The 55,116-nt window shown below is 61.2% G+C and carries 60 protein-coding genes and 1 tRNA gene (2 of these 61 running past the window's edge); 28 read left to right on the top strand and 33 right to left on the bottom strand.

The window, feature by feature from the left end; genetic code table 11:
- From fumC to Q0601_RS11065, 4 genes are all read right to left on the bottom strand, one after another.
- Nucleotides 1-1,256: the 5' portion of a class II fumarate hydratase gene (gene fumC / locus Q0601_RS11080; RefSeq protein WP_305289888.1), read on the bottom strand. It extends 139 nt beyond the left edge of the window; only the first 1,256 of its 1,395 coding nucleotides appear in the window; its start codon is at nt 1,254-1,256; the stop codon falls past the left edge of the window.
- A gap of 88 nt (nt 1,257-1,344) precedes the next feature.
- Nucleotides 1,345-1,893, bottom strand: coding sequence for a class I SAM-dependent methyltransferase (locus Q0601_RS11075; RefSeq protein ID WP_305289887.1), 549 nt, complete (start codon nt 1,891-1,893; stop codon nt 1,345-1,347).
- Between the two features lie 63 nt (nt 1,894-1,956).
- Complete coding sequence (locus tag Q0601_RS11070) at nt 1,957-2,433, bottom strand: SspB family protein (protein ID WP_305289886.1); 477 nt, start codon at nt 2,431-2,433, stop codon at nt 1,957-1,959.
- A gap of 128 nt (nt 2,434-2,561) precedes the next feature.
- A complete protein-coding gene (locus Q0601_RS11065) occupies nt 2,562-3,716 on the bottom strand; it encodes a Hint domain-containing protein (RefSeq protein ID WP_305289885.1) in 1,155 nt (384 codons plus the stop codon).
- A 286-nt stretch (nt 3,717-4,002) separates the two neighbouring features.
- Between Q0601_RS11065 and Q0601_RS11060 the strand changes: the two genes are divergently transcribed.
- Nucleotides 4,003-5,025, top strand: coding sequence for an aspartate-semialdehyde dehydrogenase (locus tag Q0601_RS11060; RefSeq protein ID WP_305289884.1), 1,023 nt, complete (start codon nt 4,003-4,005; stop codon nt 5,023-5,025).
- 10 nt (nt 5,026-5,035) lie between these two features.
- Entirely contained in the window at nt 5,036-5,635 is a 600-nt protein-coding gene (locus tag Q0601_RS11055) for a DedA family protein (RefSeq protein ID WP_305289883.1), read from the top strand.
- Between the two features lie 45 nt (nt 5,636-5,680).
- Here the strand turns inward: Q0601_RS11055 and Q0601_RS11050 are convergent, their stop codons facing one another.
- Complete coding sequence (locus Q0601_RS11050; protein WP_305289882.1) at nt 5,681-6,328, bottom strand: carbonic anhydrase; 648 nt, start codon at nt 6,326-6,328, stop codon at nt 5,681-5,683.
- Between the two features lie 138 nt (nt 6,329-6,466).
- Here Q0601_RS11050 and Q0601_RS11045 point away from each other — a divergent pair, with 138 nt between their 5' ends.
- From Q0601_RS11045 to Q0601_RS11035, 3 genes are all read left to right on the top strand, one after another.
- Nucleotides 6,467-6,844: a hypothetical protein gene (locus Q0601_RS11045; protein ID WP_305289881.1), complete on the top strand. Its 378-nt coding sequence runs from the start codon at nt 6,467-6,469 to the stop codon at nt 6,842-6,844.
- 63 nt (nt 6,845-6,907) lie between these two features.
- Complete coding sequence (locus tag Q0601_RS11040) at nt 6,908-8,284, top strand: leucyl aminopeptidase family protein (protein ID WP_305289880.1); 1,377 nt, start codon at nt 6,908-6,910, stop codon at nt 8,282-8,284.
- Entirely contained in the window at nt 8,281-9,099 is an 819-nt protein-coding gene (locus Q0601_RS11035) for a C40 family peptidase (RefSeq protein ID WP_305289879.1), read from the top strand. The genes Q0601_RS11040 and Q0601_RS11035 overlap by 4 nt, the downstream gene beginning before the upstream one ends.
- A 41-nt stretch (nt 9,100-9,140) precedes the next feature.
- On the opposite strand, the gene Q0601_RS11030 is transcribed toward Q0601_RS11035, so the two are convergent.
- The 5 genes from Q0601_RS11030 to Q0601_RS11010 all read right to left on the bottom strand — a co-directional run bounded on the left by Q0601_RS11030 (nt 9,141) and on the right by Q0601_RS11010 (nt 13,045).
- A complete protein-coding gene (locus Q0601_RS11030; protein ID WP_305289878.1) occupies nt 9,141-10,403 on the bottom strand; it encodes a SulP family inorganic anion transporter in 1,263 nt (420 codons plus the stop codon).
- A 164-nt stretch (nt 10,404-10,567) separates the two neighbouring features.
- The gene (locus tag Q0601_RS11025) at nt 10,568-10,777 is read right to left on the bottom strand and encodes a hypothetical protein (protein WP_119745352.1); all 210 of its coding nucleotides are present in this window, start codon (nt 10,775-10,777) and stop codon (nt 10,568-10,570) included.
- A 193-nt stretch (nt 10,778-10,970) separates the two neighbouring features.
- The gene (locus tag Q0601_RS11020) at nt 10,971-11,753 is read right to left on the bottom strand and encodes a metal ABC transporter permease (protein ID WP_305289877.1); all 783 of its coding nucleotides are present in this window, start codon (nt 11,751-11,753) and stop codon (nt 10,971-10,973) included.
- A gap of 48 nt (nt 11,754-11,801) precedes the next feature.
- A complete protein-coding gene (locus Q0601_RS11015) occupies nt 11,802-12,551 on the bottom strand; it encodes a metal ABC transporter ATP-binding protein (RefSeq protein ID WP_305289876.1) in 750 nt (249 codons plus the stop codon).
- A complete protein-coding gene (locus Q0601_RS11010) occupies nt 12,548-13,045 on the bottom strand; it encodes a Fur family transcriptional regulator (RefSeq protein WP_305289875.1) in 498 nt (165 codons plus the stop codon). Before Q0601_RS11010 ends, Q0601_RS11015 begins: the two co-directional genes overlap by 4 nt.
- Nucleotides 13,046-13,139: 94 nt before the next feature.
- On the opposite strand from Q0601_RS11010, the gene Q0601_RS11005 reads away from it, so the two are divergent.
- Nucleotides 13,140-14,138: a zinc ABC transporter substrate-binding protein gene (locus Q0601_RS11005; RefSeq protein ID WP_305289874.1), complete on the top strand. Its 999-nt coding sequence runs from the start codon at nt 13,140-13,142 to the stop codon at nt 14,136-14,138.
- 141 nt (nt 14,139-14,279) lie between these two features.
- Nucleotides 14,280-14,456, top strand: coding sequence for a hemin uptake protein HemP (gene hemP / locus Q0601_RS11000; RefSeq protein WP_106690805.1), 177 nt, complete (start codon nt 14,280-14,282; stop codon nt 14,454-14,456).
- Between the two features lie 23 nt (nt 14,457-14,479).
- Here hemP and Q0601_RS10995 read toward each other — a convergent pair whose 3' ends face one another.
- Entirely contained in the window at nt 14,480-15,688 is a 1,209-nt protein-coding gene (locus Q0601_RS10995; RefSeq protein WP_305289873.1) for a pseudouridine synthase, read from the bottom strand.
- 113 nt (nt 15,689-15,801) lie between these two features.
- On the opposite strand from Q0601_RS10995, the gene Q0601_RS10990 reads away from it, so the two are divergent.
- The 6 genes from Q0601_RS10990 to Q0601_RS10965 all read left to right on the top strand — a co-directional run bounded on the left by Q0601_RS10990 (nt 15,802) and on the right by Q0601_RS10965 (nt 19,404).
- On the top strand, nt 15,802-16,254 hold the full coding sequence (locus Q0601_RS10990) for a nucleoside deaminase (RefSeq protein WP_305289967.1): 453 nt from the start codon (nt 15,802-15,804) through the stop codon (nt 16,252-16,254).
- Entirely contained in the window at nt 16,254-16,853 is a 600-nt protein-coding gene (locus Q0601_RS10985; RefSeq protein ID WP_305289872.1) for an HAD family hydrolase, read from the top strand. Before Q0601_RS10990 ends, Q0601_RS10985 begins: the two co-directional genes overlap by 1 nt.
- 42 nt (nt 16,854-16,895) lie before the next feature.
- Nucleotides 16,896-16,969: transfer RNA gene (locus tag Q0601_RS10980), tRNA-Gly, on the top strand.
- A 150-nt stretch (nt 16,970-17,119) separates the two neighbouring features.
- Nucleotides 17,120-17,527: a hypothetical protein gene (locus Q0601_RS10975; protein ID WP_305289871.1), complete on the top strand. Its 408-nt coding sequence runs from the start codon at nt 17,120-17,122 to the stop codon at nt 17,525-17,527.
- 501 nt (nt 17,528-18,028) lie between these two features.
- Nucleotides 18,029-19,048, top strand: coding sequence for a Dyp-type peroxidase (locus Q0601_RS10970; protein WP_305289870.1), 1,020 nt, complete (start codon nt 18,029-18,031; stop codon nt 19,046-19,048).
- Between the two features lie 116 nt (nt 19,049-19,164).
- Nucleotides 19,165-19,404 (top strand): hypothetical protein, encoded by a 240-nt coding sequence (locus Q0601_RS10965; protein ID WP_305289869.1) that lies wholly within the window; start codon nt 19,165-19,167, stop codon nt 19,402-19,404.
- Nucleotides 19,405-20,071: 667 nt separating this feature from the next.
- Here Q0601_RS10965 and Q0601_RS10960 read toward each other — a convergent pair.
- Nucleotides 20,072-20,575, bottom strand: a complete 504-nt coding sequence (locus Q0601_RS10960; protein ID WP_305289868.1) for an iron chaperone — start codon at nt 20,573-20,575, stop codon at nt 20,072-20,074.
- A 77-nt stretch (nt 20,576-20,652) separates the two neighbouring features.
- The gene (locus tag Q0601_RS10955) at nt 20,653-21,156 is read right to left on the bottom strand and encodes a MarR family winged helix-turn-helix transcriptional regulator (protein ID WP_305289867.1); all 504 of its coding nucleotides are present in this window, start codon (nt 21,154-21,156) and stop codon (nt 20,653-20,655) included.
- A 190-nt stretch (nt 21,157-21,346) separates the two neighbouring features.
- Here Q0601_RS10955 and Q0601_RS10950 point away from each other — a divergent pair, with 190 nt between their 5' ends.
- The 8 genes from Q0601_RS10950 (at nt 21,347) to Q0601_RS10915 (ending at nt 30,365) form a co-directional block, all read left to right on the top strand.
- Nucleotides 21,347-23,635 (top strand): bifunctional salicylyl-CoA 5-hydroxylase/oxidoreductase, encoded by a 2,289-nt coding sequence (locus Q0601_RS10950; RefSeq protein WP_305289966.1) that lies wholly within the window; start codon nt 21,347-21,349, stop codon nt 23,633-23,635.
- Complete coding sequence (locus tag Q0601_RS10945; protein ID WP_305289866.1) at nt 23,632-24,387, top strand: SDR family NAD(P)-dependent oxidoreductase; 756 nt, start codon at nt 23,632-23,634, stop codon at nt 24,385-24,387. The genes Q0601_RS10950 and Q0601_RS10945 overlap by 4 nt, the downstream gene beginning before the upstream one ends.
- A 249-nt stretch (nt 24,388-24,636) precedes the next feature.
- Nucleotides 24,637-25,473, top strand: a complete 837-nt coding sequence (locus Q0601_RS10940) for an enoyl-CoA hydratase family protein (RefSeq protein ID WP_305289965.1) — start codon at nt 24,637-24,639, stop codon at nt 25,471-25,473.
- Nucleotides 25,473-26,630, top strand: coding sequence for an acyl-CoA dehydrogenase family protein (locus Q0601_RS10935; protein WP_305289865.1), 1,158 nt, complete (start codon nt 25,473-25,475; stop codon nt 26,628-26,630). The genes Q0601_RS10940 and Q0601_RS10935 overlap by 1 nt, the downstream gene beginning before the upstream one ends.
- A gap of 2 nt (nt 26,631-26,632) precedes the next feature.
- Nucleotides 26,633-28,255, top strand: coding sequence for a benzoate-CoA ligase family protein (locus Q0601_RS10930; RefSeq protein WP_305289864.1), 1,623 nt, complete (start codon nt 26,633-26,635; stop codon nt 28,253-28,255).
- A complete protein-coding gene (locus Q0601_RS10925; protein WP_305289863.1) occupies nt 28,255-28,695 on the top strand; it encodes an acyl-CoA thioesterase in 441 nt (146 codons plus the stop codon). The genes Q0601_RS10930 and Q0601_RS10925 overlap by 1 nt, the downstream gene beginning before the upstream one ends.
- The gene (locus tag Q0601_RS10920) at nt 28,696-29,094 is read left to right on the top strand and encodes a RidA family protein (protein ID WP_305289862.1); all 399 of its coding nucleotides are present in this window, start codon (nt 28,696-28,698) and stop codon (nt 29,092-29,094) included. It begins immediately after the preceding gene.
- Nucleotides 29,095-29,123: 29 nt separating this feature from the next.
- Entirely contained in the window at nt 29,124-30,365 is a 1,242-nt protein-coding gene (locus Q0601_RS10915) for a flavin-dependent oxidoreductase (protein WP_305289861.1), read from the top strand.
- A gap of 249 nt (nt 30,366-30,614) precedes the next feature.
- Here the strand turns inward: Q0601_RS10915 and Q0601_RS10910 are convergent, their stop codons facing one another.
- The 14 genes from Q0601_RS10910 to Q0601_RS10845 all read right to left on the bottom strand — a co-directional run bounded on the left by Q0601_RS10910 (nt 30,615) and on the right by Q0601_RS10845 (nt 41,852).
- A complete protein-coding gene (locus Q0601_RS10910) occupies nt 30,615-31,049 on the bottom strand; it encodes a cupin domain-containing protein (protein ID WP_305289860.1) in 435 nt (144 codons plus the stop codon).
- A 29-nt stretch (nt 31,050-31,078) separates the two neighbouring features.
- Nucleotides 31,079-31,777, bottom strand: a complete 699-nt coding sequence (locus Q0601_RS10905; protein ID WP_305289859.1) for an ABC transporter ATP-binding protein — start codon at nt 31,775-31,777, stop codon at nt 31,079-31,081.
- Nucleotides 31,774-32,538 (bottom strand): ABC transporter ATP-binding protein, encoded by a 765-nt coding sequence (locus tag Q0601_RS10900; RefSeq protein ID WP_305289858.1) that lies wholly within the window; start codon nt 32,536-32,538, stop codon nt 31,774-31,776. The genes Q0601_RS10905 and Q0601_RS10900 overlap by 4 nt, the downstream gene beginning before the upstream one ends.
- The gene (locus Q0601_RS10895; protein ID WP_305289857.1) at nt 32,535-33,515 is read right to left on the bottom strand and encodes a branched-chain amino acid ABC transporter permease; all 981 of its coding nucleotides are present in this window, start codon (nt 33,513-33,515) and stop codon (nt 32,535-32,537) included. The genes Q0601_RS10900 and Q0601_RS10895 overlap by 4 nt, the downstream gene beginning before the upstream one ends.
- Nucleotides 33,516-33,519: 4 nt before the next feature.
- Nucleotides 33,520-34,446, bottom strand: a complete 927-nt coding sequence (locus Q0601_RS10890) for a branched-chain amino acid ABC transporter permease (RefSeq protein WP_305289856.1) — start codon at nt 34,444-34,446, stop codon at nt 33,520-33,522.
- 51 nt (nt 34,447-34,497) lie between these two features.
- Nucleotides 34,498-35,655, bottom strand: a complete 1,158-nt coding sequence (locus Q0601_RS10885) for an ABC transporter substrate-binding protein (RefSeq protein WP_305289855.1) — start codon at nt 35,653-35,655, stop codon at nt 34,498-34,500.
- Between the two features lie 310 nt (nt 35,656-35,965).
- Nucleotides 35,966-36,142, bottom strand: a complete 177-nt coding sequence (locus Q0601_RS10880; protein ID WP_182912702.1) for a hypothetical protein — start codon at nt 36,140-36,142, stop codon at nt 35,966-35,968.
- A gap of 163 nt (nt 36,143-36,305) precedes the next feature.
- Complete coding sequence (locus Q0601_RS10875; protein ID WP_305289854.1) at nt 36,306-36,731, bottom strand: hypothetical protein; 426 nt, start codon at nt 36,729-36,731, stop codon at nt 36,306-36,308.
- A gap of 105 nt (nt 36,732-36,836) precedes the next feature.
- Nucleotides 36,837-37,475, bottom strand: coding sequence for a trimeric intracellular cation channel family protein (locus Q0601_RS10870; protein WP_305289853.1), 639 nt, complete (start codon nt 37,473-37,475; stop codon nt 36,837-36,839).
- The gene (gene rnhA / locus Q0601_RS10865; protein ID WP_305289852.1) at nt 37,472-37,921 is read right to left on the bottom strand and encodes a ribonuclease HI; all 450 of its coding nucleotides are present in this window, start codon (nt 37,919-37,921) and stop codon (nt 37,472-37,474) included. Before rnhA ends, Q0601_RS10870 begins: the two co-directional genes overlap by 4 nt.
- Complete coding sequence (locus Q0601_RS10860) at nt 37,918-38,520, bottom strand: LysE family translocator (protein WP_305289851.1); 603 nt, start codon at nt 38,518-38,520, stop codon at nt 37,918-37,920. Before Q0601_RS10860 ends, rnhA begins: the two co-directional genes overlap by 4 nt.
- Nucleotides 38,517-39,119 carry a glutathione S-transferase family protein gene (locus Q0601_RS10855; protein ID WP_305289850.1) on the bottom strand — a complete coding sequence of 201 codons (603 nt, stop codon included), beginning with the start codon at nt 39,117-39,119 and terminating at the stop codon, nt 38,517-38,519. The genes Q0601_RS10860 and Q0601_RS10855 overlap by 4 nt, the downstream gene beginning before the upstream one ends.
- Nucleotides 39,120-39,191: 72 nt before the next feature.
- Entirely contained in the window at nt 39,192-40,148 is a 957-nt protein-coding gene (ispH, locus tag Q0601_RS10850; protein WP_305289849.1) for a 4-hydroxy-3-methylbut-2-enyl diphosphate reductase, read from the bottom strand.
- A 258-nt stretch (nt 40,149-40,406) separates the two neighbouring features.
- Entirely contained in the window at nt 40,407-41,852 is a 1,446-nt protein-coding gene (locus Q0601_RS10845; protein ID WP_305289848.1) for a cobyric acid synthase, read from the bottom strand.
- Nucleotides 41,853-41,935: 83 nt separating this feature from the next.
- On the opposite strand from Q0601_RS10845, the gene secG reads away from it, so the two are divergent.
- Together secG and Q0601_RS10835 are read left to right on the top strand one after the other, a co-directional pair.
- Complete coding sequence (gene secG, locus Q0601_RS10840) at nt 41,936-42,517, top strand: preprotein translocase subunit SecG (RefSeq protein ID WP_305289847.1); 582 nt, start codon at nt 41,936-41,938, stop codon at nt 42,515-42,517.
- A gap of 152 nt (nt 42,518-42,669) precedes the next feature.
- Entirely contained in the window at nt 42,670-44,313 is a 1,644-nt protein-coding gene (locus tag Q0601_RS10835) for a CTP synthase (RefSeq protein ID WP_305289846.1), read from the top strand.
- Nucleotides 44,314-44,513: 200 nt separating this feature from the next.
- Here the strand turns inward: Q0601_RS10835 and phnE (Q0601_RS10830) are convergent, their stop codons facing one another.
- From phnE (Q0601_RS10830) to phnC, 4 genes are read right to left on the bottom strand one after another with little or no spacing between them, the layout of a single operon-like run.
- Nucleotides 44,514-45,833 (bottom strand): phosphonate ABC transporter, permease protein PhnE, encoded by a 1,320-nt coding sequence (gene phnE, locus Q0601_RS10830; protein ID WP_305289845.1) that lies wholly within the window; start codon nt 45,831-45,833, stop codon nt 44,514-44,516.
- Nucleotides 45,830-46,696: a phosphonate ABC transporter, permease protein PhnE gene (gene phnE / locus Q0601_RS10825; RefSeq protein ID WP_305289844.1), complete on the bottom strand. Its 867-nt coding sequence runs from the start codon at nt 46,694-46,696 to the stop codon at nt 45,830-45,832. Before phnE (Q0601_RS10825) ends, phnE (Q0601_RS10830) begins: the two co-directional genes overlap by 4 nt.
- A 59-nt stretch (nt 46,697-46,755) precedes the next feature.
- Nucleotides 46,756-47,664, bottom strand: a complete 909-nt coding sequence (gene phnD, locus Q0601_RS10820) for a phosphonate ABC transporter substrate-binding protein (RefSeq protein ID WP_305289843.1) — start codon at nt 47,662-47,664, stop codon at nt 46,756-46,758.
- 47 nt (nt 47,665-47,711) lie between these two features.
- The gene (gene phnC / locus Q0601_RS10815; protein ID WP_305289842.1) at nt 47,712-48,530 is read right to left on the bottom strand and encodes a phosphonate ABC transporter ATP-binding protein; all 819 of its coding nucleotides are present in this window, start codon (nt 48,528-48,530) and stop codon (nt 47,712-47,714) included.
- Nucleotides 48,531-48,854: 324 nt separating this feature from the next.
- On the opposite strand from phnC, the gene Q0601_RS10810 reads away from it, so the two are divergent.
- The gene (locus tag Q0601_RS10810; protein WP_305289841.1) at nt 48,855-49,637 is read left to right on the top strand and encodes a ZIP family metal transporter; all 783 of its coding nucleotides are present in this window, start codon (nt 48,855-48,857) and stop codon (nt 49,635-49,637) included.
- A gap of 37 nt (nt 49,638-49,674) precedes the next feature.
- On the opposite strand, the gene Q0601_RS10805 is transcribed toward Q0601_RS10810, so the two are convergent.
- Nucleotides 49,675-50,547, bottom strand: coding sequence for a MaoC/PaaZ C-terminal domain-containing protein (locus tag Q0601_RS10805; RefSeq protein WP_305289840.1), 873 nt, complete (start codon nt 50,545-50,547; stop codon nt 49,675-49,677).
- Nucleotides 50,548-50,786: 239 nt separating this feature from the next.
- Here Q0601_RS10805 and gdhA point away from each other — a divergent pair, with 239 nt between their 5' ends.
- The 4 genes from gdhA (at nt 50,787) to Q0601_RS10785 (ending at nt 54,828) form a co-directional block, all read left to right on the top strand.
- Nucleotides 50,787-52,136, top strand: coding sequence for an NADP-specific glutamate dehydrogenase (gene gdhA, locus Q0601_RS10800; RefSeq protein WP_370656120.1), 1,350 nt, complete (start codon nt 50,787-50,789; stop codon nt 52,134-52,136).
- A 359-nt stretch (nt 52,137-52,495) separates the two neighbouring features.
- Nucleotides 52,496-53,050 (top strand): hypothetical protein, encoded by a 555-nt coding sequence (locus tag Q0601_RS10795; RefSeq protein ID WP_305289839.1) that lies wholly within the window; start codon nt 52,496-52,498, stop codon nt 53,048-53,050.
- Between the two features lie 12 nt (nt 53,051-53,062).
- Entirely contained in the window at nt 53,063-53,485 is a 423-nt protein-coding gene (gene rnk / locus Q0601_RS10790) for a nucleoside diphosphate kinase regulator (RefSeq protein WP_305289838.1), read from the top strand.
- A 341-nt stretch (nt 53,486-53,826) separates the two neighbouring features.
- On the top strand, nt 53,827-54,828 hold the full coding sequence (locus Q0601_RS10785) for an Ldh family oxidoreductase (protein ID WP_305289837.1): 1,002 nt from the start codon (nt 53,827-53,829) through the stop codon (nt 54,826-54,828).
- A 265-nt stretch (nt 54,829-55,093) separates the two neighbouring features.
- Here Q0601_RS10785 and Q0601_RS10780 read toward each other — a convergent pair whose 3' ends face one another.
- A protein-coding gene (locus tag Q0601_RS10780; protein ID WP_305289836.1) for a hypothetical protein crosses the window boundary here: on the bottom strand, nt 55,094-55,116 show its end. 166 nt of this gene lie beyond the right edge of the window; the window shows 23 of its 189 coding nt (coding positions 167-189); its start codon lies beyond the right edge, outside the window — the gene reads right to left on this strand; its stop codon occupies nt 55,094-55,096.

Genomic DNA, 55,116 nt, shown 5'->3' with positions numbered 1-55,116 from the left:
TCATAGCCGATGGTCGGCGCCAATGCCGTCACCAGCATCAGCGATTCCTTCATCAGTTTCTCGATCCGCGCGGTATTGGCCTTGGTCCCCACAACCATGTTGTCGGTAAAGGATGACGCGGCATCGCCCAAAAGCTGCATGGATTGCAGCACGTTATATGACATCATCGGGTTATAGACATTCAGCTCGAAATGCCCCTGCGACCCGGCAAACCCAACGGCAGCGTCATTCCCCATGACATGGGCGCAAACCATCGTCAGTGCCTCTGCCTGCGTCGGGTTGACCTTGCCCGGCATGATCGAGGAACCCGGCTCATTCTCGGGCAGGATCAGCTCGCCCAGACCCGAGCGGGGGCCGGAACCCAGCAGCCGCATGTCATTGGCGATCTTGAACAGCGATGCCGCCACGGTCTTGAGCGCGCCCGAAAAGAACACCATCGCGTCATGCGCGGCCAATGCCTCGAATTTATTGGGGGCGGTGACAAAGGGCAGATCGGTGATTTTCGCGATCTCGGCAGCGATTGCCGTGTCCCAGCCCTTATCCGTGTTCAGCCCGGTGCCGACGGCGGTGCCGCCCTGCGCGAGTTCATAGATATGCGGCAGGGCGAGTTTCACCCGCTCGATCCCCATTTTTACCTGATGGGCATATCCGCCGAATTCCTGCCCAAGGGTCAGGGGCGTTGCATCCTGCGTATGGGTGCGGCCGATCTTGATGATATCCTTGAACTCTTCAGATTTCGCGACCAGAGCCTTGTGCAGCTTTTCCAGTCCCGGCAGCAGCACATCGCGCGCCATCATGCCGATGGCGACATGCATCGCGGTCGGAAAAGTGTCGTTCGAGGATTGCCCCATATTGCAATGATCGTTGGGATGAACCGGGTCTTTCGATCCCATCTCACCGCCCAGAATCTGAATCGCACGGTTCGAGACAACCTCATTCGCATTCATGTTCGATTGCGTGCCCGATCCGGTCTGCCACACGACCAGCGGGAAATTGTCGTTCAGCTTGCCCTCGAACACTTCGGTAGCAGCTTGTTCCATCGCCCGGCCGATCTTTTCGTCCAGCTTGCCCGAGGCCATGTTGACCCGTGCCGCCGCCAGCTTGATCGCGCCAAGCGCACGAATGATCGCAACCGGCTGACGTTCCCAGCCGATAGGAAAATTCATGATCGAACGCTGCGTCTGCGCGCCCCAGTATTTCGAGGCGTCGACTTCAAGCGGGCCGAAGCTGTCGGTTTCGGTGCGGGTCTTGGTCATGGCAATGGCTCCGTCGCGGTTTTGCCGGAGTTTTATCCCCCGCAGCGGGGAGAAGCAATCGGTATGCTATTGTATGCGAAATAGAAGATTAACGCCGCCGGAATATATAGACCTGCGCAGGCGGCAGATTGGCCCAGATCCGGCGACTGCGCTCATGCTGCAGGCCGAAATGACGGCGCACATTCTCGGACAGAGGCGGTAGCGGGCCATAAGTGATCTGCACGAAGGGCGCCCCGGGCAGCATCACCGACAAAGCCGCACCAACGATCGAAGCCTGCAACTCATCCGGCATCGGCAGGATCGGTACGCCCGAGATCACCATGTCATATGGCTCGCCATTCTCGTTGGCCATGTCCTGAGCGGGCCGGTTATGAACGCGAACGCCCGGGAAATGCGCGCGCAAATGGTCGCAGAAGGCAGCGTTCAGTTCATACAGGTCCAACCGTTCGGGCGGCAATCCACGGGCCAGAATCGCGTTTGTAACCGTACCCGTTCCCGCGCCGATCTCGGCCACGCGCATGCCGGGGGGCCCCCCCCGCCCAATTGGGGGGGCGGTGACCCGACCAGTGGGAATGACCGAGCGAATCTCGGACGGGCGACGAATGAACTGACTGACGAATAACGACAGATCCGACATGGCAATCTCCTGCAGCGCTGCTGGACATGGCCTATTGCAGAGAGGTGACAGCCGCGTGACGGCCTATTTCCGCCAGTGATCCAGTTGCACGATCTCGCCGCCTCCGGGCGAATCGTCAGGATCATCGTCATCGGCGGGAACCTCTTCATAGGTGTCATCCGCGTCTTCTTCGTCGTCATCGCCGTCCTGAGTCTCGAAACGAAGGCCGAACTCGACCGAGGGATCGACAAAAGTCCGCAGGGCATCGAACGGAATTCGCATCGGCTCGGGTGAATTGCCGAAATTGAGCGTGATCGTGAAGCCTTGGTCATCCACAGTCAGATTGTCGAACCAGTGCTGAATGACGATGGTCATTTCCTCGGGATACCGCTCACGCAGCCAGTCGGCCATCTCGACACCCTCGTCGCGGGTGTCGAAGGTAATGAAGAAGTGATGTTCACCCGGCAAACCGTTCCGGGCCACATCGCGCAGTACATCGGCAATCAGGCTCTGCATTGCGCGATGCATCATTCCGCCATAATCAATTCCCGACTGCGTCATCAGACATTCCCTCTCAACATGTCGGCAAGCATAGGCAAATGGGCGTCGATGAAAAGGGGGGAAGGCGCGGATATCGTATCGCAACGATGATGTCCCGCCCTGAAAGGCGGGACCGGACGGATCATCGTTCAGGCGACCGAATCATATAGCGGCCGCTGGTTTCTTATGCTGCGCCGCACCAGTTTGCGTGTCGGCGACCCCCTCACAAAGCTTCGTGCGGGCTCTTGCCGGGCTTCCTTTTCCGGAAGACCGGGATAGATCGCGGCAATCTCCTGCAGTTGCGATTCCGTCAGGCTCAACCGGGCCTGTTCCCCGATATAAAGGCTTTCGGTCCACGCCCCATCAGCCCGCACGATTTCGTGTCTATCGAGCATGAGATGAAAATACCTGATCTCCGCGATGTCTTCCGCGATCTCGACGCCGGGGAGTTCAAGCAGGTTCTTTGCCGCAGTGAGTATCGCAGGGGAACCGAACATCCGCTGCGCGATCTTCGATTGCAGCAGAATGCGATGCTGGGGCGACACGACAAGATCGCGCGCAGGGCATCCCTGGCCAAGCGCACCGGCACGGATACGAATGGGCCGAAGCTTCGGGCTGGTCTGCAAACGGACCTGGGTCATTACACTCGATCCCACCCAGAGCAACAGCTGGGCGCCGTGATCTCGGGTATTCACCAGATCGCCGGAACGCAGCGTTTCAACTCTCTTTTCTCCCTCGGGCGTATCGATCAGAGTGCCAGCGCCAAAGCAGAGCGGATTATAGGTCCCATCATAACTCGGACCATAATATCTGCCATAGGCAGAGTTCTGGGTGGCATTCGAGGGAATCGAAATCTTGGCGACAGGCGCGCTCGCGTTCAGGGCGTTCAACCAGTTGTCGCTGAAATCGATCAGCACTTTGCGACCGCTGGCGGCATCCAGAATCCGTATCGGCAGTTCGCCGCCCAGATCCGCTTGGGTCAGAACGGTCCCGTCAGTGAGTTCGACGGAATATTGTTGAATGCCGACGATCCAGTCGAGCAGACCTGATTTGGCTTCCAAAGTCGCGCCCGGCCCAACCGTGATCCGATCCTGAACACGAGAGCCATCCAGATCATCGACATAAGGGTCCGTCGTGGTGGTAGACCTTTCCACGATATAAGCATTGGTGCTTTCAGCGATATAGTTCCCCGTAGAATGCCCATCTACGCCAAAGGAACGGCCTCTCATCTGATCGATTATCGAACCGATGCCATCCCAGTTCAGATTCGTATTCAACATGAATGGATCAGTATGTGTTACCATCGGTACCTCCCCCTTAAACTGCAACACTCGATTAAAACTCTATCAACCATCACTGCGGATAACCGACTTTGCACCAGTTGTCACTTGACATCTTTACTCGCGTGGCAGGTGATCTCGGCGATCGGGCAACCGGGCAAAAATTCGGAACCCCGGGATAGTTGCGCTTACCCGACCGCATCCACGCGTTACACGGGTATCGTTACTGAGTCCGCCTCTTGCCACGCTCCCCCTTCCATCCCACGCCACGTTGCGTTAAACGCCAGCGATCGCAGGAAAGGAGGCCCCGATGGGCTACAAAGTCGTTGTTGCCGGCGCCACGGGAAATGTGGGCCGTGAAATGCTGAATATTCTGGATGAACGTCAGTTTCCGGTGGATGAGATCGCGGTGCTTGCCTCGCGCCGCTCGCAGGGGACCGAGGTCAGCTTTGGCGACAAGACTCTGAAGATCAAGGATATCGAGCAGTTCGATTTTACCGGCTGGGATATCGCGCTTTTTGCCATCGGTTCCGATGCGACCAAGAAATACGCCCCCATCGCCGCCAAATCCGGTTGTGTGGTGATCGATAACTCTTCGCTTTACCGCTATGACCCCGATGTCCCCCTGATCGTGCCCGAGGTGAATCCCGACGCGATCGAGGGCTATGCGAAGAAGAACATCATCGCCAATCCGAATTGCTCGACCGCGCAGATGGTTGTGGCTTTGAAGCCACTGCATGACCGCGCCCGGATCAAACGCGTGGTCGTCTCGACCTATCAGTCGGTCAGCGGCGCGGGCAAGGAAGGCATGGATGAGCTGTGGGATCAGACCAAGGGCATGTATGTGCCCGGGCAAGAGGTCGAGCCCAGCAAATTCCAGAAACAGATCGCCTTCAACGTGATTCCGCAGATCGACGTCTTCATGGAGGATGGCTCGACCAAGGAAGAATGGAAGATGGTCGCCGAGACCAAGAAAATCGTCGATCCCAAGATCAAGGTTACCGCCACCTGCGTGCGCGTGCCGGTCTTTGTCGGCCATTCCGAGGCGATCAATATCGAGTTCGAGGATTTCCTTGACGAGGATGAGGCCCGCGACATCCTGCGCGAAGCCCCCGGCATCCTGGTCGTCGATAAACGCGAACCGGGCGGCTATACAACGCCGGTCGAATGCGTGGGCGATTTCGCCACCTTCATCAGCCGCATCCGTCAGGATTCAACCATCGAGAACGGGCTGAACCTGTGGTGCGTCAGCGACAACCTGCGCAAGGGTGCGGCTCTGAACGCGGTTCAGATCGCCGAGCTTCTGGGTAATCGCGTTCTGAAGAAGGGCTGACCGCCCCGTCATGTTCGACTGGATCTCCAGCTTTCTTGAAGGTGGCGGGGCCTGGGCCATCGCCGCCCTCATGCTGCTGGAGAATGTCTTTCCGCCTATTCCGTCGGAACTGGTCATGCCGCTGGCCGGGTTCAACGCAGCACGGGGCGGCACGCCTCTGTGGCTGACCATTCTTTCAGGCACGGCAGGATCGCTGGCCGGGGCGTGGCTGTGGTATCTTGTCGGTCGCGCCTTTGGCGACAAACGGCTGCGTCGGCTGATCGCTCGACATGGACGCTGGCTGACCATGACGCCATCCGAACTGGACCGGGCGCAAGCATGGTTCGAACGGCATGGCGCCGCGGCGGTGTTCTTCGGACGGCTTGTGCCGACGATCCGCACATTGATTTCAATTCCGGCCGGAATCGCGCGGATGTCCACCCGGCGCTTCCTGCTGTTCTCGGCACTGGGCAGCTTTCTGTGGTGCACATTTCTGGCGCTTGCCGGCTATTGGCTGGAAGGCAGTTATGAACAGGTCAGCGAATGGCTGAACCCCGCCTCGATGCTGATCGTCCTCGGGCTGATCGGAATATATCTGTGGCGCGTGATCCGCTGGCAGCCGGACAGCTAGAGCCGGATACAGGTCCGGAAATGCGTCGGGGCCGGTCGGCGGACCTTATAGCGCAATCCAGCGCTTGCCGCCGTCTTCAGCCTGCCAAAGAGTTCCTTCGCGGATATCGTGGACCAGCCCATGCAGCGACAATTCCTCGCTTTCGACGGCGGATTTCACGAAGGGGAAAGTCATCAGATTCTCGATCGAGATCATCACCGCCTCGCGCTCCAGCGCCCGGATCTGCTCTCCTTCAGGCAGCGCGCTCACCCGTTCATAGCCGGGGCGAAGGATATCCATCCAGCGGCCGACAAAGCTGGATTTCTCTTCGAGTTCCGGCGCATTTCCCGAGCACATCGCATGACATCCGGCCACACCGCCGCAATTCGTATGCCCGACCACGATCAGATGCGCCACGCGCAGCGCCTCCACCGCGTATTCAACCGCCGCCGAGGTGCCGTGCTGCTGCCCGTCCGGCGCATGGGGCGGAACCAGATTGGCAATATTCCGATGGATGAAGAACTCGCCCGAATCCGCGCCGAATATGCTGGTGACATGTACGCGCGAATCGCAACACGAGATGACCATCGCCCTTGGACGCTGGCCGTCATCCGCCAATCTCCGGTACCAGGCGCTGTTCTCGGCATAGGCTGTGGCCTTCCAGCCATGATAGCGGCTGATCAGATATTGCGGCAATGGGCGGACATTATGCATGATGACCTCTTGTAAACTTGCCAGTTGATAAGCGCATAATGACTAAAATTCGAGAAGAAATTCCCCGCGCTAGCAAGTTGTTCATTCTCTTACCGCAATCTCCGCCTCCAACACAAATGAGAGGCCGGAGATTCCTGCTTGGCAAATGTCATGTCCTTGCCGATATTCGAGCCGGTTCGCTTCGACAGGCGGCGGATCGCGGATATTGTCGGAGAACTGGGGGAAGCGGCGGCACGGAACACGATCCGCCTGGCATTGGGCGAGATCGAGACTGCGCTTTTCCGGGCCGGCCAGGCCATGGATTGCCATGACGATACGGATGCCCTGGCTCATGCCGAATCGCTGGCGCGTCTTGCCTGGCAGCTGGGGCTGCCGACACTGGCCACCGTGGCGCAGAACCTTCGGGATTGCATCCAGCAGCGCAATCATATCGCTGTCGCGGCAATCGGCGCCAGACTGAGACGGGTCGGCAATCGCTCGCTGGCCACGATCCGGTGCGATACCGGCCTTTCCTGACTGCCGCACTTGCGAAGGCCCCGCCAGCGTGTAGTTTGTCCCCCGGACAACAAGGAAACTGCGATGCCGGTCGAATTTGCCCCAACCTCCGATCAATCACTGCCAATCTGGTGCGTCCCGCAAGACGCGGAAATTCCCGAAGATGCCATGGCGGGCAACTGGCCCGCGGCCTGTGGCTTCACCGGCAAGACAGGCGAGCTGTGCCTGCTGCCGGCTGCGGATGGCACGGTGCAGGGCGCGCTATTCGGGCTTGGCCATCCCTCCAGGGCCGGGCGGGAGCGGTTCACCCTTGCCCGCGCCGTCTCGGCACTGCCCCAGGGGGACTGGCGGCTTGCCTATGTTCCCGAGGGCCGCGATCCCGAGGAACTGGCGCTTGGCTGGTTGCTGGGCCAATATCGCTTCACACGGTACAAAGGCGACGCGCCCGCCCGGCCGCGGCTTGTCTGCCCCGACGGCGTGGATGCCGACCGTCTTCTTGCCATCGCGGCGGGCGAATTTCTGACCCGCGATCTGATCAATACGCCGGCAAGCGATATGGGACCCAAACAGCTTGAAGCCTCGGCCCGCAAGCTGGCCAATGATATCGGCGCCTCGATCGAGGTGACGACGGGCGAGGCCCTGCTGAAATCCAACCTGCCACTGATCCACGCGGTCGGCCGCGCTGCGGAACAGGCGCCACGGCTGATCGACATCCGGCTGGGCGACAGCGGCCCGATGCTGACGCTGGTCGGCAAAGGCGTGTGTTTCGACACTGGCGGGCTGGATATCAAACCCCCATCCTCGATGGGGCTGATGAAGAAAGATATGGGCGGTGCGGCGACCGTTCTGGGGCTGCTGAAGATGCTGGCCGGAACGGGAGCGGCACAGCGGCTGCGGCTGCGTGTGCTGATCCCGGCGGTGGAAAACAGCATCGCCGGCAATGCCTTTCGTCCCGGTGACGTGCTTGGCAGCCGCAAGGGCCTGACGGTCGAGGTGAACAATACCGACGCCGAGGGGCGGCTGGTGCTGGCCGACGCATTGACGATGGGTGCCGAGGAAAATCCGGATCTGATGATCTCTTACGCGACGCTGACAGGCGCGGCGCGGGTGGCGCTTGGCCCGGATATCCCGCCTTTCTACTGCGACGATGATGCAACCGCGCAAATCATCCAGACCTCGGCGATGCAGGCAGGCGATCCGCTGTGGCGGATGCCGTTCTGGGAGCCTTACGAGGCGATGATCGAGCCAGATATCGCCGATCTGGACAACGCGCCGTCCGGCGGCATGGCCGGTTCGATCACCGCCGCGCTGTTCCTGCGCCGCTTCGCCGAGGGCGCGGGGCGCTATGTCCATCTTGATATCTACGGCTGGCAACCCGCCGCGAAGCCCGGCAGGCCAAAAGGCGGTGTGGGTCAGGGGGCGCGGGCAGTTCTGGACGCCTTGCCGCGATTGCTGACATGACCCATGATCGCCGCCTGACCCCGGCGACCGAGCGGGTTGCCCTGGAATCCCTGCGCGGCGTCCTGAAGCGCCCGGAATACACAGCCGGACGGCCCGCGCGTCTAAGCGCCCCTCTTGCCGATCTGCTGAACGCACCGGAAGGCCGCCGGGACCGGCAGGTGATTTTCGGCGCGGACCTGACCGTGATCGAGGCTCGCGGCGGATGGGCCTTTGTCCAGACGGCACAGGACGGCTATTGCGGCTGGCTGCCCGAAAATGTGCTGGGAACCGGAACCGCGCCTATCACGCATCGCGTTACCGCCCCTGCAAGCCATCTTTATTCCGCGCCGGATATGAAGCAGTCCGAGTTCTGCGGATTGTCCATCGGTGCCAGATTGTCCGTAGCCGGAACCATGCCGGGCTTCGCACAGCTTGCAACCGGCGGCTTCATTCCCCTGCAACATATCGGTGACAAGCCTTCCGCGGATCCCGTCACGACCGCGGAGTCACTATTGGGGGCGCCCTATCTCTGGGGAGGCAACAGCTATGCGGGGCTGGATTGCTCGGGGTTGATCCAGATCGCATTGACGGATTGCGGCATCCCCTGCCCGGGCGATTCCGATCTGCAACGCGATGCCTTCCCGATGGTTTCCGGCATCGCGCGCGGCGATCTGCTGTTCTGGCCCGGCCATGTTGCCATGGCGATCTCGGCCGATGTCATGATTCACGCGACCGCATGGAAAATGGCCGTCATCCGCGAAGGGATTCAGGACGCCATCGCCCGGATCGATGCTGCGGGCGAAGGGCCGTTTCTGGGCGTGAGACGGCCCGGATAGAACGGGGCTTCGTCACAGGCTTGATCGGCTTGCGCAAATGTTCATCTTTGCGGCGGCTTCCAGTCCGATGGCGGAATCAGGCGGCGGCGCAGGCGGATTGCCAGCCCCAGCGCCACACCAACGCCGATTGCAACGGTCAGATCGGCCACAACGGTCAGGACAAGCGTCACGACCAGAAGAAACTGATCCGACCGCCTCTCGTGCAGATATTCCGGCCAGCGATGGGGCTCGCTCATGTTCCATGCCGTCAGGATCAGCAGCCCGGCAAGCGCGGGCATCGCCATATAGCCCGCCAGCGGCGCGGCGATCAGCATCACGATCAGGATCGTCATGGCGTGAATCAGGCCGGCCACCGGCGTTTTGCCACCGGCGCGGATATTGGTGGCCGTGCGGGCGATTGCGCCGGTCGCCGGCAATCCGCCGAACAGCGCCGATCCCAGATTTGCCGCCCCCTGGGCGATCAGTTCGGCATTGGAGCGATGCCTGCCTGCGATCATCCGGTCAGCGACCATGGCCGACAGCAGCGATTCGACACCTGCGAGAAACGCGATGACGAAAGCCGACGGCAGCAGTTCCCCAATCCGTTCCATATTCAACGAGGGAATCGCCGGAGCCGGCAGGCCGCGCGGCAAATCTCCGAAACGCGACTGGATCGTATCGACCGGCAGACCGAATATGGCGACGATGGCAGAGGTGACGGCAACGGCGATGATCAGTCCCGGCAACCGCGGCGCGGCGCGTTTCAGACCGACGATCAGCACCATCGTCAGCCCGCCGATCAGCAGCGCCGGGATGCTCAGACCGGCTTTCGCGGCCCAAAGCGCCTTCAGTTTGCCGAAAAATTCGGCCGGAACCTGCGCGACCGTCAGGCCGAACAGATCCATAAGCTGACTCGTCGCGATGATGATCGCGATACCGATGGTGAAACCGTTGATGACAGGTTCAGGCACAAGCTGGATCAATCGCCCTGCCCGCAAAAACCCCGCCACGAGCAGGATCAGCCCGGCCATGAAGGTCGCGATGACAAGCCCGTCATAGCCATGATCGGCAATGACCGCAAAGACGACGACGATAAACGCCCCCGTCGGGCCACCGATCTGAACCCGGCTGCCCCCCAGAAGCGAAATCAGAAAGCCTGCAACGATCGCGGTGACCAGTCCGGTCGCGGGATCGGCGCCCGAGGCGATCGCGATCGCAAGGCTAAGCGGCAGGGCCACCATCGCAACACTGATGCCGGCGGCAAGATCAGCCATGAAAAGCTGTCTGCTATAGGTCTGAAGAGTCGTCAGAATCTTGGGTTTCATGCCACGAAAGCTATTTCATGCCGGGGACAGGTTCCAGTTGAAAGCACATCCGATCTGCCTGAATGAAAGGCCGGCATGGTTATGGAACATTGTAAAAGGAAAAGGGCTGACCAATCGGTCAGCCCATTGAAAACAGTCAGATCGAAATTCGATCTGTTCTGAAATCAGCTGTCGTCATCGTCAGCAGCAACCGCGGCGATCACACCCAGCAGCAGCAGGGCGGGAACAACCAGGCCGGCGTTCGAGGATGCCGACTGCTCTTCGACAACAACAGGCTCAACGTCGACGACGGGGGCAACATAGCCACCGGCGAAAGCCGAAGAAGCGGTCAGGCCGAGAGCGGCAGCGAAAGTAGCGAATTTGGTCATGATCATGCTCCGTTTCGTTTTGAAAGCTGCCGTTTCCGGCAACATCGATGTGACACTTACACAATCCCACGCAGTTGAAAAGGAACAATACCTTCTTGTCAGCGCGGGGCTGCGCCCACTGTTGCATATTGGCCAACACTTCAACCACGGGGTGCTACCCATAGGCCACGAGACGCCGCGATAATGGGGTGTTTTGTAATTAATGTGAACGAAATACCTGCGCAAACATGAAAAAAGCTGCTGCGGAGGCGACAATCGACGGACCGGCAGGCGTATCGAGCCGCAGGCTTGCCCATAGCCCCGCCAAAACCGACAGCGCCGCGATAATGCAGGCAATGGCGGCCATCCGCTCGGGGGTGGCGGCAAATCGGCGGGCGGTTGCCGCAGGAATAATCAGCATTGCCGAGATCAGAAGCGACCCGACGATCCGAATCGCGATTGCAACCAGAAGGGCAAGCGCGACCGACATCACAAGCCGCTCCAGACGGGGATCGATACCCGCGGCCATCGCCAGTTCCTCATTGACCGAAGCAGTCACTAAGTTCTGCCAGCGCCAGCATAAAAGCCCAAGTATCAGGAACGATCCGCCCCAGATCCACAGCAGATCGCTGCGGCCGACGGCAAGGATATCCCCGAAAAGATAGCTTGCCAGATCGACCCGCGCCGAAGGAACGAAACTGATCGCGACAAGCCCGAAGGCAAGCGCGGAATGCGCGATGACGCCCAGTACCGTATCCATCGCATGCCCGCGCGAGGTCAGCATCGATACCAGCAGCGCCACGGCAAGCGCGGTCGCAATGGTGCCGGCATAGATGGACAGATCGAACGCCAGGCTAAGCGCCACCCCCAGAATCGCGGCATGCGCGGTAGAATCGCCAAAATAAGCCATGCGCCGCCAGACAACGAAGCAGCCAAGCACGCCGGCGGCAACCGCCAGCCCAAGACCTGCCAGAACGGCCCGGATCAGAAAATCATCAAGCATGGGAACCCTTGTTGGCCGATATGCGTTGCCATCGCTTCATTTCAGAATTCATTCGCCGTGATGGGCACAATCATGATGCGAATCATGGTCATGGTCATGATGGTGTCGGTAAAGAGCCAGGGTACCCTTGCTATCCGCCCCGAACAGGGCGCGGTATTCTGGCGCGTTGCCGACATATTGGGGCGTTCCCTCGCAGCAGACATGCCCATTCAGGCAGATCACCCGGTCCGATGCGCCCATCACGACAAGCAAATCGTGACTGACCATCAGCACCGCGGCGCCGGTCTGGCGCCGAACCTCTTCGATAAGCTGATAAAAGGCGACGATTCCCGGCTGATCCAGCCCCTGCGTCGGCTCATCCAACACCAGAAGATGCGGATCGTGCAGAAGCGCCCGGGCAAGCAGGACACGCTGAAACTGCCCCCCCGAAAGCTCGGTCAATTGACGCGCCTCCAACCCGGCGACTCCGGTGCGCGCAAGGGCAAGCGCAGCCACCTGCCCCCCGACCCAGCGGGGAAGGGACAAAAAGCGCCGCACGGTCATCGGGATCGACCGGTCAAGCTGAACCCGCTGTGGCACATAGCCGATTCTCAGCCCCGCGCGGCGGTCGATTCGCCCCGCGATCAGCGGCATGTGCCCCAGAAGTGCGCGGATAAGCGAGGATTTCCCCGAGCCATTGGGGCCAACGACCGTCACGATCTCGCCCGGCGCAATGTGGAAATCGACATCGCGCAAAACCGGATCGGCCGTACCGGGGCGATTGATGCTCAGCTTTTCAGAAGCGATCAGAGCGGTCATTCCGCGTCCCGTCCGGCGCAGGCGGGGCAGAGCCCCAAAGCCTCGACAGTCGCACGCTCGACCGTGAAGCCAAGTTCACCTGCCGCCGAACTTAATTCGCTGCGGACATTGCCCGCATGGGCTTCGGCCACCTTGTCACATACCCGGCAGATCAGAAAAACCGGGGCGTGATCCTCGCCGGGATGCAGACAGGCGGCAAAGGCGTTCAGCCGCTGCAGGCGATGCGCCAGCCCATGCTCGACCAGAAACTCAAGCGCACGATAGGCGACCGGCGGCTGGCGGCCGAAACCTGCCTCGGCCAGCCGGTCAAGCACTTCGTAAGCGCCCATCGCCCGATGCGCTTCAAGCAGGATCTCCAATGTGCGCCGGCGGACCGGCGTCAGCCTTGCACCTTGCTGCCTCAGACGTTCCTCGGCTTCAGCCAATGCCCGCGATTGGCAAAGCGCATGATCATGCGGGGCGAAAGCGTCGCCTTGATCCGGTTCATGCCACAATTTGTTACCTTATTACAATTCGATTGACTTGTTATCACATAACATGAGAAAGCTTTCACCCGCAACACGAGACTTATTATTCAGGACAGGCATCATGCGACTTTTGACGACCACAGCGATTCTGGGCTTGCTGGCAGCAAAGGCCATGGCCGCGCCCCCGCAGATCGTCACCGATATTCCCGTGACCGGGTCACTTGTACAGCAGGTTCTGGGCGATCTTGGCGATGTGCGGGTGCTGATCGGCGATGGCGCGGATCCGCATCACTTCCAGCTAAAGCCCTCGGATGCCGCTGCCCTGCAATCGGCAGAGCTTCTGGTCTGGATCGGGCCGGAAATGACGCCGTGGCTGGAACGTGCGGCGGATAATCTGGGGGATGGCAGTTCGTTACCGCTGCTGACCGTTCCCGGTACGCATCTGCGGGAATTCGGCGCAGAAGGGGATGATCATGCCGAGCACGCGCATGACGATCACGGCCATGATCACGATCATGACGAAGAGCACGGGCATGACGAAGAGCACGCGCATGACGGGCATGACCACGATGACGACCATGGCCACAGCCATGATGGTGCCGATCCGCATGCCTGGCTGGATCCCCACAATGCGCAGACATGGCTGACGGCAATCGCCAGGGAACTGGCCACGCACGATCCCGAGAATGCCGAAACCTATGCCGCCAATGCCGAAGCTTCGGTGAAGCAGATCGGAGAGTTGGAAGCACAGCTCAACGCGCAGCTCGAACCGGTGAAAGACCGGCCTTTTGCAGTATTCCATGATGCCTATGGCTATTTCACCGCGCATTTCGGGCTTTTGCCGGGAATCGCGGTGTCGCTTGGGGATGCCTCGGCGCCTTCGGCCGCACGGCTCAGCGAGATCTCAGCCCAGATCGCCGATTCGGGGGCTGAATGCGCTTTTCCCGAATACGGGCATAAACAGGCACTGATCCAAAGCGCGATCGAGGGCAGCGATACGCGAATCGGCGCGGAACTGGATCCGGAAGGGCGCGGGATCGAGGCCGGGGCCGGCCTGTATGCGGAGATGTTGCAGAACATGGGCGATGCGCTTGCCGAATGCCTTTCCGGCAAGGGCTGACATCCTCCCCTCATGCGTCCCATTGCGGCGGTATCCTGCTTGGATATCGCCGCTTTTTTATTTCCGACTCTTTTCCTTTGACATTACCGAGTAAATTAGTCAGATTTGTTTCAGACGCATTTTTCAGGAATGAGGCTGACCATGACCGCTACGCGCCCTGCCGATTTTACCCGCCCCGGAACCAGCGTTCTCGCGCGGCTGCCTCAGCACGACGCCAACGAGCTGACACGTGGTGGAAATCAGGCACTTATCGTCCTTGACGAACAGGTTTACCAACTGCGCATCACCCGCGCCGGCAAGCTGATCTTGACAAAATAAAAGGGCGCTGTTGCGCCCTTCGATCAGGTTCTGGGTCCGCGCGGCTTGCCACCGGGGCGTCCGCCTGGCTTGCCGCCAAAGGGCCTGCCGGATCCGGCATTGCTTTTTGCCGGCCCGCGCGATCCTCCGCGTGGCCCTTTGAATCCTGGTTTTCCCGAGAATTCGCGCGCAGGCTGTCCCTTGGCAGTTTTTGCGCCGAAGTTGCGCCGCGGCTCCTCACCCGCTGCGCCATCCCCGGTGCGAGGCTCGCTTGTCCGTTCCCTCTTGTTCCAAGGCTTGCCGCCTCGCGCCGGACTCTCTTCATTTTTCATCCGCGCGGCACCGAATTTCCGGGGCGGTTTGCCGTCCGGCCCCGCGCTGCGGCCCGGCCTGTCGTCATCGCTGCGAAATGACGGACGGCGGGCATCGCCGAAACCCGGTTTGCCGCGTGGCTTGCGCGGCGCGTCGCTCCCACGGGGACCGCGGTCCTTCGTTTCGGCCTCGCCGGTCATCAATCCGCCAAGCTGATCGCGCAAGACCCGCCGCTTGACCTCAACCACCTGATTCTTCTCCATGCCGGTCAGGCGGAAGGGGCCATAGCCGACGCGGATCAGCCGGTTCACCTGAAGACCGACATGCGCCATGGCACGCCGGATTTCACGGTTCCGGCCTTCGCGGATCCCCACGGTCAGCCAGGCATTCGCGCCCTGCTGACTGTCCAGCCGGATCTCCATCGGCGCGAATTCCTCGCCGTCGATGGTTGCACCGCGACGCAAAGGCGCAAATGTCAGATCATTCGGCACGCCGTTCACACGCACACGATAACGGCGCAGCCAACCCGTAGAGGGCAGTTCCAGACTGCGTTTCAGTTCGCCGTCATTCGTCAGCAGCAAAAGCCCTTCGGAATTGAGGTCAAGCCGGCCAACCGTCATCACCCGCGGCAGATCGCGGGGCAAGGCGTCGAATACGGTCTGACGGCCCTTCTCGTCCGAAGCCGAGGTCACAAGTCCGATCGGCTTGTAGTAAAGCCACAGCCGGGCTTCTTGCGGCTCGTCCAGTTTCCTGCCGTCTACGGTAATCCTGTCACTGGGCAGGACATCCAGAGCCGGGCTGGTGATTTTTTCACCGTTCACGGTGACACGGCCTTCCAGAATCATCCGCTCGGATTCGCGGCGGCTGGCGATGCCCGCACGCGCCATCACCTTGGCGATACGGTCGGCAGAGGGGGATTCGGGGGCTGTCTTGTCGGTCATGGCGATGTCTCCTGCGCATCTCTGCGGTGGCAAGCTGCATTCCTTACGTGAAATCCATCATACAGGAAAGCCGTATCTTGCGCGATGCCCCCTGCCCTGCGACAACCCCGACAATGACAGAGTTCAAATCCCATATGCCGCTGGCGCTGGCCGAAGCGCGGGCCGCCGCAAAGCGGGGCGAGGTGCCGGTGGGCGCGGTGCTGATCTCTGCCGATGGGCGGATCGTAGCGGCGACGGGAAACCGCATGCGGGAATTGTCGGATCCAACCGCCCATGCCGAGATCCTGGCAATCCGGCAGGCTTGCGCCGCTGCCGGCTCGGAACGGCTTCCCGGTCATACCCTGTGGGTCACGCTGGAACCCTGCCCGATGTGCGCGGCGGCAATCTCGGCGGCTCGTATCGCAGTGCTTTACTATGGGGCCGGCGATCCCAGAATGGGTGGTGTCGCGCATGGCGCGCGGGTTTTCGATCATCCCCAATGCCACCACCGCCCCGAGATTTACGACGGGATAAGCGCCGAGGCGTCCCGTGATCTTCTGAAATCCTTTTTCGAGGCTCGCCGCTGATGAAACATATCGTATTCGACCTTGGCCGGGTTCTGATCGACTGGTTCCCCGAACGGGCATTCGCCACGCATTTCACCGATTCCACCGCTATCCGCGACTGGATGGCGCGTGTGGATTTTCACGGCTGGAACTACCGGCAAGACGGCGGACGCCCGCTTTCCGACGGTCTGGCCGCGGCTCGCCGCGCCCATGGCGAGGATGCTACGCCGCTAGAGGATTATACGGCGAATTTTCACCTGACCATTCAGGATCCCGTCGCCGGAAGCTGGGAAATCGCCGAGACCCTGCAATCGGCCGGCCACCGGCTTTTCGCGATCACCAACTGGTCGCGTGACAACTGGCCTGCCGCTTTGGCCCAATATCCACGGCTGGAGACATTGTTCGAGGATATCGTCGTATCGGGCGTCGAAGGGCTGCTGAAACCTCAGCCCGAGATTTATCGCACCCTGCTTGACCGCAACGGGATCAAGGCCGGAGATTGCGTCTTCATCGACGACAGCCCGGCAAATGTCGAAGGCGCCAGGGCGGTCGGCATGGAGGCGATCCATTTCACCGAAGCGGAAGCGTTGCGTCTTGCGCTGAGAGAATCTGGCATCTGACAGGTTGCACCCGGCAACGCAGGCTTTTATATGGGTTGGAACGCGGGTGTAGCTCAATGGTAGAGCAGCAGCCTTCCAAGCTGAATACGTGGGTTCGATTCCCATCACCCGCTCCATAAAATCCCGTAGAAATCTTAACATCAGCCATTTGCCGGAAAATGCTCCCCACAGTAAAACCGCTATCGGGACATTTGGTTGAATGAATCGCGACGATCTCTTGGGCTCTGAATACTGATATTCCCCGCTTCGGAAGCCGGTACGGTGGCATGAATGCAGCGCAGGACGGCAAGACATTCACTCTGACCGGAAAACAATGGGCGGTGACACATCCGCCGTTTCTGCATGAAAAAGCCCGCGCCATGGGAGAGAGGGGAACGGCGCGGGCCAGAGCAGGGAGTAATTCAGATGTGGAGATCGCTCCTTCGGTGATCAACGGCAATATCTGCGGCCAGTTGTCGCAAGCGTTGAGGCTGCTACAATCGCGTCAAAAGCGGAGTGATGCACGGAGCCGTATGTATATGCCTGACTATTTAGATATCGGAATCGGAGTTGCTGCGGCCGCCGCGTATGCATTTGTATGGTGGGTGTCGGAAAAGCGGCGCAGATCAGGAGTCCATCATAGCGAGACATGGGTGGACGTGGACAGCGCGGGCCATAGCGATCGATGTGACTGACGGTGCATGGAAAAGCCCGCGCCGATGGAGGGCTGGCGCGGGCAATCTGCAATAAATACGTGAAAACATCTGTATTCTGCCCGCTGGTAGTTACAGGCGTGTGACAGAGGTTAAAAAAAGCCCGCGCCAGTAAGGAGCAGCGTGAGCTAGGCTCGTGTTGGGCATCGCGCTGACGTGTACAAGATGCCCAACATGGATAATTCTGTCTGCGCAATATCCATTCGCCAAGCGGGAATGGGCGATTTCCGCGGGAATCCCTTCGAATGACCTGTTTGTCATCACCGGAATCGTTCCGATGCAGAGAAAACGGGCATAAAAAAACCCACGGAATGGCAAAGCTGGCCGCGATATATGCCACCGTTCCAACAGGCAACGATGGTCTGAGCGGAAATGAAGAGGCGGACAACCACTCTGTCTCGTGATATCGGGACACTGAAAGTAGGTATTTCCGCAAGCCATCAGAAAGGGCTTATCCGAACCTTTGCCAGCAGGGGAATGACAATGACGCCCATCGCAAGCCAGCCCACCGAAGGCTCACTGACCTCTAACGCTATCTTTCTGACGCTGACGCTGAACCGGGAAGATGCGGCGCTGGACAGGTTTCGCGATTTCTGCGCCGATCTGCCCTCGCTGATCCGCGCCGTGGGCTTTCGCAGCCCCGCGGCGGGGCTAAGCTGCGTGATCGGGATCGGCTCGGCCCTGTGGGACCGGCTGAGCATGGGCGCGCGTCCACAGGGCCTGCATCCTTTCCGAGAGATCGCGGGCACCCATCACGCCCCATCGACACCGGCCGATATCCTGTTCCACATCCGCGCCGAGCGGCCCGATTTCTGTTTCGAACTGGCCAGCCAGATCATGCTGCGTCTTGGCCCGGTCTCGACTGTCGAGGACGAGACTCAGGGTTTCAAGTTCTTCGACAATCGCGATCTTCTGGGCTTCGTGGACGGGACCGAGAACCCGAACGGCGCGGACCGGACCGCCGCAGTGATCATCGGGCCCGAGGAACCGGTCTTTGCCGGGGGCAGCTATGTCATCACCCAGAAATACCTGCACGATATGGCAAAATGGACCGCGATGACGGTCGAGGCGCAAGAGCGCGTCATCGGACGGCACAAGCTGTCCGATATCGAGTTTCCCGATGCCGAAAAGGCCAGCTATGCCCATAACGTGCTGACCAATATCAACGATGCCGAGGGCAACCAATTACAGATCCTGCGCGACAACATGCCTTTCGGCAGCCCCGCGCGGGGCGAGTTCGGCACCTATTTTATCGGCTATGCGCGCGAACCGGGCCGGATCGAGACGATGCTGAACAACATGTTCATCGGCCTGCCACCGGGGAATTACGACCGCATCCTTGATGTCTCGGAAGCGGTGACGGGCGCGCTGTTCTTCGTACCCAGTGAGAACGTGCTGGACGCGATCGGCGCGGGCAGGACTCTGGAACAGCCGGAAGCGAAGGAACCGGCCGGCCAGGCACAGGATTCACCCGGCGTTGGATCATTGCAGACGCAGAAGTAAGGGCGGTCCCAATCAGGGTACCATGAGACGCCCGGCATTCACATGCCGCGCTATCTCGATTGCGGCCATATGTGATATAGTGCTGCCACTGCCACGAAAAATGAAAGGAGTACGCCATGAAACGTCTGAGCTTCGCCGTGGCCTTCGCCGCATTCGCTGCCAGCCCCGCCCTTGCCTTCCACTGCCCCCAGGATATGAGCGAAATCGACGCCGCGCTGGAAACCGCTTCGCTCTCGGAAGCCGATCTGGCAAAGGTGGAAGAATTGCGCGCCCTCGGAGAGACAGAGCATGATGCCGGCAATCATCAGGCTGCGGTTGACGCACTCGCCGAAGCGAAAGAAATCCTTGGTCTTTGAACCAGTTCGTCAGCCGAATTCGGCTGACGAATGATGAATATCAGGGCAAGTCGGGTTAAGATGGGTCTGATATCGCCCTCTTCCGATGCAATGCCATGTATTGTGCCTGTAAAGTCGCCCCGGGCCTTCAGCAGTTGCGGCGGCAATACCGGCAGATAGGCGAGACGCATACCCTTCCATCGCGCCAATTTACAGAATGGATGGCGCGACATCTGATGCTCTGATGGAACCTTGAGGACTGCCAGCCGGTTTCCCTTTCATCCTGATCAGGAGAAATGCAGATGGCCCGCAAAGCCCGAAACCGTGATCACGACGATGAACAGCGCATCCCCGGACAACCTGCGCAAGAACGGAAAACATATCCTGAAGGCATGGAGCGCGAGCGAAAGCAGCCCGCCGATGGAAAGGACAAGCCTCGCCCACCGGATCCGGACGATAAATGATGGATACAGGCCCGGAAACGAGGCATGTCCGTGAGGGATAGGCACCGGGGAAGGATTTTGCGCGTGGCAGAGATCGACGCGGGTAGAGTTTTCTCTGGGGCCATAGCGACATCCGAAACGTGATTAGCTAATGTCCGCTTTGGCCGAACGCTCTGACTCCAAATGACGACGCTCCGACTTCGCGCCGGTTTGCAAACCGCACTTTGAGTTGTCGAAGACGGTCGCTAGAATCCCTTTTTCCTGCGCGAACTAACTGCCAATTTCTCAACTAACTCACCAGTGATAGGCTTACTTATCGAGAACGTAACTCCGGTCTTGGTTGCCTTGAGTTTCAAAGAAGCGATCTCGTCGGCATGGGCAGCGATTGCACCCGGGTCAACATATAGACCACATTGTTTGCTAAAGGCAGCATAGCCCGCGATGATCGTTCCTTCGATCTGAAATCCGGGCATATCGTACTTAACGACTTCTTCGGCATCTGGCAGCGCCCGTGATAGCTGCGCACGCAGTTGACCCAACATGGCGCGAAACTGCTCCGGTGCGGCGGCTATATAAGCGTCATGGTTCTTCATCATGCTGACAATATGCCGTCCGGCATGTTCGAAGACAACCAATGAGGCGCTAAAGCACTTGATGCAGTTGTGTTTCTCAACGCTCCGAATATACCGATTGCCGGCATTGGATCGTTGATGATCGAGGACAGCTTCGTTCCGCAAAGCTCCGCTCACATATAACCCATCCTACGCTCCAACACGGCCACATGAGCGCCAGCCAGTCGCTTGGCGCTCCTCCAGCAACAACCGCGCTACCCGCCACTTTCGCCGGTCAGATCGCTGCGCAGGCGCCGCAGCACGTCGCGCATCATGTCCAGATCCGCATCGTCAAGCTGGGCGAACAGGCGGTCAATCGTGGCGCGGTGCCTGACCGCCAAGGCCTCGAATTGCGCCACCCCCTTGGGCGTCAGGATCACGGTGACGCGGCGACGGTCCGCGTCGGAATGAATACGCCGCACCAGCCCGTCGCGGACCAGACGATCCACCACCGCCGTCGCATTGCCATTCGAAATCAGCAGGGTCCGCGACAGTTCCGTCATGCTCAGCCCGTCGCGGCGTCTGTGCAGCGTCGCCATGACGTCAAAGCGCGGCAAGGTCGTGTCATGGTCGACGCGCAGAAACTCGCGAAGCTGGTTCTCGACCAGCCGGGTGACGCCAAGCATCCGAATCCACAGCTTCAGCCGCCGCACGGCCAGGGCGCCATCGTCTGACGAAGCGAAATCTTGCTTTTCGTCCGGTTGCTTACCTTCGAGCATGCGATCCTCTTTTCTTCGCAGAACAAGGTTTCACGTCGGGCCGAAAACTTTCAAGGCGAAAACGTCTTCAGCATGCCAACATCGCCTGCGGCCCATAATTACTTCAAGCTTAAAATTTTTTAGTTGAAATAACCAGCCCTCTCTTCTACTTTTCCCCGGCAGCATGAACAGGAGGCGGAGGATCATGGCGATGCGCGTGGCGTGTATAGGCGGCGGCCCGTCCGGGCTTTATTTCGCGATCTCGCTGAAGCTGCGCCAACCCGAATCAGAGGTCGTGGTGATCGAGCGCAACCGCCCCGATGATACATTCGGCTGGGGCGTCGTGCTGTCCGATGAAACGCTGGACAATCTGCATCGCAACGATCCGAAAAGTGCCGCGGAAATTCGCGCTCATTTCGCGTATTGGGACGATATCGCCGTTCATTACCGGGGCGAAAAACTGGTTTCCACCGGACATGGTTTCTGCGGAATCGGGCGCAAGAAGCTGTTATTGCTGTTGCAGGAACGTGCACGGGAGCTGGGCGTCGAGCTGCGCTTCGAAACCGAGGTGGAAAGCGCCGCCGATTATGCGCGCGACTACGATCTGGTCGTGGCCTGCGACGGCGTGAACTCCCGGATCCGTCAGGAATATGCCGCACAGTTCAAGCCCGATATCGATCTGCGCGCCTGCAAATTCGTCTGGCTTGGCACCCATCAGAAATTCGACGACGCATTTACCTTTATCTTCGAGGAAACCGACAAGGGCTGGCTTTGGGCCCATGCCTATCAGTTCGACGAGGATACCGCGACCTTCATCGTCGAAACCGATCAGGCCACATGGGACGCCTATGGCTTCGGCGAGATGAGCCAGCAGGAAAGCATCGCCATTTGTGAAAAGATTTTCCAAAAACATCTGAACGGGCGCAGCCTGATGACCAATGCCGGCCATATCCGTGGCTCGGCATGGTTGAACTTCCCGCGCGTGCTTTGCGAGAAATGGCATCATGAGAATATCGTGCTGATGGGCGATGCCTCGGCCAGCGCGCATTTTTCCATCGGATCGGGCACCAAGCTGGCACTGGAAAGCGCCATTGCGCTTGCCGATTACGTGACCTCGCAGCCTGACCTGGAACAGGCTTTCCGGCTGTATCAGGACGAGCGGCGGCTGGAGGTGCTGCGCCTGCAATCTGCGGCACGCAACTCTCTGGAATGGTTCGAGGATGTGCATCGCTATCTGCGTCTTGATCCCGTGCAGTTCAACTATTCGCTGCTGACCCGGTCGCAGCGGATCAGTCACGAAAACCTGCGTCTGCGCGATCCCGAATGGCTGAAAGATGCGGAACGCTGGTTTCAGACCCATGCGGGCGGGCCGGAAACGCCAGTTCGCGCGCCGATGTTCGCACCCTTCAAGCTGCGCGACCTGAGATTGAAGAACCGGATCGTTCTGTCGCCCATGGCGCAATACAAGGCAAAGGATGGCTGCCCGACCGACTGGCATCTTGTGCATTTGGGCGAGCGGGCGAAGGGCGGCGCCGGGCTGATCTTTACCGAGATGACATGCGTCAGTGCGCAAGGCCGGATCACACCGGGATGTCCGGGCCTCTATGCCGCTGAACATGAAGCGAAATGGCGGCAGATCGTGGATTTCATCCACGAAGAAACCGCAGCGAAGATCTGTTGCCAGATCGGCCATTCGGGCCGCAAGGGCTCGACTCAGCTGGGCTGGCAGAAAATGGATGCGCCGCTTGAGGCGGATAACTGGGAACTGCTGTCGGCATCGGCGATCCCATGGTCCGGCAACAACCAGACCCCGCGCGAGATGACCCGGGAAGATATGGACCGGGTCCGCGACGAATTCGTGGCCGCGACCCGGATGGCGGAACGCGCCGGTTTCGACATGATCGAACTACATGCCGCGCATGGATATCTCGTGTCGTCCTTCATTTCGCCCCTGTCCAATATCCGGCAGGACGAATATGGCGGATCACTGGAAAACCGGATGCGCTATCCGCTGGAACTGTTCCGCGCGATGCGTGAGGTCTGGCCCGGGGACAAGCCCATGTCGGTCAGGATATCGGCGAATGACTGGGTTGGCGAGGATGGCGTGACCCCGGAAGAAGCCGTCGCCATCGCCCGCGCCTTCAACGACGCGGGGGCGGATATCATCGACGTTTCCGCCGGGCAGACATCGACGCAGGCAAGGCCCGTCTATGGCCGGATGTTCCAGACGCCGTTCTCGGATCGGATTCGCAACGAAACCGGTATCGCAACCATGGCGGTTGGCAATATTTACGAAGCCGATCACGCCAATTCCATCCTGATGGCTGGGCGGGCCGATCTGGTCTGTCTGGCACGACCGCATCTGGCCGATCCCTATTGGACCCTGCATGCGGCAACCGCCATCGGCGACCGGCATGAAGAATGGCCCCTGCCCTATCAGGCGGGTCGCGATCAGGCATGGCGGCTGGCCGACCGCGATACAGAGGTCACTCCGGTATGAGTATGGCGGGCAAGCATGTGGTGGTTACCGGTGGCGGATCGGGTGTCGGTGCCGAGATCGCCCGGCAATTCGCGGCGGGCGGCGCACGCGTGACAATCATGGGTCGCCGCGAGGCTCCCTTGCGTGCCATAGCGAAGGAAACCGGGGCTTTCGCCGTCACCGCTGACGTCACCGACCGCGACGAACTCGATGTCGCTCTGTCAACCGCCCGTGCAGAGAACGGCCCGATCAGCATCGCCATCGCCAATGCGGGCGCCGCGCCAAGCACCCCGTTCCGCAAGATTACGGGTGCGGATTTCAGGGCGTCGCTGGCCGTCAATCTGGAAGGCGTTTTCAATCTGTGGCAGGCCACGCATGAAGAGATGAAAACCGCCGGCTGGGGGCGGCTGATCGCCATCGCCTCGACCGCCGGGCTGAAGGGTTATCCCTATGTCGCGCCCTATTGCGCCGCCAAGCATGGAGTCATCGGGTTGACCCGGGCGCTTGCGCAGGAACTGGGGCGCAGCGGGCTGACGGTGAATGCGATCTGCCCCGGCTTTATGGACACGCCGCTATTGCAGGACTCGATCCGGACGATCATGGCCGGAACCGGCGTGGACAAGGATGCTGCGACGAAAACCCTGATCGCCGGGAACCCGCAGAAGCGCCTGATCGATGTAGCAGAGGTCGCGGGCACCGCGCTGTGGCTGTGCTCGGACGCGGCGACATCGGTGAACGGTCACGCGCTTAGCCTGTCGGGGGGTGAGGTGTGAGGGAGGTGGTAGGACTCGGGGTCAATAGGCCGCCCTTGGTCTCGACAACCGAGAGAAGCCGCGCAGTGCCCGGCCGCGGATGGGCGCAGGCGCGGTTGTGGTCGGCACTTTATGGTGAAACCCCGAACGACGCCCGACCCGCCGAATTAACGTCACCCAAGCGCCCGTCCGTGGGAGCGGCGGGGCGCCGCGCGGCGGGCCTCCGGCCCTCGATTCCGCGCCGGGATATAGCGGTGCGCCCAAGGATGCCTGCCAAGTCCGAAACGATCCAAAAAGGAAACAGCCATGCGAAGTGACGTTCAGCATTTCAAATGCCGTATCGAGGACGGCATCGCCCATCTTGCGCTTGACCGGCCCGAACGCAAGAACCCGCTGACCTTCGACAGCTATGCCGAGCTGCGCGACTGGTTCCGCGATCTGCATTATTCCGACGATATCCGCGCCGTGGTCTTTGCCCCCAATGGCGGCAATTTCAGTTCCGGCGGGGATGTGCATGACATCATCGGCCCGCTGACGGGCATGAGCATGAAAGATCTGCTGAGCTTCACCCGAATGACGGGGGATCTGGTCAAGGCCATGGTGAATTGCGGCAAGCCGATCATCGCCGCCGTCGACGGTATTTGCGCCGGTGCGGGCGCGATCATCGCCATGGCCTCGGATCTGCGCATCGCCACGCCCGAGGCGAAGACCGCATTTTTGTTCACCCGCGTCGGGCTTGCTGGTTGCGATATGGGGGCCTGCGCCATCCTGCCCCGGATCATCGGACAGGGACGCGCGGCGGAACTGCTTTACACCGGACGCGCGATGAGCGCCGAGGAAGGCGCGGCATGGGGATTCTACAACCGCGTGGTCGCCGCCGATGCATTGGAGGCCGAAGCGACGGAAATGGCCCGGCGCATCGCGGCAGGCCCCAATTTCGCGCATATGATGACCAAGACGATGCTGGCACAGGAATGGGCAATGTCCATCGAGCAGGCCATCGAGGCCGAGGCGCAGGCGCAGGCGATTTGCATGCAAACCGAGGATTTCACCCGCGCCTACAACGCCTTTGTCGCCAAGGGCAAACCGGTATTCGAGGGCAACTGATGGCGGATCGCAGCTTTCTTGACTGGCCGTTTTTCGAACCGCATCACCGCGATTTCGCGGAAGAACTGGACGAATGGGCAAGCCGCAACCTTACGGGCATCGACCATAGCGACACCGACAGCACCTGCCGCAAACTGGTCGCAGAACTGGGTGGGGCCGGTTGGCTGGACCATACCGCAAGCTTTGACGCCACGCCTCTGGATGTGCGAAAACTGGCCCTTTCGCGCGAGATACTGGCCCGGCATGACGGGCTGGCGGATTTCTCCTTCGCGATGCAGGGGTTGGGAACCGGGGCGATCTCGCTTTTCGGCACGGCCGAGCAAAAGCAGCGATGGTTGCCCCTGACCACGACAGGCCGCGCGATATCCGCATTCGCCCTGACCGAGCCGCAATCGGGCTCCGATGTCGCGAATTCGACCATGACCGCCACGAAGGACGGCAACGATTATATCCTGAACGGCGAGAAAACATGGATTTCGAATGGCGGAATCGCCGATCTCTACACGGTGTTCGCCCGCACCGGCGAAGCGCCGGGGGCAAAGGGGTTGTCCGCCTTTATCGTCACCCCCGACATGCCCGGTTTCGAGGTGGTCGAACGGTTACAAGTCATGGCCCCGCATCCGCTGGCCCGGCTGCGCTTTTCCGATCTGCGCCTGCCCGCTTCGGCCATGATCGGCGCGCCGGGGCAGGGGTTCAAACTTGCGATGTCGGTTCTGGACGTCTTCCGCACCACGGTTGCCGCCGCCGCGCTTGGCTTTGCCCGCCGCGCGCTGGATGAATCCGTAGCCCGTGTGACCGAGCGCCATATCGCGGGCAAACCGCTTGCTGATATGCAGATGGTACAGGCGCATATCGCCGATATGGCCGTGGATGTGGATGCAAGCGCGCTGCTGATCTATCGCGCCGCATGGCTCAAGGATCAGGGTGCGGCGCGGGTCAGCCGAGAGGCGGCGATGGCCAAGCTGTTCTCGACCGATCAGGCCCAGCAGGTGATTGACCGCGCCGTGCAGTTGCATGGCGGCGATGGCGTGCGCAGCGGCCAGAAGGTCGAGGCGCTTTACCGCGATATCCGCGCCCTGCGCATCTATGAGGGCGCCTCTGACGTGCAACGGATCATCATCGCGCGGCAGGTTTTGGATCAACTGAGGGGGAGTTGACGATGTCTGGCTATACAGCCCATATCGATACATTCACGCGGGACAATCTGCCGCCGCCCAAGGCGCAGCCGGATTTCCTGCTGGCCGGATTCGACTATCCCGAGAAACTGAATATCGGCGTGGAACTGACCGATCGCATGGTCGAGCGCGGCTTTGGCGACCACACCGCCCTGATCGGAAACGGCCGCCGCCGCACCTATAAGGAACTGGCGGACTGGACCAACCGGCTGGCCCATGTACTGGTCGAGGATCTGGGTGTCAGGCCGGGCAATCGCGTGCTGGTCCGTTCGGCCAACAATCCGGCCATGGTCGCAGTCTGGCTGGCAGCCACGAAAGCCGGCGCAGTGGTCGTCAATACCATGCCCATGCTGCGGGCGGGAGAATTGGCCAAGATCGTGGACAAGGCTCAGGTCACCCATGCGCTTTGCGACACCAGGCTGATGGATGAAATGGTCAGCTGCGCGAAAACTTCGGATCATCTGAAATCGGTGGTTGGCTTTGACGGCACCCTGAACCACGATGCGGAACTCGACCGGCTGGCGCTTGAAAAGCCCGTCAGCTTCGATGCCGTCCAGACCTCGCGCGACGATGTGGCTCTGCTTGGCTTTACCTCGGGCACCACGGGCAAACCCAAGGCAACGGCGCATTATCATCGCGATCTGCTGATTATCGCGGATGGCTATGCGAAGGAAGTCCTTGGCGTAACACCGGATGATATCTTTGTCGGCTCTCCGCCTTTGGCATTTACCTTTGGTCTGGGCGGGCTGGCGGTGTTTCCCCTGCGCTTCGGGGCAACGGCAACGCTTCTGGAAACCGCGTCGCCGCCCAATATGATCGAGATCATCGAGAAGTTCCGCGCCACGGTCTGCTTTACCGCCCCCACGGCCTACCGCGCCATGCTGCGGGCCATGGATGAGGGCGCGGATCTGTCCAGCCTGCGCGCCGCAGTCTCGGCGGGCGAGACCCTTCCGCGCCCGGTTTACGAAGAATGGATGGCCAAGACCGGCAAGCCCATGCTGGACGGGATCGGCTCTACCGAGATGCTGCATATCTTCATCTCGAACCGTTTCGACGATCACCGCCCCGCATGTACCGGGCGACCCGTCAGCGGATATGAGGCGAAAATCGTCGATGACGCGGGCAAACCCGTTCCTGCCGGAGAACCCGGGCGGCTGGCGGTACGCGGCCCGACCGGATGCCGCTATCTGGCCGATGACCGGCAGGCGGATTACGTGCAGGACGGCTGGAACATCACCGGCGATACCTTCGTGATGGACGAGGACGGCTACCTGCATTTCGCCGCCCGCAGCGACGATATGATCGTTTCCGCAGGCTACAATATCGCCGGACCCGAGGTGGAAGCGGCGCTTCTCTCGCATCCCGCCGTTGTCGAATGCGCGGTGGTGGCCGCGCCCGATGACGAACGTGGTCAGATCGTTCAGGCACATGTCGTCCTGTCCGAGGGACAGGCAGGCGACGAAAATATGGTCAAGCTGCTGCAGGCGCATGTGAAAGCGGAAATCGCGCCCTATAAATATCCCCGCTCGATCAAATTCATCACCGCGCTTCCGAAAACGGAATCAGGCAAAATTCAGCGTTTCCGATTGCGCGACGGGCAGGGTTGATGACTCTCCGCACCGATATCACCATTCCCGGCCACGCATTCCTGCGGGACGAGAAGATATTGTTCCGCCATTGCGACCCGGCGGGGATCGTTTTCTATCCCCGCTATTTCGAGATGATGAATGACACGGTCGAAGCATTCTTCGATCATATCGGCCACCCGTTCGAAAAACTCCATCACGACGGCGCGGTCCCGACGGCGCAGCTTGAAGCGCGTTTCACGCACCCGTCGCGGCATGGCGACAGGCTGCGCTTTGCGCTGTGGCTGGCGCGGCTGGGCAAGACAAGCGCGCATATGCGGGTCACCGCGCATGCGGGCGGGGAACCCCGGATGATATTCCGCTCGGCGCTGGTTCTGGTGGACGCAGAGGGCCACCCCTGCCCCTGGCCCAAGGATATCCGCCGCGATCTCATGCCATATCTACAGAATGAGGAAGAATAGATGGGACATAGCTTTATCACCCCCGAAAACTGGGCCGCGCCCAAAGGCTATGCCAATGGCGTATTGACCCGGGACCGGCAGCTTTTCGTTGGCGGCCAGATCGGCTGGAACGAACGGCAGGAATTCGAAAGCAGCGATTTCATCGGCCAGATGGAACAGGCCCTGCGCAATGTCATGGCAATCGTCGAAGCGGCCGGCGGATCCGCGCAGGATATCACCCGCCTGACATGGTATGTCACCGACAAGGCCGAATATCTTGCCCGCCAGAAAGAAGTGGGCGAAGTTTATCGCAAGGTTCTGGGCCGGCATTTCCCGGCGATGACGATGGTCGTGGTGGCGGCCCTGATCGAGGATCAGGCCCTGATCGAGATCGAGGCGACAGCGGTTCTGGCCGATTGACGGACAGGGCCGGGCAAGGGGGGAAGCGGATGAAAATACTGATCGCAGGGGGCGGCATCGGTGGCCTGACACTGGCCCTGATGCTGCATGAGCGCGGGATCGATGCGCGGATCTTCGAACAATCGCGCGAAATCCGTGAATTGGGGGTCGGCATCAACACCCTGCCCCATGCGATTGCGGAACTGGAGCGGCTGGGCCTTCTTCCCGCGCTTGACGCGGTGGCGGTGCGCACGCGGCGGCTGATCTACAAGACCGGGCGCGGGCAGGATATCGTGGCGCAGCCGCGCGGAACATGGGCGGGGCTGAATTCGCCGCAATTCTCGATCCATCGCGGCAGGTTGCAGAAAACCATCCATGACGCGGTTCTGGACCGGCTTGGCCCGGATGCGGTCAGCGGCGACCGGCGGCTTGTCTCGTTCGAGCAATCCGCCGAACAGGTCACCGCATGGTTCGAATCTCGCGACGGATCGCGCTTCCAGGAAACCGGCGATGTGCTGATCGGGGCCGATGGCATTCATTCGGTGGTGCGCGGCAGTTTCTATCCCGATCAGGGGGCGCCGCAATGGAACGGTGTCCTGATGTGGCGCGGCGCCGTCTGGTGGCCGCGTTTCCTTGACGGCGCGTCGATGATCGTGGCGGGCGGGATGAGGCACAAGCTGGTGCTGTACCCGATCGCCCATGATCCTGACCGGCCCGGTGAGGCATTGACCAACTGGGTTGTGTGTTCCCGGCTGGGCGACGGTTCGGCCCCGATCCCCACGCGCGAGGACTGGTCGCGCAAGGCCCCTGCGGAAGAGGCGCTGCGGATGGCCAAAGGGCATCTGTCTGTTCCCGAACTGGATATCACGGATCTGATCCGCGCGACCGAAGATATCTTCGTCTACCCGATGTGCGACCGCGACGCCCTGCCCCGCTGGTCGCATGGGCGGGTTACGCTTCTGGGCGACGCCGCGCATCCCATGTATCCGGTTGGCTCGAACGGCGCGAGCCAGGCGATCCTTGACGCCCGCGATCTGGCCGACCGGCTGGCGCAGGGCGGCGATGTCATTCAGGCGCTGGAGGCCTATGACGCGAAACGCCGACCGGCGACGGCGGCGATCGTCGCGGCCAACCGCTCGGGCGGGCCGGAAGGCGTGATCGATTTCGTCGAGAACCGCGCGCCGGATGGGTTTGCCGATATTCACGACATCGCCACCCCCGAAGAGCTTCGGGCCATCGTCGGGGATTACGAAACGCTGGCGGGATTTGCCGCGCCGGAAGCGGACGGCTGAAGAAACGGGAAACCGCGAAGCCCCATATGGATGACGGCTGCGGGGCGACCGGGATTGAGGTTTTTTTGCCTCCGGCGATCGCTGGGGGATTTTGCATCCCCCAGACCCCCGGCAAGGTATTTGAACAAAGAAGAAATATCGGTGTGCCGGCCGGGGTAGCGGGCGGCGGGCGACAGCGTCCTGTATTGTGGATAAGGGGCCGCGGGAAAACACCACGGCCACGGTTTCCGTCATCGGGCGGTATTGCGCTCAGCCCGGAGGCGGAAGGAAATCCACGTCATGCTCGGCCGAGATACGGACCAGTTCCTGCGGATCGGTGACGCCGTCCAGTCTGCCGAACAGCTCGAACAGCCTGCCGGTCGGCGCGACCCCGAAGGTGCAGCTTGCCGTCTTGCCCGAGCGGTTGAAGATTCCATGCGCGATGCCTTTGGGCATGAACACGGTATCCCCAGGTCCGGCGGAATGTTTTTCCGCGCCGAACTCGATTTCAAGGTGACCTTCCAGCACATATATCCATTCGTCCTGCAACGGATGGATATGCGGCGGCACGAAAGTATCCGCCGGAATAACCGCATGCCAGATGAAGGCGTTTTCAGAACGCAGTTTCGGCGTATAGGTCTGCCCGACGACGGTCCATGCCTTGCCGCCCAACGCATCGGCGGCCGGTGTTACTCCATGATCCATGCTGTCTTCCTCCTGTTATCGAATACATGTCAGAGATGCAGATGCCGTTCCAGCGTCGCCGCGACCTCCTGCCCCGCGGGCACCGTCGAGACGATCTCGCCCTTCTCGATGACGTAATGCCGGTCCGCCAGTTCGGTCAGCGCGTCCAGATTTTTGTCGATCAGCAGGATCGCCTCGCCCTCGGCCTTCAGCTCCGCCAGCCGCTGCCAGATTTCGGCGCGGATCAGAGGCGCAAGCCCCTCGGTCGCCTCGTCAAGGATCAGCAAGCGCGGATTGGTCATCAGGGCGCGACCGATGGCCAGCATCTGCTGCTCGCCGCCCGACAGCTGCGATCCTAGATGGCCGCGCCGTTCCTGAAGCCGGGGAAAGAATCCGTAGACCGCCGCAAGATCCCAGCGGTTGCGCCCTTCGGGCGTTCTGGCCGTGGCAAGCAGGTTCTCTTCCACCGAAAGGGTCGGGAACACCTGCCGCCCCTCGGGCACGAGCCCGATCCCGGCACGACCGATACGATATGGCGGCTGTCCGGTAAGATCCTGTCCGGCGATGCGGATTTCGCCCTGCCAGGGGCGCAACAGCCCCATGATCGCGCGAACCGTCGTCGTCTTGCCCATGCCGTTGCGGCCCAGAAGCGTGACGACCTCGCCCTGGCCGATATCCAGATCGACGCCGAACAAAACCTGAGCCGCGCCATAGCCTGCGGTGACCCCTTTCAGCGACAGCAGACTCATGCCGCGCCCTCCGGATGGTCATCGCCCAGATAGGCGGCCCGCGCTTTGGGATCGGCCCGAACCTCATCCGGTGTGCCTGTCGCGACGATTGCCCCTGCCACCAGCACCGAGACCCGGTCGGCAAGCTGGAACACCGCCTCCATGTCATGCTCGATCAGCAGGATGGGATATTCGGCCTTCAATGCCAGCAGCACCTGCGTCAGGCTGGCGCTTTCGGCGCGCCCCATACCGGCCAGCGGCTCGTCCAGCAAAAGCGCATGGGGGCGGCCCGCGATTGCGATGGCAAGCTCCAGCAGGCGCTTTTCGCCGTAGGACAGCGTACCCGCCACCATTTCCGACTTTCCCGCCAGCCCGATCCGCGACAGAGCCGAGATCGCGGCTTCGTTCAACAGCGGCTCATCCGCGACGCGGCCAAGAAAGCGGAAGCTGGATCCGGCCCGAACCTGCGCGGCAAGCGCGACATTCTCCAGCACCGTAAATTCAGGCAGGATCGAGGTAATCTGGAACGAGCGGCCCAACCCTGCCAGCGCGCGCTCAGACTGGCTGAGGCGGGTCACGTCCTGCCCCATGAAAACGATGCTTCCCGCATCCGGTTGCAGCATTCCCGACAATTGATGGATCAGCGTCGATTTTCCTGCGCCATTCGGGCCGATCAAGGCGTGACACTCGCCCCGGCGCAGTTCCAGATGAACGTCATCGGTCACGACAAGCGCACCGAAGGCTTTGCGCAAACCGGATAATTGCAGGATCGCCTCGCTCATTGCGGCCCCCTCATCCGGTCAAGCAGCCCCGCAAGCCCGCCGCGCGCGTAAAGCGCGATCAGCACCAGGAACGGGCCAAAGATCAGGCGCCAGTCATTGGTGATCGCGGAAAGGCTTTCCTCGATCAGGATGAAGCACAACGCCCCGATCAATGCGCCGTTGCGACTGGCCATCCCGCCAAGGATCACCATCACGATCAGATCGCCCGAACTTTGCCATGCCGACAAAGACGGGCTGACGAATGCGAACTGCACTGCCCACATGACCCCGGCCACCGAGGCGATAATTCCGGCGATGCAATAGGCCGCCAACTGATAGCGGCGCACCGGATAGCCCATCGAGGCCACACGGACAGGGTTTTGCCGCGCCGCGCGCAGTACTCTGCCAAAGCGCGAACCGGTGATCCGGTGGACCAGCACCCATGTCCCGATCAGCAACAGCAGGACCGTGACATATACGCCGATATCCGAGGCAAGCCATTTGCCGCCCAGAAAACCCGGCGCCGCCCACAGGGTCAGCCCGTCATCCGCACCGTATTGCGCCAGCGAACCAAGCGCGAAATAGACCATCTGGCCGAAAGCCAGCGTGATCATGATAAAGGAAACGCCCGAGGTCCGCAGACTGATTGCGCCGCTGACAAGGGCAAAGCCGCCTGCCACGGCCATGGCGACCGGCAGGATCAGGGCGATCTCGTCCACCCCCTCGGTGATCATGATCCCGCAGGTATAGGCCCCGATCGCGATAAAGGCGCTGTGCCCGAAGCTGACCAGCCCGCCATGCCCGATCAGCAGATCAAGGGATATGGCCGCGATCGCCAGCAGCATCGCCCGCACCGCGAGCGAGGTCAGCCAGCCACCGCCATAGAACTGGGCAAGAAGCGGGATCAGGGCAAGCGCCGCGAAAAGGACGAGTGTCACGATCAGCGGCATGGCGGCTGCGGTTGCCGCCTTGGCTTCCGGGTTTGTCTGCTCGCTCATCCCGTCACCTCGCGGCTTTCGGGGCGAAAAGCCCCTGTGGCCGCCAGAACAGCACCAGCGCCATCAGCACATAGATCAGCATCGAGGCAATGGCCGGGCCGACCTGATTGGCCGCCGAGGGGTTCATGATCAGCCGCAACCCGTCGATCACCAGCATCCGTCCCAGCGTATCCACCAGCCCGACCAGCAGCGCCGCAACGAAGGCGCCCCGGATCGAGCCCGCGCCGCCGATGATGATCACGACAAAAGCCACGATCAGCAGATTGTCCCCCATGCCCGGCTCGACCGCGAAGATGGGCGCGGCCATCACTCCGGCGAAACCCGCCAGCATCGCGCCGAAACCGAAGACACATAGGAACAGCCGCCGGACATCCACGCCCAGCGCGGATACCATGTCAGGCGTAGTCGCCCCTGCGCGGATCAGCATCCCGATGCGCGTGCGCGTGATCACCAGCCACAGGCCAAGCGCCACAAGCAGCCCCGCCACAATCACCGCCAGTTTATAGGCGGGATAAAGCAGCCCATCGACCAGCTTGAACGAGAAATTCAGGAATTCCGGAGGCGGAACGCTCAGCGTCGCCGGCCCGAACAGCATTTTCATGAGTTCGTTGAGAAACAGGATCACCCCGAATGTCGCCAGCACCTGACTAAGATGATCGCGGTCGTAAAGATGCCGGAACACAAGGAATTCCAGCAGCAGCCCCAGCAACAGCGCAAGCGGCAGCGCCAGGACCAGCGCGGCGACGAAATTGCCGGTCAGCCCGTAAAGGAACACCGCCAGATAGGCGCCAAGCATATATTGCACGCCATGGGCGAGATTGATGAATCCCATGACCCCGAAAACCAGCGTCAGCCCGGCGGCAATCAGGAACAGGATCACGCCAAGCTGTAGCCCGTTCAGAATCTGGAGGATGAGCAGCGTCAATGACATCAGGATTCTATCCGCAAATCGGCGGAACCGCAGCCGGTCCCGCCAGAAAGCTTACATGCTGCATTCTTCAGCCAAATTGTCGGCATAATCCTTGATGACCAGTTCACCCATCGCCGTGGCCCATTGGCCGTCTTCGCGCTTGGCAACCGATAGCTGATAGAAATCCTGCACCGGATAATGGTTGCTGTTGAAGCTGAAATCACCGCGCAACGAGGTGAAATCCGCCGCTTCAAGCGCAGCCTGCACCGCGGCCTTGTCGCTCAGGTCGCCGTCGACGGCACTGACGGCGCTGTCGATCAGCATGGCTGCGTCATAAGCCTGCATGGCATAGCCGCCCGGGACATAACCGAATTTCTCCTGGAAGGCGGCGACAAAGGCCTGGCTTGCCTCGCCCTCGAAATCCGGCGCCCAGTTTCCTGCGGCGATAAAGCCCTCTGCCGCGTCTTTCTGCGCCGGAAGGGTGGTTTCATCCGTGGTGAAAACCGACATGAACTGAACCTTGTCGGCAAGCCCGCTGTCGCGGAACTGCCCGACAAGGCGCACGCCCATGCCACCCGGAGCAAAGGCAAAGACCGCATCGGCCCCGGATGTCGCGATCCGGGCGATCTCGGCGGAATAGTCCTGACTGTTCAGCGGAACATAGGTTTCATCGACGATCTCGCCCTCGTAATGGACCCGGAAGCCTTCCAGATTATCCCGCCCGGCCTGATAATTGGGCGCAAGCATGAACACTTTTTCATAGCCTGCCTCCTGCGCGTATTTACCCATCACCTCGGCATTCTGGTTGTTCAGATACGAGGTCACGAAGAAATAGGGATTGCAGGCATTCCCCGCGAAAGTCGAAGGCCCGGCATTCGGGCTGATGAGAAAGGTTTCGGATTCGACCACGGGCCGGAAAATCGCCTGCAACATGTTCGAGAAAACCGTGCCGACGACGAAATCGACCTGCTCCTGCTCGACCAGAGAGGTTGCGGCGGAAAGCGCCACCTCTGGCTTCAGCCCGTCATCCTCGACGACCAGCTTGGCCTCCTCGCCGCCCAGTTTGCCGTCAAGATCCTCCAGAGCAAGCTTGAACCCGTCCACTGCCTGCTGGCCAAGCGCCGCAGGTGGCCCCGACAGGGTCACGATCATCCCCACCTTGATCTCGGCAGCGGCAGAACCGCCAATGCCGATTACGCCCGCCGCGACCGCTGCTCCGAGTTTTTTCATAATTTTTCTCCCTGTTGCCTGACCGAAATGCCTTCCGGCATGCGGATCCGCATGGCCAGAGCGCCTTGCAGCCAGATATGCCTGTCGTGATACCGCAGACCATTTTAGAATCATAGCTTGGGAGAATAGTGGTGGAAAACGGATTTTGCTTCAAGTTTAAAATTTTAATGTCGAAAAGAAATTGCACCCTCGAAAAACGGTCGCGACAATGCTTCCAGTGGTCAGATATGCGGTTGTAACACGACAGGACGCGGCCTGCCGGTAACAGGGAAGGTTACAACGGGTAGCTCGTCCTTTTGACAACGCTCTGTTATCTGACACGCACCGCACCGCTGCCACCGATAGCAGCGCCGGCGACTGCACCAACAGGCCCGGCGACGACCGCACCCGTCGCGGCGCCGGTGGTGGCGCGGGTTGCGGTATTGGGTCCACAGGCGGTGACCGCCAGCGTCAGGCCGCAAAACAGGATAGCGGTCAGTTTCTGCATGATTATACCCTTTTCTCGGGAAAGTTTCACGAATTGAAACGTTTCGGTTCAGTTATGGTTCCGCGCCAAGTCATCCGGAAACCCCGGTCTTGACGCAAAAATGCAAGACCAGCGCAGAAGGGATCAGATGCAGCCGGCCGGAACAATCGCCGTGACGCGGAAATTACCGCGAAAAAGCGTCAATCAGGTTCAGAACCGCCAGAACTTTCCGGGTTCCGCTGTCCACGCGATAAATCTGGTTGTCATTGCGGTAGTAATTCCAGCCATCGCGCCGTTCGAGACCATAGCGATCATAATCGTTGATCCGGACATAATCAGCGATTCGCAGGATGTCACCGATACCGGTTCCATAGCGGACCGCGTGTTTCCGCGCCTGCCCCGGAGGCACGCAGGCCGGATATTTTTTCGCCAGCCCCGGAGGACAGTTCGAACCGTATCGGACATGCCCGCGATGCTTATACGCGTGCTTGTGCTTATGTTTTTGCGCGTGCTTATGGCCCTTGCCCTTCCCCGGATCCGCGACAGCCGGCGTCACGCCGGCCACCGCAACCGCCATGGCGGCGGCAAGCAGCATCGAGATCGTCTTCATGTCAAACACTCCTGCAGGGTATTCCCGGAGATTCATTACCCGAACACGCCTTTTGGTTGCATCACATTTTCACTTTGAGTGAAAAAAAATTGTTCTGGCAATCGTTCAACCCGGCCCTCTTGGCGGGCGAGGCCGGTAAACGGGCAGTTTCCACCCCCATATCAGACTGCCGGCGCGCAGAATCCAGACCACCGCCGCGCAGGCGATCAAAGCGTCGCCCTGCCGAAACCCGAGCCAGTTCAGCAAGGCAGCCGTAAATGTCCCACCAAAAGCCGCAGTCAGATAAAGCTGCCCCTGCTTCAGCACGAGGGGAACCTCGTTCCCGACGACATCGCGCATCAGCCCGCCGAATGTGCCGGTCACGATTCCCATGATCACGACGATCACCGGGCCCGCGCCGCTTTCCATGGCCACCCCCGCCCCGGCTGCGGCCGCGACCGCCAAGGCGACGCTGTCCAGCCAGACCAGCAGCCGGTAGCGGCTTTCGATCAGATGCGCGGTCCAGAACACCAGCAGGGCCGCCGCAGCAGCCATCAGCACATATGAGGGATGTTCGATCCAGAACACCGTCTCGCGCCCCAATATCAAATCCCGCAAAGTACCGCCGCCCACCGCTGTCAGGGCCGCCATGAAAATGAACCCCACCGGATCAAGCTGCGCGCGGCTGGCGACAAGCGCCCCGGTCAGGGCGAATATCAGGACCGCCCCGTAATCCAGCGCCACCAGCAGCGCCTCGAAGCTCATCTGAAAGGCCCCATCCCGGCGCGGGCCAACTCGTCCGCGCGCTCGTTCTCGGCATGGCCGGCATGGCCCTTGATCCATTGCCACTCGACCCGGTGCCGCGCCTGCGCCTCGTCCAGCCGCCGCCACAATTCCTCGTTCTTCACCGGCTTCCTGCCCGCGGTGCGCCAGCCATTCCGTTTCCAGCCATGCAACCATTGGGTGACGCCGTTCTTCACATAGGCGCTGTCGGTGATCACGGTAATCTCGCTTGGCCGGGTCAGCGCCTCGAGCGCCGAGATCGCCGCCATCAGTTCCATGCGGTTATTGGTGGTCGCGGCCTCGCCGCCCTGCAATTCCCGCTCCTTGACGATCCTGTCGCCCTCCTTGGCCCGCAACAATACACCCCAGCCTCCGGGACCGGGATTGCCGCTGCAAGCCCCGTCGGTCCATGCGAAAATTGTTGTCACGCCCGGCTCACCGCCAGTTTCAGCCCCAGCATAGCGAATGACGCCGCAAAGACCCGCCGCAGCCATCGCATCGCGGATTCCGATGCCAGCACCGCATCCCGGCCACTGGCGGCAAGGGCGGCATAAAGCACGAAGACGCCAAAGGTCATTCCGGTAAATCCCAGGCCCAGTTCGAATAGCGCGCCGATCCCAGCATTGGCGGGCAGGAATTGCGGCAAGAACGCCATGAAGAACATCGGCAGTTTGGGATTCAACAGGTTAAGCAGTATTCCGCGCCAGATCAGCCGTCGCGGCGGAACCTGCGCTGCCGCATGAAACCGCAAGCCTCCCTCGCCCTTCAATACGCCCCATGCCATCCAGAGCAGATAGGCGACACCCGCGAATTTCACCGCCTGGAACAGGACGGCGCTGGCATGCAGCAGTGCCGCCAACCCGGCCATGGCCACCAGCATGTGAATCACCGTCGCAATGGTGCAGCCAAGCGCGGCCCAAAGCCCGGCACGCATCCCGCCGCCAAGCGTCGAGGACAGGGTATAGATCACCCCAAGCCCCGGCACGGCGCAGACGATGAACGCCGTCAGCAGATATTCGAAACTCATTCACTCAGCTCCTTATACCCGGGCAGCGCTTCGATCCTGCGCAGCCATGCGCCGATTGCGGGGAACCGCTCCATCCCGAACCCCCCGCGTGTTCCGGCAGAATGGGTATAGGCGTAAAGACAGATATCCGCCAGACTCGGCCCGCCTGTCAGCCAGTCATTTCCGGCCAGATGCTCTTCCATGACCTGCAGCAGCGCATGACCCCGGTGCAGCAGATCATCCAGTCTCGCGGGCGTCGCCTCTGCGGCACGGCGCGGATAATTCAGAAGCGCTTGGCGCACCGCGATGACTGGCTCGTGATTATATTGCTCCCAGAACATCCAGCCCAGCATCTGCGCCCGCAGAACCGGATCGCCGGGCACGAAATCCGTCCCCTCCCCCAGATACCACAGGATCGCCCCGGATTCGGCCAGCTTATGCCCGTCGTCCAGCTCCAGCACCGGAACCTTGCCGAAGGGCAGAACACCTCCGGCTCTGGCCTGCGCCAGTGCCTCGGATCCGTCCTCGCAATCGACCACCTCGGCCCGCCGCCCGGTCAGAGACAACAAAAGCCTGATCTTGTAGCTGTTTCCCGAAGACGGCATCGAATAAAGACGCATTTCCCTACCTTCTTCTTTGCCCAAATACCTCGGGGTGAATTGGCCGCAGGCCAAGAGGGGCGGCGCCCCTCGCTATGCTGTCTCCCGCAGAACCCGCGGCACCTTGAATTCGATATTCTCCTGCGCGGTCTCGACAATTTCGACGGTTACATCATAACGTGCGCGGAAAGCGTCAATCACCTCGTCGATCAGCACTTCGGGTGCGCTTGCGCCCGCTGTCACGCCGACATTGCGCACACCGTCGATCGCCCGCCAGTCGATCTGATCCGCCCGCAGCACAAGCTGCGAATAAGCACAGCCCGAGGCCCGCCCCACCTCAACCAGCCGCTTGGAATTACTGGAATTCTGCGCACCGATCACCAGCAGCGCGTCGATCTTCGGCGCGATCGCCTTGACTGCCGCCTGACGGTTGGTGGTGGCATAGCAGATATCCTCGCGGGCGGGGCCGATGATCCCCGGGAACCGCGCCTGTAGCGCCGTCACGATCTGCGCGGTGTCATCGACCGACAGCGTGGTCTGGGTGATGAAGGCCAGCCGTTCGGGATCGCGCGGGGTCAGGCAGGCCACATCCTCGACCGTCTCGACAAGAATCACCTCGCCCTCGGGCAGTTGTCCCATCGTGCCCAGCACCTCGGGATGGCCGGCATGACCGATCATGACCAGTTGCAACCCCTCGGCATGATGACGCGCCGCCTCCATATGGACCTTGCTGACCAGAGGACAGGTCGCGTCAACGAACACCATCTCGCGCTGCTTCGCGGTGGCCGGGACGGATTTCGGCACGCCATGGGCCGAGAAGATCACCGGGCGGTCATCGGGGCATTCGTCCAGTTCCTCGACAAAGACCGCGCCCTGTTCACGCAGGGAATCGACGACATATTTGTTATGCACGATCTCGTGGCGCACATAGACCGGAGCGCCCCATTTCTGCAGCGCCAGTTCCACGATCTTGATAGCCCGGTCCACGCCCGCGCAGAAACCTCGCGGGGCGGCCAGATAAAGCGTCAGGGGCGGTTTCTTCTGTTCCATTGTCATGCCCTAACCTGAGCGCGATCCGTCGTCCAGACAAGAGCCTGTGCAAATTCGCCGGCAAGATCGTCATTGCGTCACGCGAATGCCGGGGCGTCCCGCGAATGCCGGGGGCTGTCTGCCCCCGGACCCCCGAAGGTATTTCGACAAAGAAGAAGGACCGCCCAAAATCACCACGGGGATCATCAGGCTCGGGAAAAAATCCCGAAAACTGCGCCAGAGAGCGGCAGCAGCGTCGATACCCGGCGCAGAGCGGTTTCAATCCGCAAGAGCCAGAAGCGCGGATATATCCAGATGCGCTTCGAGATGCCGTGCAAGACCGTCCAATGTCTCTTCCACACCAGCCTCATATCCGGGTTGCGAGGCCACGCCGAGACGCGCAAGAAAACCGGCGCGAAACCGGTCATCGGCAAAGAGCCCGTGCAGATAGCTGCCCTGGATCCTTCCGTCGCGGCTGATCGCTCCGTCGGGGCCGGGGATCTGTGCGAAGGGGCGCGCGCAGTCGGGGCCGAAGGTCCGGCCCATATGGATCTCGTAGCCCGTCACCGGCTTGCCAAGCGCAGTGCCGGTGGCGCGAATCGTGCGTTTGGCCGCGGACATTGTGGTTTCGACATCCAGAAGGCCCAGCCCCTCGACCTCGCCCGCCATCCCGTCGGAACCGCCGGGATCGCGGATCACCCGGCCCAGCATCTGATAGCCGCCGCAGATGCCAAGCACATGCCCGCCGCGCCGGACATGCGCGACAAGATCGATATCCCAGCCCTGGGCGCGCAGGAATGCCAGATCGCCAAGCGTGGATTTCGTGCCCGGCAGGATCACCAGATCGGCATCCCCGGGAATTGCACGTCCCGGCCCCAGCATGGTCAGCCGGACCCCCGGCTCGGCGGCCAGCGGATCGAGATCATCGAAATTCGCGATGCGCGAGAGGGTAAGGCAAACGACATGCAGCCCCTCGCCCCCCGGTACCCGCAGATCGACGGCATCTTCGGCAGGCAGGCGATGCGCCGCCGCGAACCAGGGCAGCACGCCGAAACCGCGCCAGCCGGTGCGGCGCTCGATCTCGCGATAGCCGTCGTCGAACAGGCACGGATCGCCGCGGAACTTGTTGACAAGGAAGCCGCGGATCAGGGCGGCATCCACCGGATCAATCACTGCCTGCGTACCCACGATCTGCGCGATCACCCCGCCCCGGTCGATATCTCCGGCCAGCACCACCGGCACAGCCGCCGCCCGCGCGAAGCCCATATTGGCGATATCGCGCGGGCGCAGGTTGATCTCGGCCGGACTGCCCGCCCCCTCGACGATCACAAGATCATATGCGGTACGCAACCGCGCGAAACTGTCCAGCACGCCCTGCATCAGCCGGGGCCTCAGCGCGGCGTAATCCCGTGCCTCGGCCCTTGCGATGGCGCGGCCGTGCAGGATCACCTGCGCGCCGGTATCGGTTTCGGGTTTCAGCAGCACCGGATTCATATCGGTGACCGGCTCCAGCCCGCAGGCACGGGCCTGCAGGGCCTGCGCGCGGCCGATCTCGCCCCCATCGACAGTGACGGCGGCGTTATTCGACATGTTCTGCGGCTTGAAGGGCGCGACCTTCAGCCCCCGCCGCAGCGCCGCACGGCACAGGCCCGCGACCAGAAGCGACTTGCCGATATTCGAGCCGGTGCCCTGAATCATCACCGCGCGGGGTTTTGTGGCGGGCATGAGACACTCCGCTTGCCTTCATCTGCATGGATGACTAGATAGGCCCGTCCGCAAATGAAAGGCCGAATTCTGTGGAAAACGTCGTGCTGACCGTTCACCTGATCCTGGCAGTCCTGCTGACCGGGGTCGTGCTTCTGCAACGCTCTGAAGGGGGCGGGCTTGGAATGGGCAGCGGCGGCGGCGGTGGCGGCGTGATGTCGGGACGCCAGGCCGCGAACTGGATGACGCGATTCACCTGGGCGCTGGGCATCGCCCTGTTCGCGACCTCGATCGGCCTGACGATCATCGCGGCGCGGAGCGTCTCGAACAGTTCGATCATGGATCAGATCGGCGTGCCCGAATCACGGCAGGGCTCGACCATGCCCGCATTGCCGGAATACACGCCCCCGCCCTCGACCGGCGGTGACCCGTTGACGCCTCCGGCACCCGATGCGCCAGCAGGCAGCAGCACCGCACCGGCAGCGGATGATGGCCAGGCAGCACCAGACGCCGCAGCACCCGAGGCGGCAGCGCCCGAAGCTCCGGCCGCTGATGTGGAAGCGCCTGCCGCAAGCGAAGTGGAAACGCCGCCCGCCGCAGAGAGTGCCGCGCCGGAAGCTGCATCTGAGCCCGCAGCGGAAAACGCAGAACCCGCTGCGCCGGAACAACAGCAACCGGCGAATTAACGACATACAAGACATAGGGGAATAAGTAATTTTCCCTACATCAACTTGCGGTCCATTGCGGCCACGGGACGAATCGGTTATAACTTAAGTCCCGTGATGCAGGCTGTTCCACGGCCCGCAAAATCGCCGAATTTTATCATCACGGGGGCTCCATGGCGCGTTATATTTTTATCACTGGCGGCGTGGTTTCGTCCCTTGGAAAGGGATTGGCATCCGCGGCGCTTGGCGCTCTGTTGCAGGCGCGCGGCTTTACCGTCAGGCTTCGCAAACTGGATCCCTATCTGAATGTCGATCCCGGCACCATGTCACCGTTCGAGCATGGCGAAGTCTTCGTCACCGATGACGGCGCGGAAACGGATCTGGATCTGGGCCATTACGAACGCTTCACGGGCGTTTCCGCGCGGCGCACCGATTCCGTCAGTTCGGGACGCATCTATTCCAACGTGCTGGAGAAAGAGCGCCGGGGCGAATATCTGGGAAAAACCATTCAGGTCATCCCCCACGTTACCAATGAAATCAAAGATTTCCTTGCCATAGGCGAAGATGAGGTCGATTTCATGCTCTGCGAGATCGGCGGCACTGTCGGCGATATCGAGGGCCTGCCCTTCTTCGAGGCCATCCGCCAGTTCAGTCAGGACCGGCCGCGTGGGCAATGCATTTTCATGCATCTGACGCTGCTGCCATGGCTTGCGGCCTCGGGTGAGCTGAAGACCAAGCCCACCCAGCACAGCGTCAAGGAACTTCGCTCGATCGGCATCGCGCCGGATGTGCTGGTCTGCCGCTCGGAACAGCCCATTCCCGAAAAGGAACGCGCCAAAATCGCACTGTTCTGTAATGTCCGGCCGGATGCGGTCATACCCGCCTATGATCTCAGTTCGATCTATGACGCGCCGCTGGCCTATCACCGTGCCGGTCTTGACCGTGCGGTTCTGGACGCATTCCGGATCAGCCCGGCCCCGCGGCCCGATCTGGCCCGCTGGGAAGATGTGATGGACCGGCTGGAGCATGCCGAAGGACAGGTCCGGATTGCCGTGGTCGGAAAATATACGCAGCTTGAGGATGCCTATAAATCCATTGCCGAGGCCTTGACCCATGGCGGCATGGCGAACCGGGTCCGGGTTCAGGCCGACTGGGTCGACAGCGAGAAGCTGGAAGGCGATGGGGTCACGCTGCTGGACGGTTATCACGGCATCGTCGTGCCGGGCGGTTTCGGCGAGCGCGGAACCGAAGGCATGATCGCCGCGGCCCGTTATGCCCGCGAAAAGAAAGTGCCTTATCTGGGCATTTGTCTGGGCATGCAGATGGCGGTGATCGAGGCGGCCCGGAACCTTGCCGGAATGCCCGGCGCGGGTTCCGAGGAATTCGATCACGAGGCGGGCGAGACGCGGTTCACCCCGGTTGTCTATCATCTGAAGGAATGGGTGCAGGGCAATTACAAGGTGCAGCGCAAACTGACCGACGACAAGGGCGGCACGATGCGCCTGGGCGCCTATACCGCCGTGCTGACCCCCGGTTCGAAGGTGTCCGAGGCTTATGACGGCGCGTTGGAAATCGAGGACCGTCATCGTCACCGCTACGAGGTCGATGCGACCTATCGGGATGCGCTGGAAAAGGTCGGGCTGGTCTTTTCGGGCATGTCGCCCGATGGCAAACTGCCGGAAGTGATCGAATATCCCGATCACCCGTGGTTCATCGGCGTGCAGTCGCATCCGGAACTGAAGTCCAAGCCCTTCGAGCCCGCGCCGCTATTCGCAGGGTTCGTCCGCGCCGCGATGGATGAGGGGCGGCTGGTCTAAAGCCCGTCTTGCTGAACTGGAAAGGCCATTGTTATGCGTCCCGCGATGGCCGGCGGGCGCTGCCCCGTCCTGCGGTTCACGCGGCTCCCCCGGGATTTGGAAGGGAAAGAAAGACACGCAGTTGCGGCAACCCCTGATTGCCGGCACAGATATGACGGCGGCGGTTTGCCTGCATGCTCTGCTTTGGGCGCGCGGAAGCGTTACCCAGCCCGCCCGCCGATCAGCCGGGCGCGAAGCCAGCCCGAGAACCAGTCCATCGCCATCACAATCAGCACCACCAGCACGATATAATAGCTGACCTCTTCCCAGTCTTGCTGGGTCTGAAGCGCCTGTGTCAGCAGCAATCCGATGCCGCCACCGGTGATCGCGCCGATGATGGTCGCGCTTCGGGTATTCGATTCGAACAGATACAGAATCTGACTGAGCAGGACCGGCGTCACCTGCGGCAGAACGCCGAAACGATAGCGCTGCACCGGGTTCGCGCCGGTCGAGGCAATGCCCTCGATCTGTTTGTCATCGACATTTTCAAGCGCCTCCGAGAAGGTCTTGCCGAATGTGCCGGTATCGGTCAGCAGGATCGCCAGTGCCCCGGTCATGGGTCCCGGGCCAAAGGCGCGCGACAGCACCACCGTCCAGATCAGCCCGTCGACGCCCCGGATGAAATCGAAAATCCGCCGCATCCCGAAACGGACCGCCATCAGCGGCGCGAACCGCTTTGCCGCAAGAAACGCCAGCGGCAGTGCGATGATGGCCGCGCCGAACGTGCCCAGAAACGCCATCAGCATGGTTTCAAAGATCGCCCATGCGACCTTGGCGTGCAGCCACATCGGATTATACCAGAAATCATGCCATGCCCCGGCGATATTCGGGCGGTCCGGGTCGATACGTTCCCCGAACAGGATATCAAGCGGACCGTGGCCGTGATAGGGGCTGTCCAGCGTGAAGAAGAACAGCTCCCATCCCGGAAAATATCGGAAAACCTCTGTTTTCGAGCGGGTTATGGTCACGCGCCCGCCCTCGGTCGTGATGCCCACACGGCGCGGGTTCAGCGTGATCCAGTCAGGCGCGGGTCCGATCACATCCACGACCAACTCGTCATCCATCAGCCGGATGGTGACGGGATCGGTTCCCGGATAGCGATATTCCGTGACATTGCCCGGCAGCAGCCGCAGCGAATGGCCGTTTTTCAGCTCGACAGTCACGGCGTCGCCATCGCCGCTGACCCATTCGGGCCGCTCGCCTTCGGGATAGGCCCCCTTCCGCTGCCCCTCGATGGCATAAGAAATCGCGCCGCTGCGATGATCGCGGGTCACATGCGTCTTGTAGGACCAGCTGTCCGACAACAGCGTGACCGCATTATCCATCCTTGCCCGCTGCGCCAGACCGGGAATGTCAAAGGCGAAGAAGACATAGGCCAGATACAGCCCGATCAGTGCCATGACCGCGTAGGCCGCCGTTCTTTTGCGGGAAAGACGGGTCGCTGCCGCGTCCTTCATCATGGCCAGCGTGGCGGCGGTCATTGCCAGTCCCCCTTGACCAGACGGTTGCGATAGCTGCTGGAAAGCTGATCGAACAGCACGATGGTGCCGAAGAGCAGGATGAAGATCGCGGCGGCGGCGTCGAATTTTCCCTGCCCCCATGACATGGCGTTTTTCAGCTCGTACCCGATTCCACCCGCGCCCACGAAGCCAAGGATTGCCGAGGCGCGGATATTGATCTCGAAGCGCAGCAGCGCATAGCTGAGGAAATTCGGCGCGACCTGGGGCAGCACCCCCAGCAACATCCGTTGCGACCAGCTTGCCCCGGTCGAGGCCAGTCCCTCGACAGGCTTCGGATCTGCGTTTTCCGCCACCTCTGAGAAAAGCTTGCCCAATGCGCCAATGGAATGCAGGGTGATTGCGATCATGGCGGGAACCGGCCCGCCGCCCAGTACGAAGATCAGGACAAGCGCGACGACGATCTCGGGGATGGCGCGCATGATATCCATCATGCGACGGAACAGCGGCACAAGCCGCGGCCAGCAGGCCAGCCCGCGCACCGACAGAAAGGCGAAAAGCATCCCGCCGATCGATCCGATCAGCGTCGAGATGGCAGCGATATTGATGGTTTCCACCAATGCCGGAAAGAATTTGACCAGATGTCCGGGCAGTTCCTGACGCTTCGCCCAGGCCTCGGACAGGACCGCCGCCGGATAATCGAAGACATGCCCGATTCCGTTCCAGAAACCGCCCGCATTCCGGGAATCCGCCAGATGGAAGCCGGGCAGCAAAAGCAGCAGGAAGATGATCAGCGTCAGTGCCCCATAAAGCCGGCGGCGGCGCGCCTGATCCAGATAGGCTGATTGCATCTGACGCAGATGGGACGGGTTGGAGATATCGGTCATGAAGCAGGTCCGGACAGGGATGAGGGCGACAGAGTGTCGCCCTCCGGATGGATCAGGGATCAGCCGCCGATTTCGGCCTTGCGGGCCTCGATCACCGATTCATAGGCGTCATGGGTGATCGGCTGTGCGCCCAGGGTTTCCCCCGCGAAAACCCCATAGGCGCAATCGGGGTCGTTTTCGTAAAGATTGTCCACCAGTTCGGTCATCTTCGCCTTCACGTCATCGGGCAAAGCCTTGCGCAGCACGACCGGGCCTTCCGGGATGGGCTTGGATTTCCAGATCTCGACAAGCTGAGTCATATCGACAAGCCCGGCATCCACCGCCTTGCGCAATGCGCCCGAGTTGTAGCCGTCTTCCCACTCGCCCTGACCATCGGCCCAGCTGACGCCGCCATCCACATCGCCATTCGCAACCGCCACGATGGTCTGTTCATGCCCGCCGGTGAACTTTACCTCGCCGAAATAGTCACCCGATTCCATCGATGCGCCGGTTTCCTGCGGAATCTCGACCGAAGGGATCAGATAGCCGGAGGTCGAGTTGGGATCGCCGAAACCGAAACTCTTGCCCTTCATGTCTTCCAGCGAGGTGATCCCGCTGTCTTTCAGGGCAAAACCGATGGAGTGATAGGCATGGCTGCCATCCGCGTTGATCTTGACCAGAACCGGCTCGACCGCCTCGGGATCGTCCAGATAGACGGCCGCATAGGCCGAAGCGCCCAGCCAGGCCATGTCAAGCGTACCGCCCAATAAGCCCTGAATGACACCGTTGTAATCGGCGGGAGCGAACAGCTTGACGGGCACGCCAAGGGCTTCCTCGGTATAATCCTGCATGCAGGCATAGCTGTTCATGCGATCCTGCGCGTTCTCGCCGCCCAGAATACCGATATTGAACTCGTTAATCTCCTGCGCATGGGCCGCCGGCATCAAGGCCGCGCCAAGAATGAAAGCCAGCGAAAGGGTCTTGGTCATCGTCATCTCCAGATTATTCGTTCCGGTCGGGAACTGCGGGAAAATTGTCAGGCCGGTTCGGCCATGCGGGCGGCTGGCCGTTCCGCCTCATCCAACTCGATGGCGGTCGAGGTTGCGCTTTCCGAGAAATCCGCCCCCGCGCCATAGATATCGCGCGCGACTCCGGTGGTCAGTTGCGCGGGCGTACCGTCGAAAACGATCCGCCCGGCACGCATGCCGATGATCCGGTCGCAATAGCGCCTTGCGGTATCCAGCGTATGCAGATTGGCGATGACCATGCGCCCGTCCTCGTCATGAATGCGGCGCAGCCTATCCATGACGATCTGGGCATTCATCGGATCCAGCGAAGCAATCGGCTCATCCGCCAGAATGATCGCCGGGTCCTGCATCAATGCCCGCGCGATGGCGACGCGCTGCTGCTGCCCGCCCGAAAGCGCCTCGGCGCGTTTGGCGGCATGCTCGGCAACGCCAAGCCGGTCGAGGATCTCGATGGCCGTCTCGACATCCTCGCGCGGATACAGGTTGAACATCGTCGCCAGGGTCGAGCGCCGGTTCAGCGTGCCATGCAGCACATTCGACACCACATCCATCCGTGGAACCAGATTGAATTGCTGGAAGATCATCGCGCAGCGCGATTGCCATTTCCGCCTGGCCCGCCCCGTCAGTGCAGTGATATCCTGCCCCTGAAAGCGGATCGCGCCTTCGCTGGCATCGGTCAGCCGGTTAAGCATGCGCAACATGGTGGATTTGCCCGCGCCGGAACTGCCGATGATCCCGATCATCGCCGGTTCGGTCACGACGAAACTTGCCTTGTCCACTGCCGTGCGATCTCCGAACCGTTTCGTCAGAGCGCTTATTTCCAGCATCCGAATACCCCAATTATCTGGGGCCGTCGCTAGCGATGGAATCCGACAGTTCTGCAACGATCATGTAAATATTTTATAAAGTTTCGCCGCCTGCATTCCGGTAATGCGGCAGCAGACTGCCCGAAACTCCGTGGACGAAGCACATATGACTTCTGGCTTATGGCAAGGGACTCGCGCGGTCTCCGCCATCCGGATAAGCACACTTGCAACATCGCAGGGCCTCGGATACCGATCACCGGGTATATTTCGGCACTCGCCGGTCGCGACCGTGGTCCTGATATCCTTTCCGGATGATCGGGAATCCAGGCAGCAAAAGGTAACATCGTGGACTCGTTGTCTCCTCTGACACTTGGCTTTCTTGGCAGCCTCGCCGCCGGTTTACTGACTGCGGTCGGCGCGCTTCCCGTGCTTTTCGGTGGCGTTCCGTCCCGTGCGTCGCGCGATCTTCTGCTTGGCTTCGCGGCCGGGGTCATGCTGGCCGCGTCCTTCTTTTCGCTCATCATTCCCGCGCTCGACGCTGCCGAGCCGCGTTACGAGGCCAGCGCGACCCCCGCCCTGATCGTCTGCGTCGCGATCCTTCTGGGCATGGGTGTGGTGGCCCTGCTGAACGAGCGTCTTCCGCATGAGCATTTCAGGACGGGGCGAGAGGGGCCGGCAGCGGATTCGCTGCGCCGGGTCTGGCTGTTCATCATCGCCATCACCATCCATAATTTCCCCGAGGGGCTGGCGGTCGGCGTCGGTTTCGGCTCGGGCGGCATGTCCGGAGGATTGCCGCTGGCGATCGGGATCGGCTTGCAGAATGCGCCCGAGGGGTTGGCCGTGGCCGTTTCGCTTCTGGGCGAAGGATACAGCAAGGCGCGCGCCTGGCGTATCGCCGCGCTCACCGGGCTGGTCGAACCAATAGGCGGCCTGCTTGGCGCCGGGGTGGTCAGCCTGTCGGAGCCGCTTCTGCCCTGGGGGCTTGCCTTCGCCGCCGGCGCGATGCTTTACGTCATCAGCCACGAGATCATCCCCGAAACCCATCGCAACGGCCATCAGAACAAGGCGACCGCGGGACTGGCGGTCGGCCTTGCCCTCATGTTGTTCCTTGATGTCTGGTTGGGTTAAGCCCCCGGGCAACCGGCATCGCCGCCGGAAACAAGATTTATTGCCCCGGGTTCTGATGATACGCGAAGCAGCCATCTGACAATACCCTGCGCTCGCCGACCCGTGCGATAAATGCCGCCTGCCCCGGCTCCGTGCGCCACCAGTCTATCGTCAGGGTTTCGCCGGGATAGATCGGCGCCGAAAAGCGGCCCGCCAGCTTGCGCACCCGCCGGGGTTCATTACCGACGACCCCCGCCATCAAGGCACGGCAGGCAATGCCGAATGTCGAAAGCCCGTGCAGAATGGGGCGGTCGAACCCGGCCTTGCGGGCAATCTCCGGATTCGAATGCAGCGGATTCAGATCCCCCGAAAGACGATAAATCAATGCAAGCTGCGGCTGCGTCGGGATATCCATGCTGCCATCCGGGGCGCGATCCGGAATTGCACGGGGCTGACGGCCTTGCACGGATTTCCCGCCAAAACCGCCCGCACCGCGGCAAAACGCGGTATTCCTGACCGTGGCGTAATGCGTGCCGTCCTCTGCATCGCGAATCTCCCGGCAGGCGGTCACCAGCGCCGCCTTGCCCGCACCCTTGTCCACCAGTTCCTCGACCCGGATCCGCGCGGTCACCCGCCCCTCCGGCGGCAGGGGATGATGGATCTCCATCTCCTGCTCTCCGTGAACCACCCGCAGATAGTCGATCCCGCTGGCCGGATCGCGCAGCCATGCGCCATCATAGGCCAGCACATTCGCCATTGCCGGATGTGCCTGCATCTGCTGTTCCCGGTCCAGAAACCGCAATTGCCCGCTATCGGTGGGATCGCTGCCATAGCCCAGCCCAAGCGCATAAATCGCGGCATCGCGCCAATCATATGCCTGAATAACAGGCTCACGCTCAAGATTTTTCAGGTAATCAACATTCAAGGGCATCGGACCGGGTCTCATGAGATCATTCAGAGGAACGCTCCGGCGATATCAGGAAAGACGAAGCATATCGGCGTAGTATTTCAGCGATGTCTTTCGCGGTCCAGCCGGCGATGGCCCCGGTCACCGGAACGCAGGAGAACAAGAAGGCACAAGCTCAACCGACGCTGGTCAAAGCATTTGCACCTTGCGCAAAATTCGTGCAGCTGCCTATAACACAGGCAATCCGAAATGAGAGTGAGCCATTGTCAAATATCGACGAAAAACTGGAACCCATCCTTGCGGAAATACTGCTTAGAAACGCCGGTGAGCCGGAATTCCATCAGGCCGTCCGCGAAGTCATCGAAAGCCTTGGCCGCGTTATCGCCAAGCGGCCCGATTACGCGGATCACGCGCTTATACAGCGTATTTGCGAACCTGAACGCCAGATCATCTTCCGCGTGCCATGGGTTGATGATCGTGGACGGACACAGGTCAATCGCGGCTTCCGGGTCCAGTTCAATTCGGCGCTTGGCCCCTATAAGGGCGGACTTCGCTTTCACCCCTCGGTCAATCTGAGCATTATCAAGTTCCTGGGTTTCGAGCAGATCTTCAAGAACGCTTTGACCGGGCTTCCGATCGGCGGTGGCAAGGGTGGATCGGATTTCGATCCCCGCGACCGCTCGGACGGGGAAATCATGCGCTTCTGCCAATCCTTCATGACCGAGCTTTACTATCATATCGGCGACAAGACCGATGTGCCCGCAGGGGATATCGGTGTTGGCGCCCGCGAGATCGGCTATATGTTCGGCCAGTACAAACGTCTTGCCAACCGCTTCGAAGCGGGCGTCCTGACCGGCAAGGGATTGCTTTACGGCGGCTCGCGCGCGCGGACCGAGGCGACGGGCTACGGCAATACCTATTTCGTTCAAAGCATGCTGGGCACCAAGGGCCACAGCTTTGACGGCAGGAAGGTCGTGGTTTCCGGCTCGGGCAATGTCGCGATCTATACGATGGAAAAAATCCAGTCTTTCGGCGGCAAGATCATGGCCTGTTCGGATTCCAGCGGCTATGTCGTCGACGAAAACGGAATCGATCTTGAACTGATCAAGGAAATCAAGCTGGTCCGCCGGGACCGCATCAGCGAATATGCCCGCCTGAAAGGTACCGGAACGCATTACATCCGGGACGGGCGCATCTGGGATGTGCCCTGCGATGTGGCCATGCCATCGGCGACGCAGAACGAATTGACCGGCCGCGATGCCAGGACTCTGGTGGCTAACGGCGTCATCGCCGTGGGTGAAGGCGCCAATATGCCCTCTACCCCCGAGGCGATCCGCGTGCTTCGGGATGCCAATGTGCTGTTCGGGCCGGGCAAGGCCGCGAATGCCGGCGGCGTTGCCACCTCGGCGCTTGAAATGCAGCAGAATGCCTCGCGCGACAGCTGGACCTTCCAGCGCACGGAAGAGCGGCTGGCCGAGATCATGCGCAATATCCACGACACCTGCGCCAGCACCGCAGAAGAATACGGCACGCCCGGCGATTACGTGCTGGGCGCCAATATCGCAGGCTTCGTGCGGGTCGCCGAGGCGATGCGGGCGCAGGGTGTGATCTGAACGGTTTCGCCTGTCTCATCTCTTCACAAAGCCGGGGGGGCGCCCCCCCGGACCCCCGAGGTATTTGGACAAAGAAGAAGGGGAGGAGGCGAATTCGATCCGGGCCGGAAGCGTTCCCTGTTGCCTGAATACTTCGCATTCCAGGCAGGGCGATTGACTTTGCGCCGCCGGCTGCCTAGCTGTTATCCCATGTCGTTGCATGAGATGCATATCAGCAGGTTGATCCTGTTTCCGGGTTCGCTTCTGACCCGCCCCCTTCCCCGGGCGGTGTCGGCATGCGTGCTGATATAATCGTTCGGGGCTTTCCTCACACCGTCTTGACTATGTGAACCGCGCAGGCCGCGGTCGGGGGAATTTCCATGCAACGTCTATCCGGGCAGGATTGCGATCCTGCGTTGGGCTTGCGGCACAGCAAATGCCGGCAATCATTCGATCACGATCAGCATATCGAGCAGTTGCGCCCGATCCGCGCTACATTGTCCGAAACCGATTTCTGGCAGCTGCAGGATCAGCGGCGACGGCGGGAAATCGGCGGGCCGGCCGAGGATCCGCATCTGGCGGCCTATCTCCGGGCAAAGCTGGCCGATGCAAGGATCATCCCCGAGCCGGAGGCCCGGCGCGCCTTTGTCACTGCCGGAAGCGTGGTCGCCTGCCGGATCGATCATCACCTGCCTAGATGTTTCCGGCTGTATCACTGGACCCCGCCGGTTCAGCGTTGCGCGATTTCGACCGGAACCTGGCTTGGTGCGGTTCTGATCGGCATGGCACCGCATCAGATCGTCACCTTTTCCGACCCCGGAGCAGGTTTCCGGCGCATCGAGATACTGCATATCAATGCCAAGGATTTTCTTCCGGCGGATAACCGGAACTCCCGCAGCTTTCACCCTGTCGATACCATTCATTCTCATCTCTGAAGGAGATACCCCATGAATCATTCCCCTCCTGCCCGCGCGCGTGCGGCGCGGCGTGTCATTTCCGAAGATCATCTTGACCTGCTTGAAAGGCTGGAAGCGGGGCTTGTCCGCAGAAATCCGGAACTCTCTGCCCTGTTGCTGTCGACCCTGGCGCGGGCACGGATCGTGCCTGCGGACCGGCTTCCCGATGACGTGGTCGCCCTTGGCAGACGGGTGACATATCTGGACGAGGATACCCAGGTAAACCGCCACATGACCCTGGTGCCACCCGCCGAGGCGGATATCGCGCGTGACCATGTCTCGGTCATGACCCCGATCGGCATTGCCCTGATAGGGTTGCCGGTCGGCGCGAAAGCGTCGTGGAAGGCAAGGAACAACGAGAGCCGCCGGCTGCGCCTGCTTGAGGTCGAACGACGAGAAGACCGATCCCGATGAGACCCCAACCGGATTGCCGTATCTGCGGAAAACCCGTGCCGCGCGCCGCATATTCACGCTGCCCCGCCTGCCGGTCGCCGCTGCGGTCGATTCACAAATATGTCCGGTCATGCAAAAATTGCGGATCGGTCCTGCCGCTCAGCCTGGTCCGCAATTGCCCGGCCTGTCGCACGGAAATCGTCGAGCCATGAGATCGCTGCCGCCGCATTCGGCAGAGCCGTGATCGATCGCATCACGGCAAAACCGCGGCAAAGTTCATGACCCGGATGGCATCCCGCCGATGGAATGCCATCCGGTCATGCGCTAACTATCCCCAAACGATCCGAACATGAGGCAATATGATGAATAGCAAGACCTATGAACGCATAACCCGGCAGCGCGCCGCGGATCTGGCGGCGGCCATCCTGACCAAAGCCGGATTTTCCGGGGCGCATGTTTCTGTGATGGCGCAGAACATGCTGGATGCGCAGGCGCAGGAATGCCATTCTCACGGGCTTTACCGGCTGATCACCTGTTCGGACATGGCGGCAACCGGGCTGGTGAACCTGACCGCCGAGCCGAAACTGACGGATCACGCCCCAGCTATCGTCAAGGCGGATGCGCAAGGCGGCAACTCGCTTCTCGCGTTCAAGACCGCCCTGGACATGCTGACAGGCAAGGCAAACGACAGCGGCATCGCCGCGCTCGCCATCAATAATTGTTTCCACTATTCGGCGCTGTGGTGGGAGGTCGAGCAGCTTTCAAAGCGGGGTTTCGTGGCGCTTGCCATGACACCGACACATCCCTATGTCGCGCCTTTCGGTGGCAAAGAACCGCTTTTTGGAACCAACCCGCTTGCATTCTCGTGGCCCCGGCCAGAGGGTGAGCCCTATACGTTCGACTTCGCGACAAGCGCGGCTGCGCGCGGTGAAGTCGAGATCCGCAGCCGCAGAGGAGAGTCGCTGCCTGCGGGCTGGGCCATCGACAAGGACGGAAACCCCACCACCGAAAGCGCAAGCGCCCTGTCGGGCGCGTTGCTGCCATTCGGCGGGCATAAGGGCTCTGCCATTTCAACAATGATCGAGCTGATGGCCGGCCCGCTGATCGGCGACATGCTGAGCAGCCAGACCTCGGCACCCGGCACGAAAAACGACAAGGGCATTCTGCATGGCGAACTGGTCATCGTGTTCGACCCGAAACGCTTTGGCATCTCACCGGATTCCGGCGAGTCATTGTTCCGGCAAATCATTGATCAGGGCGCAAGATTGCCATCCCAGCGCCGCCGCGCCGCCCGGCTGCAATCCGACAAAGACGGATTGCTTGTCTCGTCCGAGCTTCTTGCAGAGCTGAACCGGATGGCCTGATGTGCATCCCCAACGATGTTACCGCCGCCAATCAAATGCGGCGGCTGGTCCGGCTCCGGGATCATGAGCGATACCCGCATGGCCCGGGATTCGTTCAATGAATACGGGATGCCGCGATATTCACATATGAACCAACCAATGCCCCGGCCCAATTGCCGCGCCCGTGCAAAGTTATGCTCTCTGCACGGGCGCGCCCTGCTCGAAACCTGATCCTGACATTCTGCGTCAGGTCACGGCGGTCCGGGATATTGCCGGCATCCGATGGTCAGAGCTGTACGGGCCACGCGG

Origin of the sequence: Paracoccus wurundjeri (assembly GCF_030678915.1) — a bacterium.
GTDB lineage: Bacteria > Pseudomonadota > Alphaproteobacteria > Rhodobacterales > Rhodobacteraceae > Paracoccus > Paracoccus onubensis_A.
The sequence above is the reverse complement of the archived record's forward strand: the minus strand, read 5'-3'. Positions and strand labels throughout refer to the sequence as shown.

What these genes read in the sequence shown, in the direction of transcription:
- Q0601_RS11040 (WP_305289880.1), top strand. Translation starts at nt 6,908, where the DNA reads ATGCCGGTCGAATTTGCCCCAACCTCCGATCAATCACTGCCAATCTGG.
- Q0601_RS11060 (WP_305289884.1), top strand. Translation starts at nt 4,003, where the DNA reads ATGGGCTACAAAGTCGTTGTTGCCGGCGCCACGGGAAATGTGGGCCGT.
- Q0601_RS10875 (WP_305289854.1), bottom strand. Translation starts at nt 36,731, where the DNA reads ATGAAGACGATCTCGATGCTGCTTGCCGCCGCCATGGCGGTTGCGGTG.
- Q0601_RS10890 (WP_305289856.1), bottom strand. Translation starts at nt 34,446, where the DNA reads ATGTCATTGACGCTGCTCATCCTCCAGATTCTGAACGGGCTACAGCTT.
- Q0601_RS10990 (WP_305289967.1), top strand. Translation starts at nt 15,802, where the DNA reads ATGACAGAGTTCAAATCCCATATGCCGCTGGCGCTGGCCGAAGCGCGG.
- Q0601_RS11025 (WP_119745352.1), bottom strand. Translation starts at nt 10,777, where the DNA reads ATGATCATGACCAAATTCGCTACTTTCGCTGCCGCTCTCGGCCTGACC.
- Q0601_RS10955 (WP_305289867.1), bottom strand. Translation starts at nt 21,156, where the DNA reads ATGCTCGAAGGTAAGCAACCGGACGAAAAGCAAGATTTCGCTTCGTCA.
- Q0601_RS10930 (WP_305289864.1), top strand. Translation starts at nt 26,633, where the DNA reads ATGTCTGGCTATACAGCCCATATCGATACATTCACGCGGGACAATCTG.
- Q0601_RS10900 (WP_305289858.1), bottom strand. Translation starts at nt 32,538, where the DNA reads ATGAGCGAGGCGATCCTGCAATTATCCGGTTTGCGCAAAGCCTTCGGT.
- Q0601_RS11020 (WP_305289877.1), bottom strand. Translation starts at nt 11,753, where the DNA reads ATGCTTGATGATTTTCTGATCCGGGCCGTTCTGGCAGGTCTTGGGCTG.
- Q0601_RS10970 (WP_305289870.1), top strand. Translation starts at nt 18,029, where the DNA reads ATGACGCCCATCGCAAGCCAGCCCACCGAAGGCTCACTGACCTCTAAC.
- Q0601_RS10915 (WP_305289861.1), top strand. Translation starts at nt 29,124, where the DNA reads ATGAAAATACTGATCGCAGGGGGCGGCATCGGTGGCCTGACACTGGCC.
- Q0601_RS10835 (WP_305289846.1), top strand. Translation starts at nt 42,670, where the DNA reads ATGGCGCGTTATATTTTTATCACTGGCGGCGTGGTTTCGTCCCTTGGA.
- hemP (WP_106690805.1), top strand. Translation starts at nt 14,280, where the DNA reads ATGACCGCTACGCGCCCTGCCGATTTTACCCGCCCCGGAACCAGCGTT.
- Q0601_RS10870 (WP_305289853.1), bottom strand. Translation starts at nt 37,475, where the DNA reads ATGAGCTTCGAGGCGCTGCTGGTGGCGCTGGATTACGGGGCGGTCCTG.
- rnk (WP_305289838.1), top strand. Translation starts at nt 53,063, where the DNA reads ATGAATCATTCCCCTCCTGCCCGCGCGCGTGCGGCGCGGCGTGTCATT.
- Q0601_RS11065 (WP_305289885.1), bottom strand. Translation starts at nt 3,716, where the DNA reads ATGGTAACACATACTGATCCATTCATGTTGAATACGAATCTGAACTGG.
- phnD (WP_305289843.1), bottom strand. Translation starts at nt 47,664, where the DNA reads ATGACCAAGACCCTTTCGCTGGCTTTCATTCTTGGCGCGGCCTTGATG.
- Q0601_RS10965 (WP_305289869.1), top strand. Translation starts at nt 19,165, where the DNA reads ATGAAACGTCTGAGCTTCGCCGTGGCCTTCGCCGCATTCGCTGCCAGC.
- Q0601_RS11030 (WP_305289878.1), bottom strand. Translation starts at nt 10,403, where the DNA reads ATGAAACCCAAGATTCTGACGACTCTTCAGACCTATAGCAGACAGCTT.
- ispH (WP_305289849.1), bottom strand. Translation starts at nt 40,148, where the DNA reads ATGGAACAGAAGAAACCGCCCCTGACGCTTTATCTGGCCGCCCCGCGA.
- phnE (WP_305289844.1), bottom strand. Translation starts at nt 46,696, where the DNA reads ATGACCGATATCTCCAACCCGTCCCATCTGCGTCAGATGCAATCAGCC.
- phnC (WP_305289842.1), bottom strand. Translation starts at nt 48,530, where the DNA reads ATGCTGGAAATAAGCGCTCTGACGAAACGGTTCGGAGATCGCACGGCA.
- Q0601_RS10945 (WP_305289866.1), top strand. Translation starts at nt 23,632, where the DNA reads ATGAGTATGGCGGGCAAGCATGTGGTGGTTACCGGTGGCGGATCGGGT.
- Q0601_RS10910 (WP_305289860.1), bottom strand. Translation starts at nt 31,049, where the DNA reads ATGGATCATGGAGTAACACCGGCCGCCGATGCGTTGGGCGGCAAGGCA.
- Q0601_RS10845 (WP_305289848.1), bottom strand. Translation starts at nt 41,852, where the DNA reads ATGCCCGCCACAAAACCCCGCGCGGTGATGATTCAGGGCACCGGCTCG.
- Q0601_RS10985 (WP_305289872.1), top strand. Translation starts at nt 16,254, where the DNA reads ATGAAACATATCGTATTCGACCTTGGCCGGGTTCTGATCGACTGGTTC.
- Q0601_RS11070 (WP_305289886.1), bottom strand. Translation starts at nt 2,433, where the DNA reads ATGACGCAGTCGGGAATTGATTATGGCGGAATGATGCATCGCGCAATG.
- Q0601_RS10995 (WP_305289873.1), bottom strand. Translation starts at nt 15,688, where the DNA reads ATGACCGACAAGACAGCCCCCGAATCCCCCTCTGCCGACCGTATCGCC.
- Q0601_RS11055 (WP_305289883.1), top strand. Translation starts at nt 5,036, where the DNA reads ATGTTCGACTGGATCTCCAGCTTTCTTGAAGGTGGCGGGGCCTGGGCC.
- Q0601_RS10950 (WP_305289966.1), top strand. Translation starts at nt 21,347, where the DNA reads ATGCGCGTGGCGTGTATAGGCGGCGGCCCGTCCGGGCTTTATTTCGCG.
- Q0601_RS10895 (WP_305289857.1), bottom strand. Translation starts at nt 33,515, where the DNA reads ATGAGCGAGCAGACAAACCCGGAAGCCAAGGCGGCAACCGCAGCCGCC.
- Q0601_RS10920 (WP_305289862.1), top strand. Translation starts at nt 28,696, where the DNA reads ATGGGACATAGCTTTATCACCCCCGAAAACTGGGCCGCGCCCAAAGGC.
- Q0601_RS10880 (WP_182912702.1), bottom strand. Translation starts at nt 36,142, where the DNA reads ATGCAGAAACTGACCGCTATCCTGTTTTGCGGCCTGACGCTGGCGGTC.
- Q0601_RS10805 (WP_305289840.1), bottom strand. Translation starts at nt 50,547, where the DNA reads ATGCCCTTGAATGTTGATTACCTGAAAAATCTTGAGCGTGAGCCTGTT.
- Q0601_RS10935 (WP_305289865.1), top strand. Translation starts at nt 25,473, where the DNA reads ATGGCGGATCGCAGCTTTCTTGACTGGCCGTTTTTCGAACCGCATCAC.
- Q0601_RS10855 (WP_305289850.1), bottom strand. Translation starts at nt 39,119, where the DNA reads ATGCGTCTTTATTCGATGCCGTCTTCGGGAAACAGCTACAAGATCAGG.
- Q0601_RS11050 (WP_305289882.1), bottom strand. Translation starts at nt 6,328, where the DNA reads ATGCATAATGTCCGCCCATTGCCGCAATATCTGATCAGCCGCTATCAT.
- Q0601_RS11035 (WP_305289879.1), top strand. Translation starts at nt 8,281, where the DNA reads ATGACCCATGATCGCCGCCTGACCCCGGCGACCGAGCGGGTTGCCCTG.
- Q0601_RS10885 (WP_305289855.1), bottom strand. Translation starts at nt 35,655, where the DNA reads ATGAAAAAACTCGGAGCAGCGGTCGCGGCGGGCGTAATCGGCATTGGC.
- Q0601_RS10785 (WP_305289837.1), top strand. Translation starts at nt 53,827, where the DNA reads ATGAATAGCAAGACCTATGAACGCATAACCCGGCAGCGCGCCGCGGAT.
- Q0601_RS11005 (WP_305289874.1), top strand. Translation starts at nt 13,140, where the DNA reads ATGCGACTTTTGACGACCACAGCGATTCTGGGCTTGCTGGCAGCAAAG.
- Q0601_RS10795 (WP_305289839.1), top strand. Translation starts at nt 52,496, where the DNA reads ATGCAACGTCTATCCGGGCAGGATTGCGATCCTGCGTTGGGCTTGCGG.
- Q0601_RS10860 (WP_305289851.1), bottom strand. Translation starts at nt 38,520, where the DNA reads ATGAGTTTCGAATATCTGCTGACGGCGTTCATCGTCTGCGCCGTGCCG.
- Q0601_RS11015 (WP_305289876.1), bottom strand. Translation starts at nt 12,551, where the DNA reads ATGACCGCTCTGATCGCTTCTGAAAAGCTGAGCATCAATCGCCCCGGT.
- phnE (WP_305289845.1), bottom strand. Translation starts at nt 45,833, where the DNA reads ATGACCGCCGCCACGCTGGCCATGATGAAGGACGCGGCAGCGACCCGT.
- Q0601_RS10975 (WP_305289871.1), top strand. Translation starts at nt 17,120, where the DNA reads ATGAATGCAGCGCAGGACGGCAAGACATTCACTCTGACCGGAAAACAA.
- Q0601_RS10905 (WP_305289859.1), bottom strand. Translation starts at nt 31,777, where the DNA reads ATGAGTCTGCTGTCGCTGAAAGGGGTCACCGCAGGCTATGGCGCGGCT.
- Q0601_RS11075 (WP_305289887.1), bottom strand. Translation starts at nt 1,893, where the DNA reads ATGTCGGATCTGTCGTTATTCGTCAGTCAGTTCATTCGTCGCCCGTCC.
- Q0601_RS10925 (WP_305289863.1), top strand. Translation starts at nt 28,255, where the DNA reads ATGACTCTCCGCACCGATATCACCATTCCCGGCCACGCATTCCTGCGG.